This window comes from Janthinobacterium algoris, from assembly GCF_051380935.1.
Taxonomy (GTDB): Bacteria; Pseudomonadota; Gammaproteobacteria; order Burkholderiales; family Burkholderiaceae_D; genus Janthinobacterium.
This window is the reverse complement of the sequence record NZ_JBNYXZ010000012.1, coordinates 52953-110623: the sequence shown is the minus strand read 5'-3', so window position 1 is coordinate 110623 and position 57671 is coordinate 52953. Positions and strand designations below refer to the sequence as shown.

At 63.2% G+C, this 57671-nt stretch carries 49 protein-coding genes (1 of these 49 only partly in view); 34 read left to right on the top strand and 15 right to left on the bottom strand.

The genetic code is table 11. The features are described 5' to 3' along the window. Positions 1–92 precede the first annotated feature (92 nt). Positions 93–791, bottom strand: a complete 699-nt coding sequence (locus ACQ4W7_RS18490) for a YXWGXW repeat-containing protein (RefSeq protein WP_426070279.1) — start codon at positions 789–791, stop codon at positions 93–95. A gap of 188 nt (positions 792–979) precedes the next feature. Then, positions 980–1228 carry a hypothetical protein gene (locus ACQ4W7_RS18485; protein WP_426070278.1) on the bottom strand — a complete coding sequence of 83 codons (249 nt, stop codon included), beginning with the start codon at positions 1226–1228 and terminating at the stop codon, positions 980–982. A 367-nt stretch (positions 1229–1595) separates the two neighbouring features. On the opposite strand from ACQ4W7_RS18485, the gene ACQ4W7_RS18480 reads away from it, so the two are divergent. The 5 genes from ACQ4W7_RS18480 (at position 1596) to ACQ4W7_RS18460 (ending at position 8395) form a co-directional block, all read left to right on the top strand. Continuing rightward, a complete protein-coding gene (locus ACQ4W7_RS18480) occupies positions 1596–3917 on the top strand; it encodes a coiled-coil domain-containing protein (protein ID WP_436532353.1) in 2322 nt (773 codons plus the stop codon). 19 nt (positions 3918–3936) lie between these two features. Beyond that, a complete protein-coding gene (locus ACQ4W7_RS18475) occupies positions 3937–6252 on the top strand; it encodes an SUMF1/EgtB/PvdO family nonheme iron enzyme (RefSeq protein WP_436532351.1) in 2316 nt (771 codons plus the stop codon). A gap of 62 nt (positions 6253–6314) precedes the next feature. Continuing rightward, positions 6315–7034, top strand: coding sequence for an SIMPL domain-containing protein (locus ACQ4W7_RS18470; RefSeq protein ID WP_436532350.1), 720 nt, complete (start codon positions 6315–6317; stop codon positions 7032–7034). Positions 7035–7112: 78 nt separating this feature from the next. After that, the gene (locus ACQ4W7_RS18465) at positions 7113–7511 is read left to right on the top strand and encodes an OsmC family protein (protein ID WP_426070274.1); all 399 of its coding nucleotides are present in this window, start codon (positions 7113–7115) and stop codon (positions 7509–7511) included. Further along, positions 7508–8395, top strand: coding sequence for a pirin family protein (locus ACQ4W7_RS18460; protein ID WP_436532349.1), 888 nt, complete (start codon positions 7508–7510; stop codon positions 8393–8395). Before ACQ4W7_RS18465 ends, ACQ4W7_RS18460 begins: the two co-directional genes overlap by 4 nt. A 6-nt stretch (positions 8396–8401) precedes the next feature. Here ACQ4W7_RS18460 and ACQ4W7_RS18455 read toward each other — a convergent pair whose 3' ends face one another. The 5 genes from ACQ4W7_RS18455 to ACQ4W7_RS18435 all read right to left on the bottom strand — a co-directional run bounded on the left by ACQ4W7_RS18455 (position 8402) and on the right by ACQ4W7_RS18435 (position 15045). Further along, positions 8402–10879 carry a TonB-dependent siderophore receptor gene (locus tag ACQ4W7_RS18455; protein WP_436532347.1) on the bottom strand — a complete coding sequence of 826 codons (2478 nt, stop codon included), beginning with the start codon at positions 10877–10879 and terminating at the stop codon, positions 8402–8404. Positions 10880–10994: 115 nt separating this feature from the next. Beyond that, on the bottom strand, positions 10995–11957 hold the full coding sequence (locus tag ACQ4W7_RS18450) for a FecR domain-containing protein (RefSeq protein ID WP_436532345.1): 963 nt from the start codon (positions 11955–11957) through the stop codon (positions 10995–10997). Next, entirely contained in the window at positions 11957–12433 is a 477-nt protein-coding gene (locus ACQ4W7_RS18445) for a sigma-70 family RNA polymerase sigma factor (RefSeq protein ID WP_436532477.1), read from the bottom strand. Before ACQ4W7_RS18445 ends, ACQ4W7_RS18450 begins: the two co-directional genes overlap by 1 nt. Before the next feature lie 138 nt (positions 12434–12571). After that, entirely contained in the window at positions 12572–13174 is a 603-nt protein-coding gene (locus tag ACQ4W7_RS18440; protein WP_436532343.1) for a metal-dependent hydrolase, read from the bottom strand. Between the two features lie 392 nt (positions 13175–13566). Then, positions 13567–15045 carry an FHA domain-containing protein gene (locus tag ACQ4W7_RS18435; protein WP_436532341.1) on the bottom strand — a complete coding sequence of 493 codons (1479 nt, stop codon included), beginning with the start codon at positions 15043–15045 and terminating at the stop codon, positions 13567–13569. A gap of 436 nt (positions 15046–15481) precedes the next feature. On the opposite strand from ACQ4W7_RS18435, the gene ACQ4W7_RS18430 reads away from it, so the two are divergent. Then, positions 15482–15901, top strand: a complete 420-nt coding sequence (locus ACQ4W7_RS18430) for a DUF2177 family protein (RefSeq protein WP_426070268.1) — start codon at positions 15482–15484, stop codon at positions 15899–15901. Here ACQ4W7_RS18430 and ACQ4W7_RS18425 read toward each other — a convergent pair. The 3 genes from ACQ4W7_RS18425 to ACQ4W7_RS18415 all read right to left on the bottom strand — a co-directional run bounded on the left by ACQ4W7_RS18425 (position 15882) and on the right by ACQ4W7_RS18415 (position 18114). After that, positions 15882–16832 carry a PP2C family protein-serine/threonine phosphatase gene (locus tag ACQ4W7_RS18425; RefSeq protein WP_426070267.1) on the bottom strand — a complete coding sequence of 317 codons (951 nt, stop codon included), beginning with the start codon at positions 16830–16832 and terminating at the stop codon, positions 15882–15884. The genes ACQ4W7_RS18430 and ACQ4W7_RS18425 overlap by 20 nt on opposite strands. Positions 16833–16975: 143 nt before the next feature. Next, the gene (locus ACQ4W7_RS18420) at positions 16976–17449 is read right to left on the bottom strand and encodes a glycine zipper domain-containing protein (RefSeq protein WP_436532338.1); all 474 of its coding nucleotides are present in this window, start codon (positions 17447–17449) and stop codon (positions 16976–16978) included. 122 nt (positions 17450–17571) lie between these two features. Beyond that, entirely contained in the window at positions 17572–18114 is a 543-nt protein-coding gene (locus ACQ4W7_RS18415) for a GNAT family N-acetyltransferase (RefSeq protein ID WP_426070265.1), read from the bottom strand. A gap of 174 nt (positions 18115–18288) precedes the next feature. Here ACQ4W7_RS18415 and ACQ4W7_RS18410 point away from each other — a divergent pair, with 174 nt between their 5' ends. Further along, entirely contained in the window at positions 18289–19737 is a 1449-nt protein-coding gene (locus ACQ4W7_RS18410; RefSeq protein WP_436532336.1) for a M20/M25/M40 family metallo-hydrolase, read from the top strand. Between the two features lie 16 nt (positions 19738–19753). Here ACQ4W7_RS18410 and ACQ4W7_RS18405 read toward each other — a convergent pair whose 3' ends face one another. The 3 genes from ACQ4W7_RS18405 to ACQ4W7_RS18395 form a co-directional block, all read right to left on the bottom strand. Beyond that, positions 19754–20119: a hypothetical protein gene (locus tag ACQ4W7_RS18405; RefSeq protein ID WP_495542746.1), complete on the bottom strand. Its 366-nt coding sequence runs from the start codon at positions 20117–20119 to the stop codon at positions 19754–19756. Then, positions 20074–21516: a T6SS effector phospholipase Tle3 domain-containing protein gene (locus tag ACQ4W7_RS18400; protein ID WP_436532332.1), complete on the bottom strand. Its 1443-nt coding sequence runs from the start codon at positions 21514–21516 to the stop codon at positions 20074–20076. Before ACQ4W7_RS18400 ends, ACQ4W7_RS18405 begins: the two co-directional genes overlap by 46 nt. A 140-nt stretch (positions 21517–21656) precedes the next feature. Then, positions 21657–22514, bottom strand: coding sequence for an MBL fold metallo-hydrolase (locus ACQ4W7_RS18395; protein WP_426070261.1), 858 nt, complete (start codon positions 22512–22514; stop codon positions 21657–21659). Positions 22515–22702: 188 nt separating this feature from the next. Here ACQ4W7_RS18395 and ACQ4W7_RS18390 point away from each other — a divergent pair, with 188 nt between their 5' ends. From ACQ4W7_RS18390 to ACQ4W7_RS18350, 9 genes are all read left to right on the top strand, one after another. Then, positions 22703–22939, top strand: a complete 237-nt coding sequence (locus tag ACQ4W7_RS18390; RefSeq protein WP_426070260.1) for a hypothetical protein — start codon at positions 22703–22705, stop codon at positions 22937–22939. Positions 22940–23062: 123 nt separating this feature from the next. After that, positions 23063–23311: a hypothetical protein gene (locus ACQ4W7_RS18385; RefSeq protein WP_426070259.1), complete on the top strand. Its 249-nt coding sequence runs from the start codon at positions 23063–23065 to the stop codon at positions 23309–23311. Positions 23312–23692: 381 nt separating this feature from the next. Continuing rightward, entirely contained in the window at positions 23693–24580 is an 888-nt protein-coding gene (prpB, locus tag ACQ4W7_RS18380; protein ID WP_071076691.1) for a methylisocitrate lyase, read from the top strand. Between the two features lie 69 nt (positions 24581–24649). Continuing rightward, positions 24650–25804, top strand: a complete 1155-nt coding sequence (gene prpC / locus ACQ4W7_RS18375) for a bifunctional 2-methylcitrate synthase/citrate synthase (protein WP_436532330.1) — start codon at positions 24650–24652, stop codon at positions 25802–25804. 23 nt (positions 25805–25827) lie between these two features. Next, entirely contained in the window at positions 25828–28422 is a 2595-nt protein-coding gene (gene acnD / locus ACQ4W7_RS18370) for a Fe/S-dependent 2-methylisocitrate dehydratase AcnD (RefSeq protein WP_436532475.1), read from the top strand. Positions 28423–28483: 61 nt separating this feature from the next. After that, positions 28484–29674, top strand: a complete 1191-nt coding sequence (gene prpF, locus ACQ4W7_RS18365) for a 2-methylaconitate cis-trans isomerase PrpF (protein ID WP_436532328.1) — start codon at positions 28484–28486, stop codon at positions 29672–29674. A 175-nt stretch (positions 29675–29849) separates the two neighbouring features. Continuing rightward, entirely contained in the window at positions 29850–31406 is a 1557-nt protein-coding gene (locus ACQ4W7_RS18360) for an MBOAT family O-acyltransferase (protein ID WP_436532326.1), read from the top strand. Positions 31407–31415: 9 nt separating this feature from the next. After that, positions 31416–32648: a hypothetical protein gene (locus tag ACQ4W7_RS18355; protein ID WP_436532324.1), complete on the top strand. Its 1233-nt coding sequence runs from the start codon at positions 31416–31418 to the stop codon at positions 32646–32648. Positions 32649–32751: 103 nt separating this feature from the next. Continuing rightward, on the top strand, positions 32752–34638 hold the full coding sequence (locus ACQ4W7_RS18350) for a propionate--CoA ligase (RefSeq protein WP_436532322.1): 1887 nt from the start codon (positions 32752–32754) through the stop codon (positions 34636–34638). A 44-nt stretch (positions 34639–34682) separates the two neighbouring features. On the opposite strand, the gene ACQ4W7_RS18345 is transcribed toward ACQ4W7_RS18350, so the two are convergent. Next, positions 34683–35396 (bottom strand): S24 family peptidase, encoded by a 714-nt coding sequence (locus ACQ4W7_RS18345; RefSeq protein ID WP_436532320.1) that lies wholly within the window; start codon positions 35394–35396, stop codon positions 34683–34685. Between the two features lie 149 nt (positions 35397–35545). Here ACQ4W7_RS18345 and ACQ4W7_RS18340 point away from each other — a divergent pair, with 149 nt between their 5' ends. The 18 genes from ACQ4W7_RS18340 to ACQ4W7_RS18255 all read left to right on the top strand — a co-directional run bounded on the left by ACQ4W7_RS18340 (position 35546) and on the right by ACQ4W7_RS18255 (position 54166). Continuing rightward, on the top strand, positions 35546–35959 hold the full coding sequence (locus ACQ4W7_RS18340) for a FeoC-like transcriptional regulator (RefSeq protein ID WP_436532318.1): 414 nt from the start codon (positions 35546–35548) through the stop codon (positions 35957–35959). Between the two features lie 24 nt (positions 35960–35983). Next, the gene (locus ACQ4W7_RS18335) at positions 35984–36526 is read left to right on the top strand and encodes a hypothetical protein (RefSeq protein WP_436532316.1); all 543 of its coding nucleotides are present in this window, start codon (positions 35984–35986) and stop codon (positions 36524–36526) included. Positions 36527–36870: 344 nt separating this feature from the next. After that, positions 36871–38076, top strand: coding sequence for a phage tail tube protein (locus tag ACQ4W7_RS18330; protein ID WP_426070250.1), 1206 nt, complete (start codon positions 36871–36873; stop codon positions 38074–38076). 84 nt (positions 38077–38160) lie between these two features. Then, positions 38161–38604 carry a hypothetical protein gene (locus ACQ4W7_RS18325; RefSeq protein WP_426070249.1) on the top strand — a complete coding sequence of 148 codons (444 nt, stop codon included), beginning with the start codon at positions 38161–38163 and terminating at the stop codon, positions 38602–38604. A 104-nt stretch (positions 38605–38708) separates the two neighbouring features. Then, entirely contained in the window at positions 38709–38948 is a 240-nt protein-coding gene (locus tag ACQ4W7_RS18320; protein WP_436532313.1) for a phage tail assembly chaperone, read from the top strand. A 51-nt stretch (positions 38949–38999) separates the two neighbouring features. Continuing rightward, positions 39000–43592 carry a phage tail length tape measure family protein gene (locus tag ACQ4W7_RS18315; protein ID WP_436532311.1) on the top strand — a complete coding sequence of 1531 codons (4593 nt, stop codon included), beginning with the start codon at positions 39000–39002 and terminating at the stop codon, positions 43590–43592. Next, a complete protein-coding gene (locus tag ACQ4W7_RS18310) occupies positions 43589–45058 on the top strand; it encodes a hypothetical protein (protein ID WP_436532309.1) in 1470 nt (489 codons plus the stop codon). Before ACQ4W7_RS18315 ends, ACQ4W7_RS18310 begins: the two co-directional genes overlap by 4 nt. Then, positions 45055–46125, top strand: coding sequence for a hypothetical protein (locus ACQ4W7_RS18305; RefSeq protein ID WP_436532308.1), 1071 nt, complete (start codon positions 45055–45057; stop codon positions 46123–46125). The genes ACQ4W7_RS18310 and ACQ4W7_RS18305 overlap by 4 nt, the downstream gene beginning before the upstream one ends. Continuing rightward, positions 46122–46406 (top strand): hypothetical protein, encoded by a 285-nt coding sequence (locus tag ACQ4W7_RS18300; RefSeq protein ID WP_436532306.1) that lies wholly within the window; start codon positions 46122–46124, stop codon positions 46404–46406. The genes ACQ4W7_RS18305 and ACQ4W7_RS18300 overlap by 4 nt, the downstream gene beginning before the upstream one ends. Next, on the top strand, positions 46403–47194 hold the full coding sequence (locus tag ACQ4W7_RS18295) for a hypothetical protein (RefSeq protein WP_436532304.1): 792 nt from the start codon (positions 46403–46405) through the stop codon (positions 47192–47194). The genes ACQ4W7_RS18300 and ACQ4W7_RS18295 overlap by 4 nt, the downstream gene beginning before the upstream one ends. A gap of 8 nt (positions 47195–47202) precedes the next feature. Beyond that, on the top strand, positions 47203–47847 hold the full coding sequence (locus ACQ4W7_RS18290) for a DUF4376 domain-containing protein (RefSeq protein WP_436532302.1): 645 nt from the start codon (positions 47203–47205) through the stop codon (positions 47845–47847). Further along, entirely contained in the window at positions 47844–48674 is an 831-nt protein-coding gene (locus ACQ4W7_RS18285; RefSeq protein ID WP_436532300.1) for a hypothetical protein, read from the top strand. The genes ACQ4W7_RS18290 and ACQ4W7_RS18285 overlap by 4 nt, the downstream gene beginning before the upstream one ends. Further along, positions 48674–50506 carry a hypothetical protein gene (locus ACQ4W7_RS18280; protein ID WP_436532298.1) on the top strand — a complete coding sequence of 611 codons (1833 nt, stop codon included), beginning with the start codon at positions 48674–48676 and terminating at the stop codon, positions 50504–50506. Before ACQ4W7_RS18285 ends, ACQ4W7_RS18280 begins: the two co-directional genes overlap by 1 nt. 67 nt (positions 50507–50573) lie before the next feature. Beyond that, entirely contained in the window at positions 50574–51002 is a 429-nt protein-coding gene (locus ACQ4W7_RS18275) for a hypothetical protein (RefSeq protein WP_176375960.1), read from the top strand. Between the two features lie 14 nt (positions 51003–51016). After that, positions 51017–51514 (top strand): glycoside hydrolase family 19 protein, encoded by a 498-nt coding sequence (locus ACQ4W7_RS18270; RefSeq protein WP_436532296.1) that lies wholly within the window; start codon positions 51017–51019, stop codon positions 51512–51514. Then, positions 51511–51861: a hypothetical protein gene (locus ACQ4W7_RS18265; protein WP_436532294.1), complete on the top strand. Its 351-nt coding sequence runs from the start codon at positions 51511–51513 to the stop codon at positions 51859–51861. The genes ACQ4W7_RS18270 and ACQ4W7_RS18265 overlap by 4 nt, the downstream gene beginning before the upstream one ends. Positions 51862–52070: 209 nt before the next feature. Beyond that, complete coding sequence (locus ACQ4W7_RS18260) at positions 52071–52193, top strand: hypothetical protein (protein WP_426070239.1); 123 nt, start codon at positions 52071–52073, stop codon at positions 52191–52193. A gap of 473 nt (positions 52194–52666) precedes the next feature. Continuing rightward, positions 52667–54166, top strand: coding sequence for a nucleobase:cation symporter-2 family protein (locus ACQ4W7_RS18255; protein WP_436532292.1), 1500 nt, complete (start codon positions 52667–52669; stop codon positions 54164–54166). A gap of 43 nt (positions 54167–54209) precedes the next feature. On the opposite strand, the gene ACQ4W7_RS18250 is transcribed toward ACQ4W7_RS18255, so the two are convergent. Next, positions 54210–57671: the 3' portion of a diguanylate cyclase domain-containing protein gene (locus tag ACQ4W7_RS18250; RefSeq protein ID WP_436532290.1), read on the bottom strand. Its footprint extends 1581 nt past the window's final position; the window shows 3462 of its 5043 coding nt (coding positions 1582–5043); its start codon lies off the right edge, out of view — the gene reads right to left on this strand; its stop codon occupies positions 54210–54212.

Sequence of the window (57671 nt, the reverse complement as noted above, 5' to 3'; positions counted from 1 at the left end):
ATTGATCGTCGCGCGATTTTAATACACAGATATGTCCGGAAAATGACAAGGCCACCGCGATGGGTGGCCTTGGTGGGTACTACAGCCGCGTATTAGCTGCGGTTCGGGTTGTTTGGCCGGTGATCGTCGCGGTTCCGTACGCCATCGCCGTCGCGGTCGTGGCGGTTGCCATTGTCGCGGTCATAGCGGTTGGGGATGCCGTCGCGGTCGCGGTCGCCGTTCGGACCGCGTGGCGACCAGCGGCCTTGCTCCATCTGCCAGCGGCCATCGCGCTGGTTCCAGGCGGGCGGCGCATATGCATAGCCGGGGCGTTCGGCGATCCACACGCCGGGGGTCCAGGTGTAGCGCTGGCTGCGCCATTCCCAGTGGCCGGGCGCCCACAGGTAGCCGTGGCGGGCGCGCGGGATGGCTTCGCGGCGCGGCGGTGGTGGGGCGATGCGGACCTCGTCATAGCGCACGGGCTGCACTTGCGCGGCGACCCAGCCGCCACGATCCAGGCGCCAGTGCTTGTTCTCTTGTGTCCAGGCGGCGCGGCGGTATTGGTTGCCGCCGCGTTCGCGCAGCCATTCGCCGCCGGTCCAGACATGGCGCTGGCCATCCCAGTTCCAGTAACCGGGCGCCCAGACATAGCCGGCGCGCGGCGCGGGCGCGCTTTCAAACCGTGGCGGAGGCGGGGCGTTGCCGACGACAATGCTGACGCCGAGCTGATTCTGTGCCATCGCCTGCACGGGCAGGAAGGCTGCGGTGCTGATGGCAAGCATGGCTGCTGCGTAGAGTGTGATGGGTTTCATGGTGTGCTCCATTTCGGTGATTGCGTGAAATGGACTATAGGCGCTTGCTGGCGGTTTTTCGTCTTTGATTCAACTTATTACAATTGACACAATACTGTGTGTCCGTGTATCCGTGGCGGATACAAATGGCGGCCTGGCGCGGCAGCTAGCCGTGGTGCGCCAGGCGGCGTGGCGTCAGCATGGCTGGCTCACAGCGTGCTGGCGATAGCATTGCCCAGCAAGGCTTGCCGTTCCTCGATCAGCGAGGTTTTCTTTTCCTGTTCCGTCAGGCGCTTGGCGCTGACCACCACCACGGGGATGGCGCTCGCTTGCGCGGTAGCGGCGGTTTGCTCGGCCTGTGGCTGGACAAAGCTGGCGTAGCTGACGCCGCAGGCGATGGCGACGGCGACGGTGAAGATGGCTTCCATGTTTTTCAAGGCGTTTTTTGGCGTGTTCATGATCGTTCCTTTCGGGTGGGCGGGTGGGTATGTCTGCACTGTAGCCAGGCGCGCGCCGTTACGCCATGCAGATGCGACCAGCCGTGGTTTTGGCGGGATGGCCTGCAAAAAAACGGCGCTGAAATGCCTGCGCACGGCGCCGGCAAGCGACCGCTTGAATTGAGGCCTAATTATCCCTGTATCCCTGCATATGAATGCACTTGCCCTATGGCATTATTCGACACTGCACAGTGTTGTGCGCCTGTTGTGCGCCGTGTTGCGCACGCGCGGCGCGCGGCAGGTGCTGCGCCAGCTGTCCTGCTAGAATCGGCATGGCAGCCGTGTTGCGCACACTTGCGCACACAATCATTCTCATCAGGAGTCACACATGTTCCAATTGTTTGGTTTTGGCGGCGCCCGCTGCCCGCGCTGCGAGCACAAGAACGGCGCCGCCGCCGGCTATTGCGCGCAATGCGGCTTGTCGCTGGGCGCCCCCGACAGCGATGCGGTGCTGCATGCCAATCATTGGCACCTTGCTGACGGGCAACTAGCCCTGTTCTTTGGCGTGCGCGAACTGTCCTCGCTGTTCGGCAGCGCTGCGCGCCGCCTGCAGGTGCCCGCCGAGTCGCACGCCTGGATCGTGCAATCGGACGCTTTCACCGTGATACCGGCCGGTGACTACGACAGCGCCAGCTTCTTTGCGCGCCTGCCGGCGCTGTTGCCGGCGCGCCCGGCCGAAGTGCTGATCGCGCGCGCCGACGCAGTGAGCCTGGAATTCGACTTGCCCGGCCTGCCCAGCACCGAGCTGCTGGGCATTGCCGCATCCCTGCGCGTGGATATCGCGCTGGGCCAGCCCGATGCGTTCGCGCGCCAGTTCATGCGTGCGCCGGGCGCCGTCACGCGCGCCCACCTGCACGCCTTGCTGCTGCCGTCCGTGCGCCAGATTGCGCTGGAGTTCATTGGCAGCCGCGCATTGCGCGAGATGGACGCGAATGCCGACTTGCGGCCCGAATTGAACGAACGCCTGCAATCGGCCCTGACGCAGCGCCTGGCACCCAGCGGCCTGGCCGTGGCGCGCGTGGAAACCCTCAGCCTGCGGCACGACAAGCGCGAGGGCAACGGCGACGCAGCCATTGGCACCCTGTGGCTGGGCGGCTTGCCGGCGCAGGAATTGGAACAGCACAGCCTGGAACGCATGAAGCAGCTCGACCAGCTGTATGACGAGGAAGAGTGGCAGCGCATCCGCCGTGAAGAACTGGCGGCGCGCCATGCGCACCGGCGCGCCGAACTGCAGCAGGATGCGACGCTGGAAAAAGCGGAGCTGGGGCACCAGGAAGCGGAGCGCCTGCAAGCGCTGCGCGGGCGCCAGATCGACCTGTATGGGCGCATCCTGGAAGCGAAATCGCGGCGCCAGGCGCTCGACCATGGCGCCGCGCTGACGCTGGGTGAACTGGAACAGGAACTGGCGCAAAAGGGCGCGCAGCGCGCCGATGAAGCGGCCAACTGGGAACACGTGCGCGCGCTGGCCGCCATCAAGATGCGCAGCGAGCTGGAACTGTCGCAGCTGCATGGGCGCGAACAGATCCAGCTGGCGCAGCAGCGCTTTACCCATCAAGTCCACTTGCAGTCGATCGCGCAGCAAATTGAGAGCGCGCTGCTGATCGATGACGAGACCGGACGCCGCACCCAGCTGGCGCGCCTGCGCCAGGCGCAAGCGGATGCGGCCCAGCGCGAGGCGCAGCTGGAGGCGGAGCAGCACCAGGCCGCCTGGCAGGGCCTGATGCTGGCGAATGCGGCGCGCAAGCGCGAGGCCGAGCGGGTGCAGGAGTGGGAAGACCAGATGCAGCTGGCGCGCCAGCGCGAACTGCTGCGCGCCGAGGCGCACAAGGATGAAGCGGCCCAGGTGCAGGCGGCGGAGATCGCGGAAAAAGTGGCGGTGCTGCGGCGCGGCGGCGCGCGCGAGGACGCCATCGCGCAGCAGGAAAAGCTGCTGCGCACCATCGAGGCCGACGGCGTGCATGCGCGCCAGCTGCAGCAGCAGTCGCAACTGGCGCAACTCGACGCGCTGGCCATCGAGGAACAGCGCCAGCAACTGCGCCAGCTGGAACAGGAAGCGCAATGGCAGCGCGACTTGCTGGCCATGGCGCAGCAGCGCGAAAGCGATTACGCGCGCTGGAAGGGCGAATACGAAGCCCTGCTGGCGCAGCAGGCGCATGCGGCTGAATTGGCGCGCATCGACATCGACCGCATCGAGAAAATCGGCTCCCTGAGCGACACGGGCAAGGTGGCCATGGCCGCCGGGCAGAACGCGGCCGCGCTGGCGCAAGTGCTCAAGGTGCAGCTGCAGGCGGGCATGAGCGCCGAACAGATTCATGCGCTGGCGGCGCTGGCGGCAGCCGAAAACAGCGTCGCGCCGCTCGACGCCATGCGCATGGCGCAGGACAGCGTGGCGCAGGAGCGCAACTACCTGGAAGGCCAGGCCGAGCGCGAACGGCGCCAGCAGCTCGATCTGATCAACCTGCAGAATGCGGCGCACAGCCATGGCCTGTCGGCGCAGGCGCAGCTGGGCGTGGCCGTGGCGCAGGCGCTGCAACCTGGCGCGGCTTCTGCCGCTGCCGCGCCGGCCCGCTGCAAGAACGGCCATGCGCAGCGCGCGGGTCATCCGGAAGATAAATTCTGCGCCGCCTGTGGCGTCGCCCTGCAGCCTTGATGGAAGCGTTTCACCCCAGATGATGCAAAAAGCACGAGACAAACTGCGGGAATTGCGCGCCCTCCACGACGACGGGCTGCTCAGCGAGCAGGACTTTGAACGCCGCAAGAACGCCATCCTCGACGCCGAATATGCGCCGCCGGGCGTCGCCCCTGTGGCCGCGCCGCTGCCCGTACGCCAGGGCACGGAACTGGGCTTCATGACGGGCCAGGAAATCGGTCCGCAAAACCGCCGTTACCGGCTCGAACGGTTGATCGGCACGGGCGGCATGGGGCAGGTGTGGCAAGCGACGGACCTGGCCACGCACGCGGAGCTGGGCAGCAGCGAAATGGTGGCGCTGAAGATTTTGCCGCCGCAACTGACGCAAAGCGCCACGCATGCCAAGCTGCTGATCGAGGAAGCCACCCAGGCGCGCAAACTCGCGCATGAAAACATCGTGCGCGTCTATGAATGGGCGCAGGACCCGGCCACGGCCAGCTATTTCATCATCATGGAATGCCTCGATGGCGAAGACCTCGAGCACTACCTGGGCCGCCAGGGTGCGCTGCCGCTCTCCAGGGTGCAGGAATTGCTGCAGCCGGTGGCCGACGCCCTGTCGTATGCGTGGGAAAAGCACAAGCTGGTACACCGCGACATCAAGCCGGGCAATGTCTTCCTGACGGCGAAAGGCGACGTCAAATTGCTCGACTACGGCATCGCTACACGCGTGCGCAATGCGGACAGCAGCCTGGCGCTGGACATGCCGAACGCCGGCACGCACGGTTATCGGGCGCCCGAGGCAGGCGCCAACCAGCGCCAGCCCAGCCCGCGCCTGGATGTGTATGCGGTGGCGGTGATGATTTACCAGATGCTCGAAGGGCGCATGCCGTTCGACGATGCGCGCAGCGCCAGCCATTTGCCGTCGGCACCGCAAGCGCTCAACGCGCAACAGTGGCAAGTCTTGCAGAATGCTTTTTCCTTGACGGCGGAGCTGCGGCCGCAATCGGTGCAAGCCTTGCTGGAAGGGCTGGAGCGCGCTGCCGGGCCGTCGCCCGAAGAACTGGCGGAACAGGCGCGCCAGCAGCAGGCGCGCGCGGCGCAGCAGGCGCAGCAACAACGGCAGGCGGCGCTGGCCGCCGAACAGGCCCGCGAGGAAGAGATCAAACGGGCACGGATACGCCAGGAAGAACTGGACCAGCGGCGCAAGGCGGAAATCCAGGCGGCCGCGCTGGAAAAGCAGCGGCAGGACAAACTGCGCCGCGAACAGGAGGCGCAGCGCCATTTCGAAGCGGAAGAGGCGCGCAAGCTGCGCAAGGAAGCGCTGCGCGGCCAGTTGCGCGCGCGCCGCGAAGCCGATGCCGCCACCGCCTTGCAAGAACATCAGGAATTGCAGCGCAAGGCTATCGTCGCCAAGGCGGAGGCGGCTTACCGCGCCGAGCAGGAACGGGCGCGCAGGGAAGAGGCCAGCCGCGCCGCCGCATCTGTCCCTGCGCCGGCATCCGCGCCTGCGCCGGCGCCAGAACTGGAACAGGTGGCGAATGCCGAAGGCATCTTGCGCGATGATTTCCTCGATGGCTCGGGGCAGGGGCCGGAACTGGTGCTCATTCCCAGTGGCCGCTTCCAGATGGGTGCGCACGAGACGGAACACAAGGCCGCCATCCAGGCCGGCTCGCAACAGGCCTGGCTGGAGCGCGAGACGCCGCAGCACTGGGTCGGCATCTCGCGCCCGTTCGCGCTGGCGCGCCATCCCGTCAGCGTGGGTGAATGGCGCGTTTTCGTGAACGCGACGCAGTGGGCGGGCGGTTCTGAAACGGACTGGGACAATCCCGGTTTCGTGCAGAACGACCAGCACCCGGTGGTCGGCGTGAGCTGGAATGACGCGCAGCTGTACCTGGCGTGGATGAGCGAACGCACCGGCCGGCAGTACCGCCTGCCCAGCGAGGCCGAGTGGGAATACGCCTGCCGCGCTGGCACGCGCACGGCCTTCAACGTGGGCGACACGATTAGCACCGAGCAAGCCAACTACGATGGCCTGTATGTCTACAACGGCGGCCCGCGGGGCGTGTACCGGGGCGGCACCATCCCGTTGGGCAGCTTCGCACCGAATCCCTGGGGCCTGTTCGACATGCATGGCAATGTGTGGGAATGGGTGCAAGATGTGGTGCACGACAGTTACGAAGGCGCGCCCGTCGATGGCAGCGCATGGGAAGAGGGCAGCGACAGCAGCCGGCGCATCCTGCGCGGCGGCTCCTGGCTGTACCACCCGCGCTACCTGCGCTCGGCCCTGCGCAACGGCTTTTCCACCGTGCTGTCGAACGATATCGTCGGTTTCAGGGTGGCGCGCACGCTCGATTAATTCATTGTTATATCACTCATATTGACGGATACTTCATGCTCCCTAACTGTGCCGGAGTGTCCGTGTTCAAACGCCGCCTGCTGTCCTTGCTGTTCGCCTGCCTGCCCATCGCTGCCGCTGCCGGCGATTTACCCGGCTACCCCTTCATCCATGCGACGGGCACGGCGTTCAGCTTTGTCACGCCGGACCTGGGCGAGATCGATTTCGATGTCAGCGTTTTCGACCCCTCACCCGAAGCGGCCACGGTCCTGGTGCAGACGCGCATCACGGAAATCAAGGCGCTGCTGGTGGAGCAGGGCTTGCCCGAGGCGGCTGCCGGCATCGAGGTGCGCGACGTGCGCAAGGAAATCCGCAAGGGCGCCGAGCAAGACCCCGCCAATCCGCAATACCTGATCAAGGCGAGCGTGCATATCAATGTGGCCGATTTGTCGAAATGGCCCGCCGTCATGCGTCCGCTGCTGGCCATGCCCAACCTCGATGCGTTTGCCGTCACCTTCGGCGCTACCGAACGCATCCGCCTGGAAGAAGAGCTGATGGGCGAAGCCGTCAAGGATGCGCAGCGCAAGGCCGATGCCATGGCGCGCGGCTTCGGCAAGCGCGCCGGCGCCGTGGCCGGCATCTCGTCGGACCAGCTGAAAAACCTGGGCAATGCGGTGGGCCTGGTGCCGTCCGACCGCTACCAGCGCGCGAACAGCCGCCAGCGGCAAAATCCCGACGACATGCTGATGGTCACCAGCCTGAAGATGGGGCAGACGGTTGACGCCGTGTTCCGTATCAAATAGCCTGGCGCCCGGGGAGCAGGCTGCGCAAAGCGGGCAAACGGTGTAAATTGTGGCTTTCCAAACGCACCAAGGAATGTCATGACCATCAAAGCCATCCGCGACCAGTCGCAAGCCATGCGCCACATCGTGCACGTGCGCGATCACATCATTTCCGCCGACGCCTCGGTGGAAGAGGGCGGCGGCGATGCCGGCCCCTCGCCGCACGACCTGTATGACGCGGCCCTGTCGGCCTGCAAGGCGCTTACCGTCGTCTGGTACGCCAAACACAAGGGCATTCCGCTGGAGCACGTGGAAGTGTCGACCGAGCGCGATGCCAGCGAAGAGCGCAAGGGCGTGTACCGTCTGGCCGCCACCCTGCACCTGAGCGGTGACTTGAGCGATGCGCAGCGCCAGGAATTGCTGGCCGCAGCCGGCAAATGCCCGCTGCATAAATTGATGACGGCTGTGACCACCGAAGTGACGACGGTGCTGGCATGAGCGCGGCCATCCTGAAAAGCCATGAAAAGGATCTCGGTGGCGGCTTTGTCGTGCGGCGTTTGCTGCCCTCCGCCGTCAAGCAGGCCGTCGGTCCCTTCATTTTCTTTGACCATTTCGGCCCCATCGACGTGGCGCCCGACGCCAACCACGATGTGCGCCCCCATCCGCATATCGGCCTGGCCACCGTTACCTATCTGTTCGAGGGCGCGATCAATCACCGCGACAGCATCGGTTCCTACCAGCGCATTGAACCGGGCGCCATCAACTGGATGACGGCCGGGCGCGGCATCGTGCATTCCGAGCGCACGCCGCACGACCTGGCCGGCCAGCCGCACCGCACGCACGGCTTGCAGCTGTGGGCCGCGCTGCCGAAGGCGCATGAAGAAGACGAGCCGAGTTTCAAGCACACGCCGCAAGCCGATATTCCCGTCGTGCCGCTCGATGGCGCCGTGGTGAAGGTGTTGATCGGCACGGCCTTTGGCCAGACTTCGCCCGTGCGTACCTATATGCAGACCTTGTACCTGGACGTGGCGCTGCAGGCGGGGCGCGAGCTGCGCCTTGAGGGCTTGCCGCCGGAAGCGGCGGTGTATCCGATCAGCGGGGAAGTGCTGGTCGATGGCGTGGCGCTGCTGCCGCACACCATGGCCTTGCTCGATGCGGGTGCCGCACCTGTCGTGACGGCAGGCAGCGGCCCGGTGCAATTCGTCGTGATCGGCGGCGAGCCGCTGGACGGCCACCGCTTCCTGTTCTGGAATTTCGTCTCGTCGAGCAAGGAGCGCTTGTCGCAGGCGGCCGAGGACTGGAGCGCCCAGCGCATGGGGCAAGTGCCGGGCGAGACGGAATTCATCCCGCTGCCGAAGGCGCCCCTGCGCCCGGCGACCTGACAGCGTTTAGAAGCGCGCGCGCAGGGTCAATGCGGCCTTGCGCGGCTCGCCATAGAAATTGCCCCACGCAGGCGCGCTCACCGTCTGGTAGTAGCGCTTGTCGAGCAAGTTCGTCACGGACAGCGATGCAGTCCAGTTGCGGTCGATCTGGTAGGCGGCGCGCGCGCTCCACAAGGCGTACGCACCTTGCGCCACCTTCACGTCGCGCGTGGTGCGCGAGCTCTCCGTCTGAAAGTTCACGCCGCCGCCCACGCTCCACTTTTGCAGGGCGCCGGACAGGCGATAGTCGCTCCACGCGCGCAGCATGTGGCGCGGCGAGTAGGTGCTGGCGAACATCACGCCCACAATCGACGTCTGGTCCAGGTACTTGAAGTTGTTCAGGGTATAGCCGGCGAACATCTGCCAGCCCGGCGCCACTTCGCCGCTGATTTCCGCATCGACGCCTTCGCTGCGCACCTTGCCCGTCGAGAAATAACACTCCGTGCCACTGGTACAGATATTGACCAGGTCGGCCTCGGCGCGGTTGCGCTGCTCGATGCGGAACAGCGACAGCGAGGTATTGACCTTGCCGTCGAACAGTTCGCCTTTCACGCCCACTTCCAGGTTGCGGCCCTTCAGCGGGTCGAGCAGGGCGCCTTCGGCCGTGCGCTGGTTTTGCGGCTGGAAGATGTCGGAGACGCTGGCGTAGCCGGACCAGCGCTTGTCAAACGCGTAGATAACGCCGCCATACGGCGTGACGACGCCGTTTTCGCGGTACGGATCGAGATACACTTCGCCCGTGTCGCGGTACACGCTGCTCGATTTGTAGTTTGACACGCGCGCGCCGGCCACCACGGTGAGCGGATCGCTGACGCTGAAGCGGGCCACGCCATACGCGCCCGTTTGCGTCATGGTTGTCAGGCTGTGGGCGCCGCCATACTTTTCCTTGCGTATCCAGGTATCGCTCGGTTCCGCTACGCCGTGATTGGGTTGCAGCGCGCTATTGGGCAGCTTCATCATGGCCAGGCTGTAATCGCTGTCGCTTTCCAGTCGGTTCGTGCTGATGCCGGCGCTGAAGCCGTGGCGCCGTCCGAAGGCGTTGAATTTGCCATCGAGCGACAGGTCGATGCCCTTGTTGGTGGTGCCGTAGTCGAACACGCCGGCGTACATCATCATGCCGGCCAGGGTGGCGGGATTGAGCGCGCCCAGGTTGAACATGTATTTCACGTCATGCTGCTCGCGCGTGTAGTTGGCGCTGGCCTTGAGGGCCCAGTCGGCGTCGAAGCGGTGTTCGAATTCTGCGAAGACGGCCGTCTGGCGGCTGTCCCAGCGGTTCCAGTCGGCGCCGAGGAAGGTCGAGCGGGGCAGTTTCGGGTCGCTGCCATCGAGGTAGCGGGGCATGCCGGAGAAGAACGGCGTCGAGTGCAGTTTTTCATGGCTGGTGCCCGTCGTCAGCTTGCTGCCCGGCGCCAGATCGAATTCCAGCACGCCGTACAGCACGTCGGTGCGGCTGTCGGCCACGTCATAAAAATAGTCTCGCTGGTCGTGCGCGGCCACGGCGCGGCCACGGATGCTGCCCGATTCGTTCAAGGGACCAGTGACGTCGATTTCGCCGCGCACGTCGTTCCAGCGGCCCGCGCTGAGCGCCAGTTGCACCTGCTTTTCTGCCAGCGGGCGCTTGCGCACCATATTGATGGCGGCGCCCGGCGAGCCCGTGCCCTGCAGCAGGCCTGTGGCGCCACGCACGATTTCCACGCGATCCAGCATGGCCGTATTGCTGGTAAAGCTGTTCGCCTGCGGGTAAAACATGGCGCGGTTGACGCCATCGAACTGGTAGGTCTCGACCATGAAGCCGCGCGAATATACGTAGCGCCCGCCCATGGGGCTGTCGTACATGGTGATGCCGGTGGTATTGGCCAGTACGGCGTCGATGGTGTTGAGGTTTTGGTCATCCATTTTCTGGCGCGTGACGACGCTGACGGATTGGGGAATCTCGCGCAGGGTTTGCACGCCCTTGCCGACGGTGACGGCGCGCGCCGCGTACGAGTTGCTGTGTTCACTGACAGGGTCGCGCTCCATGCTGGCGCTGACGGTCACGGGCGCCATGGTCTTTTCCACGTCGGCAGCCGAGGCGGAGGATGGCGCCGCCTGGCGCAGCACGTAGGCGCCGTTCGGCAACTGCACCGCTTCCAGGCCGCTGCCGGTCAGCACCTGGGCAAAGCCTTGGCTGACGTTGAAGCTGCCGCGCACGCCGGGCGAACGCAGGCCCCGCGTCTGCGCGGGATCGGTCGACAGGCTGACGCCGGCGGCGACGGCAAAATCGTTAAGGGCGGTGGCCAACGGGCCGGCTTGCACGGCGTATCCTTGCGGTGCTGCAGCGGCAGCCTGGCCCTGTGCCAGGGCGGGTGCGGCGATGAAGGCGGCGGGGGCGGCGCACGCCATGGCGATGACGGCCAGGCGGATGGCGCGCGCGGCGGGATGGAGTACGGGGGTGGTCAGCTGCATGCTCGGTCTTTCTGCTCTAAGGGATAAGAAAATGGCGGATGAATTGGCTTCTTATCTATCAAGCCGAAGCAGCGCATCAAAACACCAACCCCTGGCGCAAAAAAACTGAAAATAATTAGGCCGGCCGGGCCGACACCGTGGCCCAGTAGCGCGTGAAGTACGTCACTTGCAGCCCGTGCGAGGCACACAGGCTTTCCAGCACGGCGTCGATATCGTCGAGGCGGTAGGTGCCTGTGACGGGACGCTGCGCCACCTTGGCGTCGCAAATGAGGCATCCGCGCCGGTAGCGCGCCAGCTCCTGCACCAGTTGTTGCAGCGGCCAGTCGGCGGCCACCAGCATGCCGCGCAGCCAGCTGTCCTGATGCGCGGGCATGGCCAGCACGGCTTCCAAGCCGGTGTCGCCAAAGCGCAACTGCTGTCCCGCTTCCAGGCGGCGCACAGCATCCGGGCGCGCAGCGCAGCGCACTTCCACGGCGTGTTCAAAGACGCTGACGGTGCTGTCATCGCCGTCGCAGCGTATGCCGAAGCGCGTGCCCAGCGCGCGGAGCACGCCGTGCGGGGTGTCGACCAGGAAGGGGCGCGGATCGGGCGCCGTCGTGATCATGATTCCGCCCTGGTGCAGGCGGATCCGACGCTGCGTGGCGCTGTAAGCGACATCCAGGGCGCTATCCGTATTTACCTCCATGCGCCCGCCATCGGCCAGCGTGACGTGGCGGCGCTGCCCCGGCGCCGTGCGCAAGGTCGCCGTCAGGGCTTGCCATGGGCCGGATTGCAGTCCCGCCTGGCCCAGCGCGATGCCGCCACCGGCCGTCACCAGCAGCGCGAGTATCTTGGCGGCCGCGCGCCGGCGCTGCTGCGCCGCCTGTAGTGCGGGAATCGCCAGCGCTGCAGGTATCGTGCCCAACTGGCCGTCCATGCGCTGCAGCAAGTCCCAGGCCCGTTCATGCTCGGCGCTGGCGTCGCGCCATGCCTGCAGGGCGGCCGGGTCGGCGCTGCCGCATTGGATTTCCACATGCCAGTGGGCAGCGGCGGCCAGTATGCTGCGGGCGATGGGAATGGAAGGGGAGGGGCCGAGCATCAGCCGGCCGCCAGCATCAGGCATTCCGTATAGGCGCGCACCAGGTGTTTCTTGACGGTTGGCAGGGATACGCCCAGGCGCCGGCTGATGTCCACATAGCTGAGCTCTTCGATTTGCGCCAGCAGGAAGATGGCCCGCGTGCGCGCGCCCAGGCGGTCGAGCAGGCGGTCGATGGCGAGCAGGGTTTCGATGATGATGGCGTGCGTTTCGGCGCAGATCGTGGTCGGTTCCGCTTGCTGCGCCAGCGCTTCCAGGTAGGCTTGCTCCAGCGCCTGGCGCCGGTAGCGGTCGATCAGCAAGCCGCGCGCAATCGTCGCCAAGTAGCCGCGCGGCTCGCGCAGGGGCACCGCGTCGCGCTTGCCCAGCAGGCGCAAGAACGTATCCTGCGCCAGGTCGGCCGCCTCGGCGCGGTTGCCCAGCTTGCCGCGCAGCCAGCCATACAGCCAGCCGTGATGCTCGCTGTACAGATTCTTCATGTGGATGGCATGGACGGGACTGACGGTGCTCACTGCGATCTCCAGGCAAGGGATGAGCTGGGCTGACGGAACGCGGGGCGCCGGCTGGCTGGGCTGTTTGAGAATGATACTCATTATCACATTGCCACGCCTCTGACGTCAATTGGCGTCGCCGCCCAGGCGCCAGCGCAGCTGCCACTGTTGCAGATTTGCCCAGGCTTGCTGCAGGGCGGTGGCGGACCAGTGCAGCAGGCTGTCGAACGCCAACAGGGTGCGCCGCAGGTGGATGCCATCGAAAAACACGTGGTCGGCCACGACGGTGGCGGCCAGCCAGGCGGCGATGATGACGATGATGTCGTGGCGGCCGCTTTTCCACCAGCGCAGCGAGTGGCGGCGGAAAATCCACGGCACGCCCAGCGGATTGGGCCAGTCGGCCAGCAAATGCATGATGCCGCCGGCAGCAAAGCCGAACAGGGGCGGCGCCCAGAGGTGGTGCGGCAATTGCAGATACGTGTAGACGAGCAGGGCGATCCAGGCCAGGCCCCAGTGGGTCCACGTGCGGTGCGTGATCCACAGCCGGTGCGTGCGCGCCCACCAGGCCACTTCCAGCCAGTCCGGCGCCGTGCCGCCCAGCGCCCCCATGACAAAGGCGAGCATGCTCAGCACTTGATAGGGGCCACCGGCGCCAGCGTGTGCGACCAGGGCTGCGGCGATCACGCCAGCAGCCCAACCGGTCGCATGATGCGCTTTGTTGGAAGCCATAGAAAATGTAAAACGCCATGCGGGCGCTTTGTGAAATGCAAGGGATATTAACTGGATAAATATACAGTATTCAGGGGCGTGGAGGGGTGCTATTTGCAGAATATCTGGCGATAATTTGTTAAATTATGTGTCACGATAGTCTTGCCAGCGAACTCGGCATGTCATGCTGGTTGGTCAAGTGTGTTGTGCGGCTGATAATGCAATTGGCGCAGGGGGCGCTATGCTGAAAGCAGTCGCATGATTTGAAGAGGTATTGCCATGAAAATCCCGCGCGAATTACAGATTCCCGCCATCGTGTTTACGCTGGAAGCGGTGTTTATATTCGGCCTGTCGATGATTTTTCTTGTGCTCGTTCCCCGCTAGCGAGCAGGGAGGTGCGAGGCGTCGTTGTGTCAGGCGGTCAGGGCGTTATCGCAAAGGGCAGCACCCTCGGTGCGGATGATCCAGCATTCCGGATACGGTTCGCTGGCGAAGCGGTTGTGCCGCGCGAAGCCGCTGAGCTTGTCGAGCGCGGTGGCGGGGGCCAGCGCTGTTTCCTTGCCGCTGGCGGTATCGAGGTGCCAGAAACCGCCATTGCGGTGGAAAAGCACGGGAAGGCAGCTGGCCTGCGGCGTGGCAAGGTGGCTTGCCGGCGTGGGCTGGGTGTCGGGCAGCAGCAGGTAAAAGCATTCGGCGCGGGCACCGTGGTCGATGCGGTGTAGGATCACGCCGTGCGCGAGCAGGGCCGTGACGCTGAGCACGACGATGCCCTTGATGCTGGCAGACAATTCGATGCGCATGCCCAGACGCAGGGCGACGGGCTTGTGCTTGCCGGGCCACACGCCGTCGAGCAGCAAGCCATAGCGCGACACATCCTCGATTTCAAAGCCTTGCTGGCTGCGCCGGATAATGGCATGGCGGCCCGACAGGCGACGCGTCAAGCCGTTGTTGTCCTGGCCATCGGGACTGAAATGGCTGAGCAGCACATCGGCTTCCGGGTCCACCAGTTCGAAACGGCCCAGCATGCATTCTTCCAGCGCGAACAGGCGAATCTGGCGCTGTTCGCCCGCTTCCGGCGCCGCATTGACGAGACAGGCAGCCTGGCTCGGGTGCGGATGGCAGTGGCTGGCGGCGGGCAGGTCGACTTCGATCAACTCCTCATCCCAGGCGATGGTGGTAAAACCCATGTCTATCTTGCCTTGCGGCGCTGATAAATCCACGTGGGCAATGCCGGCATTGCGCGCCGTCACGTCGAGGTTGCAGCCGTCGCCCCCAGTCACGCGCGCGATTGAGGCGTCGTCGGCCATCACGCGCACATTCTTGTGCGTGCTGAGGAATATCTGGTGGATTTCCGTCAGGGTGGCGTCGCGGCGCGGCACCAGGATGACGAAGGTGCATACCCATTTCTGCGCCACGGCACCATCGAGGTGGCTGTGGACTTCGACGTCGATCTGGTATTGCCCGTGTTCCTTGTTGCGCGAGGAGAACTCGACAAACACGGGCCGCCAGTCGCCGCGCGTGGTGCGCACGAAATCATGCTGGACGGCGCCGCGCGGTATCAAGTCCGAGCGCAGGCGCAAGGTCAGCTGTGGCGCGCAGGCGGCGCTCATGCCGCGCAATTCCATTTTCAATGTCTGGCGCCCGCCTGCCGCACGGGGATCGAAGCCGCTGATGTGCAGATGGGCTTGCACCGGCTGGTAGACGGGGGGAACTGCTGGCGAGGCAACGGGGACTGGCGTGAATGCCAGGGGCGCCACGGAGGCCGGCACAGGGCCGGTCACGGCTTGGAAGGCAGCGTCATGGGCCGGGGCGTGCGAAAGCGCCGTTGCCGATAGCTCGGAACGGGCGCTGCGCAGTGCGGTCAACAGGTCGTAGCTGCTGGGAGCAGTCATCGCTTGCGGGTGGTTGCCCGCACAGACTGTATCCCCAGGCAAGACCCAGAACGTACAGTGCGGGTGCTCCGGGTTGCTGCATTTTTTCATGACATTCTGACTCGAATCGAGCGGGGATATTTTGCCCTCTGTTCTGCCTAAGAGCTTACGCGCTTTTGCGCCTGCTTGGCAACTTTCGCAGCGCCGGAATGTGCTCTTTTTGCCCAAATTCATGTCCCTGGTCACACCTCGCCCTATATGTCATGGAAACTATTGCCATAAAACATATTTTATATCTTTTTGGATATGTTTTTTTGATATTTCATGAAATTGCACTCCCATCAATGCGCGTGCGCGCCGGTGACGTATTTTTACGTCCGCTATGCGGGCCTGCAGGCGTTTTGCATTATGCTGGCGCAACTGTTCCCCTAACGCTGCCTGACGCCGAGAGATGACCATGCCTGCCCAACGCCCGCTTCAGCTTGCCATAGCCTATGGCGCCACCTTGTGTGTGTTTCTATCCATCGATGCTTTGTGGCTGGCGGTACTGATGAAGTCCGTGTACGCCGCGGCGCTGGGGCCGTTGCTGGCGGACACGCCGCGCTGGGCGCCGGCCACGCTGTTTTATCTGCTGTACGTGGCGGGACTGCTGGTCTTTGCCATTTTGCCCGGACTGCGCGCGCGTCGCGGGCGCACGGCGGCAGCGCTGGGCGCGCTGCTGGGGTTGCTTGCCTACGGCACCTATGATCTGAGTAACTATGCGACCTTGCGTGATTGGCCGCTGACCCTGACGGTGATCGACATGGCTTGGGGTAGCGTGCTGTCGGCCGTGTCGGCGACGGCCGGCTATTGGACAGCTAGCCGCCTGGGGCGGTGAACGCCGCATCGAAGCGTAGCACCAGCAAGGTAATGTTGTCGCTGTGCAAGCCCTTTGGTGGGTGGGCGAGGAAGTCGTCAAACAGGGCGCTGACAGCCTGTGCCGCAGTCTTGCCGGCACACAAGGCGGGCCAACGGCCCGTAAGTGCCAGCGGATCCTCGCAGGCCCAGAAGCCGTCGCTGGCCAGCAAATAATGGGCGCCAGGGCGCACACGCAGCACGCGGCGGTCTCCCAGGTGCGCCAGGAAAGGCGGCAAGGTGGATGCATCGAGGCCGCGCAGCGGTTTGTCGAGCTGCAAGCTGTCACTGATGGCGTTGCCTAAAATGAATGCCTGCGAGATTTGCGGATGGTGCTCGCCATGCACGGCGGCGCGCCAGCGCGTTTCGTCGAGCGCGCCGCGCATGGCATACACGGTGGCCGGCACGTGGTCGACGGTCAGGACGCTGGCCGCGCCGTCGACCAGTTCATACAGGCGCGAATCGCCCACGTGATACAGCAGCGGCGCTTCGCCGGGTGGCACTTCCAGCAAGGTCAGGGTGGTGCCGGGCGGACGCGCCTGGGCTGGCGCGTCCCTAGCGAAACCGTCCTGCAAGCGCGTGTGCAAGGCGTCGAGCCTGGCTGCCAGGCTGGCCGTGTCGAGGCAGGCCGGTACGGCCAGCAAGCCTTGCACGGCCGCTTCCGCCGCCTCGCGCCCTTGGCCGTGACCGCCCATGCCGTCGAGCACGGCGGCGCGCACATGGCCGGGCGGCCAGCCCGGTACCTGGCAGTGGAACGGTGCCTGCCGCGACAGGCAGACGGCATGACCGCTGGCATCGATCAGCAGAAAGTTATCCTGGTTTTCGCGCCGCGGCACGGTGCCGGCACCCACGCTGCTGCCGGCGGCGGCATCAAGCCAGGGGCCGAAGTCTAGCGCGTCTTTGAGTAAATGCATCGGTTGGAGCGGTCCAGGCGGTCAGCAATGTTGATCATGGGGGACAGCTTAGCCGAAATTGTGCGTCGGTGATACCTTGCTTGTCGCATAAAAAAACCTGCGGCAGCAGGCTGGCGCAGGTTTTAGAGGGTGGCGGGTGCCGATCAGCGGCGATGGCCCCAGCCATGACCGTGGCCGCGGCCGCGGTCATAGTAATCGCGGTGGCCATGGTCGCGGTAGTAGCCGCGGCCCGGTTGCACGTAGACGACAGCAGGCGGGCCGTAGTAGCGCGGTGGCGGTGCGTAATACACAGGCTGCGGCGCAGGCTGGTAGTAAACGGGCTGAGGCGCAGGCTGGTAATAGACGGGCTGTGGTGAGGGCTGATAATACGTTTCACGGTAACCGCCGCGATAGCCGCCACGGTCGTAAGAGCGCTCATTCGTGCTGATGCTGTTGCCGACGGCGGCGCCAAGCACGCCACCGACGATTGCGCCGTTACGGCCACCGGTGCTATTGCCAATAGCCGCTCCGACGACGGCGCCTGCAACGGTATTGAAGTCGCGGTCACCGGCGACTGCGGCCGAAGACACAGCCACTGCCGCTACCATTACCGCACCCAGGAGTTTCTTGTTCAACATGGCATTTCCTTCCATTCCGGCGAGATCACAATGATCTGCATGAACTGGACTATATCCGCTGCCCACCGCTTGTTCCACGTCTAATACAACTTATTACAATCAGGGCGGCGTGGTAACAGTTTTCAGCCGAACACGCTAGGCGCATGCGCTTGCCATTCCGGACGCAGCAGGCTATACATTTTGACGTCACGCATGACGCCATTGATGAAAAAGGCCTGGCGCTTCACGCCTTCCTCTGTAAAGCCGCACCTTTGCGCGATGCGCTCGGAAGCCGTATTTTGCGGGTCCATCAGCAATTCCAGGCGGTGGTAGGGATAGGCCTTGAACAGGTAGTCGACCACCAGGCGCGTCGCCTCGCCACCGTAACCGCGCCCGCCCCACTTGGGGTCGAACAGGCGGTAGCCGATTTCGCGGCAAGCCGGGGTGCGGCCCTTGAAGTGCGTGATCGACCCGATGATGTGCTGATGATGGTCTTCAATCAGAAACAGTTCACTATCCTCCGTGACCAGGCCCGTCTGCATGAATTCGCGCCGAATCGCTTCGGGCGATTTGAAATGCATGGAAAAGAACTCATTGCGCGCGGGCAGATCATTGGTCAGCGCGATATAGGTATTCAGGTCGGCGGCGGTCAAATGCCGTATGGTGCAAAGAGTTCCCTTGAGCATGGCGGTATCCGGTAGCGATCACGATCTGCATGGTAATCGACTATGGGGGAAATAGGCAATCGCTCCCGTAAAGTTGCTGCAACGCCAGAATAAATACGCTATCGTAGAACGCCACGCCTTGCCCAATGGCCACGGCGCACCCGCTTCGACCTTGTTGACTGGAACTCAATTCATATGCATACCATCCTGACTGGCGCGCCACTGCGCCGTTCCGCTTTATCCCTTGCCCTTGGCTGCATCGTCAGCGCCGGCGCCTTTGCCGCCGCGCCAGGCAATACGCCGCAAGCGCTGGTGCAGGTGCGCGACACCGCGCTGCAAAGCGACTGGGCATATGCCCGCCTGGCCGACATGACGGATTTGATCGGCCCACGCCTGTCCGGTTCCGCCGGCGCCGCCGCCGCCGTGCAGCAGGTAGCCGACACCATGCGCCAGTTGGGCGCGAAAGTCACCTTGCAGCCGGTGAAAGTGCCGCACTGGGTGCGCGGCGTGGAAACGGCGGAAATCGTCGATTACGCGGGCCGTCCGCAGGGTGTGTCGCAGCGCGTGGTGCTGACCGCCCTGGGCGGCTCGGGCGCCACCCCGGCTGCCGGCCTGACGGCGTCCCTCATTATCGTCAAGAGCCTGGAAGAACTCAAGGCGCGCGCGTCGGAAGTGAAGGGCGCCATCGTGTTGATCGATACGCCGTTCGACCAGGAGATGGCCGAGCGCGGCCTGGCCGGCGTCACCTATGGCCAGGGCTCGCGCGCGCGCTTCCTTGGTCCGAAGACGGCGGCCGACCTGGGGGCGGCTGCCGCGCTGGTGCGTTCGGTCGGTGGCGCCGATTTTCGCATTCCACACGCGGGCGCCACGGGCTTGGACGACAATAAACGCATTCCCGCCGCCGCCGTCACGGTGGAAGACGCCTTGCTGATGGGCCGCCTGGCTGCGCGTGGGCCGATGAAAATGCACTTGACCCTGACGCCGCAAAACCTGCCGGACGCGGACAGCTACAACGTGATTGCCGACTGGCCGGGCACGGACAAGGCTGACGAAGTGGTGGTGGTCTCGGGCCACCTCGATTCATGGGACCTGGCCACGGGCGCGCACGACGACGGCGCCGGCGTGGTGGCGGCCATGGGCGTGCTGGAAACCCTGAAAAAGCTCGATTACCACCCGCGCCGCACCATCCGCGTGATCGCCTGGATGAACGAGGAAAACGGCGGGCGCGGCGGTCAGGCGTATTTCGAGGCCCACAAGCAGGCGCTGGGCAAGCAATATGCGGCCATCGAGATGGACAGTGGCGCCGGGCGCCCGTTCGGCATCCTCGCCAGCGTGGGACCGAAGTCGGAAAAACTCTTCGCCCCGCTGCGTGCCGCCCTGCAGCCCATGGGCGCGCACGCGTTCACGCGACGCGACGCGCTGGGCACGGGCGACTTGCACCGCCTGGAAACGGGCGGCGTGCCCAGTTTCGAGCCGCTGGTCGACAGCCACAGTTACTTCCACTATCACCATACGCCGGCCGACACGCTGGACAAGGTCAACCCTGATAACCTGAAGCGCAACGTGGCGCTGATGTCGTCGCTGGCCTGGTTCCTGGCCAATATCGACGGCGAGATCGGGCGTGCGCCGGAGCAGTCGGAGTAAGGGGGCGCTTGCCTCTTTACTTCGAGTAACCCTGCATATCAGCCGCCGCATCGTGGCGGATGCCCCACCACGGCAAGTAGGCATTGTTTTCGCCGCGCGCGCGGAACCACGGCTTGTCGTGGGCTATGGGGCGCACCGTGCTCGGCGGCGCGACCAGCACGCCCGTGACGCTGTCAAGATCGCTGGTGCCCGCCACCAGCACGGGCTTGCCGACATGGTTTGCATGGGCGATGCCCAGGGCCACGTTGGTCAACGCCGTGCCGGCGCCCATTTCGCCCAGCAGGGCCGGCGTGTTGAAGGTTTGCGGCAGGAAGTCGAAGTCCGGCACTTCCAGGGTCAGCGCCTGCGCCAGCTGGCCCAGCCGGTCGGAGGAGGTGGGCAGGGTCCGGATGGCGTCGTGGATGACGTAGCCAATATCGGACTCCTTCTTGCCGCCATGGCTTGCGCATCGCCCTTGCCCTGGGAACGGTAAGGAGCATACGCGTCATCGGCTTCGGCGGCGCGGTCCTTGTGCAGGGAGTCGGCCGGGGCATCGCAGTCCTCGTCAAATTGTTCGCCGGTGTCGGCAAAGCGCTTCGAACGCGCCAGGAATGCCTCGGGCAGTTTGGGTGCCTTCATCGGCAGCAACCAGGCCTTGGGCGGCAGGGCGTTGATGCGCGTGCCGGCAGTCTTGGCGAGAATGATGACGATGGGCGCGAACAAAAAGGTCAGTATCTTGCGCCCTATGCCTCTGCTGGCCCGCATGCCCTTTTCGATCGAGTATTCGGCGACCAACGAATGCGGGTACCAGAAATCGATGCTGTCCGGTGTCAAGGGCTGGCCATTGCGCTGCCAGATATCGTAGTCCTTTTCATTTTCCTGGCCGACAAGGTGATTTTGCGCAAACACGCGCTGGGTGAAGACGCCGTCACCGCCCGTATCGGCAATTTCCTGCGCCGACATGCCGCGCCAGCCTATGCCTTGGACGGGCGTGGCGGAAATCACCTGGTCGTGCGGATTAAAATACAGGCTGACCCTGCCATAGGTGGAACCATGCAAGCCGTAGTCTGCGCGGTCGAAGGCGGCCGTATAGCTGTCCTTGCGTTCAGGCTTGCGATTGGCGCTGAACTCGTCGACAAAGGCCGCATCCTGCTGGCACGCCCTGATCGATTGCACGAGCCGCGCCAGGCGCCAGGCGGCAAACACGAAATACGGGCGCGGCGGGCAGGCATACACTTGCCGGTCATTCGTCGGGTTCATGTGCTGGATATGCATCCACAGGAACAGTTCTTCGGACAAGCCCTGGCCCCATAGGTCAGGCAGGGCGCTGCAACCGTTGGCGAACGGCCCGCCGCCCCAGTAATTCTTTTCGTTGAGATAGATGCCGTCGCCAAATGCCTGCAACTCTTCGCCGTTGGCCCTGTAGCCCCAGCGAAAGCGGATCACGGGTGAATTACCATGGTCAGCCAGCAAGAAGGTAGTGGCGTTGCGCTTGGGATTGAGGAAGTCGTCATCCGTCAATTCGCGTGCGTAAGTGGCGGCCTGCATCTGCCCGGCGGCCGGGCCAGGTATCACCAAGTCTTCATGGCGGCGCTTCAGGCGGGCATTCAGGCCGTCGCACAGGCCTTGTTCGGTCTGGTCATACCATTCGCCGTCGGAATTGACGCCGTGCACAAAGATGATGGTGCCGGGACGCGGCAAGCGCGTGACGGCCTTGAGCAACGCATGGCTGAACAAGGTCGTGCCTTCAGCTTCGGCGAGCAGGATGCAATTGGTATCGAGCGTAGGGGCGGGCGACATGCGGGCGCTCCCTCCAGGATGGGAAAGCAGAAACAGCTGCGCCCAAGCAAGCTCAGGCAATCTGCACTATATGCGGATTGCCTGAAGCGGGACTTGCGTGGTGTCAAGAAAGGAGGAGCGGGGGGGGCGTGCCGGGGGAATCAGATCGCGTTCAGTGGTATCTTCAGGTAGCGTACGCCGTTGTCTTCCGGCTCGGGCAGCTTGCCCGCGTTGATGTTGACCTGGATGGCGGGCAGGATCAGGGTCGGCATCTCCAGGGTGGCGTCGCGGCCCGTGCGCATGGCCACGAATTGTTCTTCCGTGATGCCGTCGCGCAAGTGGATGTTGCCGGCACGCTGTTCGGCCACCGTCACTTCCCAGCGCGGCGCGCGGCCGTTGGGTGGGTAGTCGTGGCACATGAACAGCCGCGTCTGCGGCGGCAGCGCCAGCAGGCGCTGCGCGGAGCGGTACAGCAGGGACGCGGAGCCGCCTGGAAAGTCGCAGCGGGCCGAACCCACGTCCGGCATGAACAGGGTGTCGCCGACGAAGACGGCGTCGCCGATCTGGTAAGCCAGGTCGGCCGGCGTATGGCCGGGAACGTGCAGGGCGCGCACTTCCAACTTGCCAATATGAAACACCTGGTCGGGCGCGAACAGCTGGTCGAACTGCGAGCCGTCGGCCTTGGCGTCATCCTGGTGGTAGACGGCGGCGAACGCCTGCTGCACCGTCCGGATAGCGGCGCCGATGGCCACGTCGCCGCCCAGCTGCTGCTGCAGGTAGGGCGCGGCGGACAGGTGGTCGGCATGCGCATGGGTTTCCAGCAGCCAGCGGCACTGCAAGCCGTGTTCGCGCACGAAGGCGACCACCTTGTCAGCCGACGTGGTCGAAGTACGGCCCGCCTTGGGATCGTAGTCGAGCACGGAATCGATGATGGCGCAGTCCTGGCCATCCGCTGCGTAGACGACATAGGTGACGGTGGCGGTGGCGGGGTCGAAGAAAGCTTGGATTTGTGGGGTCATCGCGGCGGCAAGGGACGGGTAAGGAACGGACAGGGAAAGGCATTATATCGCCAGTGTGCGCTAAAAAAATGTTGAGAATTGACATTGAACATGCGAAAAACAGATAAGTAAGCACGCATGCACCCATCACAGTTGTGCGCAGCCTGGCGCTTGCTGCGTGGTAACCTCATTCTTCCAAGGAGGAATTCATGAACGATATCACTGCACGCAGCGAACAGTACCGCGGTTTTACGATTTCGGTGACCCCGCAAAAGGATAACGACGATTTATGGGATTTTACCTACCGCCTGCAGCGCGAGGGCGAGAGCGCGGCGCAAGCGATCACGCGCAGCCGCACCCTGGGCGGCTATGCGGCGCCCGAGACGGCTTGCACGGCCGGCCTGGAAGTGGCCAGGACGGAAGTGGATAATCTGCTGCGTCCTTGAACCAGCGTAAATCGTTTAGCCCGAAAGTCAGCCTGACCGTGCGCTGGCGCGTGAAACACGTCGCTGGCGGCCGCGCTTCATGCTACGATTTCCACTATTGAGTCAGTCACAAGGAGGCACCCCATGGAAAACAGTTCTAAAATTCACTATAAAGGCTGGGAAATCGTTCCCCTGGCCGTGCCCACCGCCGATGGCAAATGGTCGGCCAGTTGCGACATCGAACGCGCCACCGCGGAAGGCCTGGAAGTGTTTGAAGGCTCGACCATGCAATTCGTGCGCGACGACGAGGATGGCGCGATTGCCGCCGCCTGCGAAGAAGCCGTGCGCCAGATCGACAACATCATCGCCAACCCGCTGGTGCGCCTGGCCTAGTTTTTTCAGTCTCATCGTGTTCCTGCAGCCGGCGCCCGCCGGCTGTTTTGCGTCTTGCGTCTTGCGTTTGGCGCGAAACAAGGTCTGCGCCCATCCAGTTAAATCCACGGCCTGTTGCATGTTTCAATATGATGTTCCATATGAAATAGTTGAAGCAAAATTGAAACGTAATTGAAACATTGCGACCATCGGGCGTGATATCGCTATTCCCTTGCGTGACAGTGCGCGCCACGCCGCTGCCTGGCCATTTCCCTCGCATTACACTGTGCCGTAGCGCACTTTGCGGGCAGGTGCAGGGTGCTGGCACGGCATTTGCACTACTGATGCTCATAGCAAGTCCATGAAACATTCGGGACGACCCGAATCCCATAAGGTGAACACATGACTCAATACTCTGCAGGTGCCGCATTCCGCAAGGCCGTCCAGGAAGAATCCCCGTTGCAAGTCGTCGGCGCCATCAATGCCAACCACGCCTTGCTGGCCAAGCGCGCCGGCTATAAAGCCATTTATTTGTCCGGCGGCGGTGTCGCGGCCGGCTCGCTGGGCTTGCCCGACCTGGGCATTTCGAGCCTGGATGACGTGCTGACCGATATCCGTCGCATCACCGACGTGTGCGACCTGCCGCTGCTGGTCGATGCCGACACGGGCTTCGGCTCGTCCGCCTTCAACGTGGCGCGGACCGTGAAATCGATGATCAAGTTCGGTGCTGCCGGCCTGCACATCGAAGACCAGGTGGGCGCCAAGCGCTGCGGCCACCGTCCGGGCAAAGAAATCGTGAGCAAGGAAGAAATGGTCGACCGCATCAAGGCGGCCGTCGATGCGCGCACGGACCCGAACTTTGTCATCATGGCGCGCACCGATGCGCTGGCCGTCGATGGCCTGGAAGCGGCACTGGAACGCGCCGTCGCCTGCGTCGAGGCGGGCGCCGACATGATCTTCCCGGAAGCGATCACGGACCTGGAGATGTACGCCACGTTCGCCAAGGCCGTCAATGTGCCTATCCTGGCCAATATTACAGAATTTGGTTCCACGCCGCTGTTCACGCTGGACGAACTGCGCAGCGCCCACGTGGGCCTGGCCCTGTATCCGCTGTCGGCCTTCCGCGCCATGAACAAGGCTGCCGACAATGTCTACCGGGCGCTGCGCCGCGACGGCACGCAAAAGAATGTCGTCGACACCATGCAGACGCGCATGGAGCTGTATGAATCGATCAATTACCACGACTTCGAGCAAAAGCTCGATGCGCTGTTCGCCGCGCAAAAGAAATAAGTAAAGAAGCAGGGACCGCATGCCGGTCCCGCAGTGACGCACCCGAGACTATTCAATCTGGAGAACACAATGACCGCACCGCAAGTCGCTACTTTCAAGCCTAAAAAATCCGTCGCCCTGTCCGGCGTTACCGCCGGCAACACGGCGCTGTGCTCGGTCGGCAAGACCGGCAACGATTTGCACTACCGCGGCTATGACATCCTGGACGTGGCCGACAGCTGCGAATTCGAGGAAATCGCCTACCTGCTGGTGCACGGCAAGCTGCCCACGGCGGCCGAGCTGAAAGGCTACAAGGCCAAGCTGAAATCCCTGCGCGGCCTGCCGTCGGCTGTCAAGTCGGCCCTGGAAGCGCTGCCGGCCGCCGCCCACCCGATGGACGTGATGCGCACGGGCGTGTCCGTGCTGGGCTGCACCCTGCCGGAAAAAGACGACCATAACGCGCCGGGCGCGCGCGATATCGCCGACCGCCTGATGGCGTCGTTCGGCTCCATGCTGCTGTACTGGTACCACTACAGCCATAACGGCAAGCGCATCGAAGTGGAAACGGACGACGACTCGATCGGCGGCCACTTCCTGCACCTGCTGCATGGCGAAAAGCCGTCGGCGTCGTGGGAAAAGGCCATGCACACCTCGTTGATCCTGTACGCGGAACACGAATTTAACGCCTCGACCTTCACCAGCCGCGTCATCGCCGGCACGGGTTCCGACATCCATTCGGCCATCACGGGCGCCATCGGCGCGCTGCGCGGCCCGAAACACGGCGGCGCGAACGAAGTGGCGCTGGACATCCAGAAACGCTACGACAATGCCGATGAAGCGGAAGCGGACATCCGCGAGCGCGTCGCCAACAAGGAAGTGGTGATCGGCTTCGGCCACCCCGTTTACACGATTTCCGACCCGCGCAATAAAGTCATCAAGGAAGTGGCCCGTTCGCTGTCGCTGGAAGCCGGCTCCACGAAAATGTTCGACATCGCCGAGCGCCTGGAATCGGTCATGTGGGAAATCAAGAACATGTTCCCGAACCTGGATTGGTTCTCGGCCGTGTCGTACCACATGATGGGCGTGCCGACAGCGATGTTTACGCCGCTGTTCGTCATTTCGCGTACCTCGGGCTGGGCCGCCCATATCATCGAGCAGCGCATCGACAATAAGATCATCCGTCCGAGCGCCAACTATGTCGGCCCGGAAGATCTGGAATTTGTACCGATCAAGGATCGCAAATAATGAGCTCAGTAATGACTACCCCGATGAACACCTTGCACCGCAAACCCTTGCCGGGCACCCAGCTAGACTATTTCGACACGCGTGCCGCCGTCGATGCGATCCAGCCAGGTGCCTACGCCACCTTGCCCTACACCTCGCGCGTGCTGGCCGAAAACCTCGTGCGCCGCTGCGACCCGGCGACCTTGAACGCTTCCCTGAGCCAGTTCATCGAACGTCGCCGCGACCTCGATTTTCCATGGTTCCCCGCCCGCGTCGTCTGCCATGACATCCTGGGCCAGACGGCCCTGGTGGACCTGGCAGGCTTGCGCGACGCCATCGCGGCCCAGGGCGGCGACCCGGCCCTGGTCAATCCCGTGGTGCCGACGCAGCTGGTCGTGGACCATTCGCTGGCCGTCGAATGCGGCGGTTTCGATCCCGACGCCTTCGCCAAGAACCGCGCCATCGAAGACCGCCGCAACGAAGACCGTTTCGACTTCATCGACTGGACCAAAAAGGCATTTAAAAATGTCGACGTGATCCCGCCGGGCAACGGCATCTTGCACCAGATTAACCTTGAGCGCATGTCGCCCGTGATCCAGGTGCAGGATGGCGTGGCCTATCCCGATACGCTGGTGGGCACGGATTCGCATACGCCAATGGTCGATGCGCTGGGTGTGATCGCCATCGGCGTGGGCGGCCTGGAGGCGGAAAGCGTGATGCTGGGCCGCGCCTCGTGGATGCGTTTGCCCGATATCATCGGCGTCAAGCTGACGGGTAAACCACAGCCGGGCATCACGGCCACCGACACGGTGCTGGCGCTGACGGAATTTTTGCGCAAGCAGAAGGTTGTATCGTCCTACCTGGAATTCTTCGGCGAGGGAGCGTCGCACCTGACCCTGGGCGACCGTGCCACGATTTCCAACATGGCGCCGGAATTCGGCGCCACGGCCGCTATGTTCTACATCGACGCGCAAACCATCAAGTATTTGAAACTGACGGGCCGCGACGACGAGCTGGTGAAGCTGGTGGAGCTGTATGCAAAAGAGACTGGCCTGTGGGCCGACAGCCTGGTCGACGCGCAGTACGAGCGCGTCTTGAGCTTCGACCTGTCGTCCGTCGTGCGCAATATCGCGGGACCATCGAATCCGCACAACCGCGTGCCGACCTCGGAACTGGCCGCGCGGGGGATTTCCGGCGTGGTGGAAAACGAGCCGGGCAAGATGCCGGACGGCGCCGTTATCATCGCGGCCATCACCAGTTGCACCAACACGAACAACCCGCGCAACATGATCGCCGCCGGTTTGATCGCGCGCAATGCGAACCGCCTGGGCCTGACGCGCAAGCCGTGGGTGAAATCGTCTCTGGCGCCGGGCTCGAAAACCGTGGAACTGTATCTGCAGGAAGCGGGCCTGATGACTGAACTGGAGCAGCTGGGCTTTGGCGTGGTGGCGTTTGCCTGCACTTCGTGCAACGGCATGTCGGGCGCGCTCGATCCGGTCATCCAGGAAGAAGTGGTGTCGCGCGACCTGTACGCGACGGCCGTTTTGTCGGGCAACCGCAACTTCGACGGCCGCATCCACCCGTACGCGAAACAGGCTTTTCTCGCCTCGCCGCCGTTGGTGGTGGCCTACGCGATAGCCGGCACCATCCGCTTCGACATCGAAAAGGACGTGCTGGGCATCGCCCCGGATGGCAAGCCTGTCCTGCTGAAGGATATCTGGCCGTCCGACGAGGAAATCGACGCCATCGTCGCTTCCAGCGTCAAGCCGGAGCAGTTCCGCAAGGTGTACATCCCCATGTTTGCCGCGCAGGTGGACGATGGCATCAAGGTCAGCCCCCTGTACGACTGGCGGCCTCAGACAACGTATATCCGTCGTCCGCCATACTGGGAAGGCGCGCTGGCCGGCGCACGCCCATTGAAAGGCATGCGTCCGCTGGCCGTCCTGGGCGACAACATCACGACCGACCATTTGTCGCCATCGAACGCCATCATGCTCGATAGCGCGGCCGGCGAATATCTGGCGAAGATGGGTTTACCCGAGGAAGACTTCAATTCCTATGCCACGCACCGGGGCGACCATTTGACGGCGCAGCGCGCCACGTTTGCCAATCCGACCCTGAAAAACGAAATGGTGATCGAGGATGGCAAGGTGAAGGCCGGCTCGCTCACGCGCATCGAGCCGGAAGGCACCATCTCGCGCATGTGGGAAGCCATCGAAGTGTACATGGAGCGCAAGCAGCCCTTGATCATCATCGCCGGCGCCGACTATGGCCAGGGTTCTTCGCGCGACTGGGCCGCCAAGGGCGTGCGCCTGGCCGGCGTGGAAGCCATCGTGGCCGAAGGGTTCGAGCGCATCCACCGCACCAACCTGGTGGGCATGGGCGTGTTGCCGCTGGAATTTCTACCTGGCGTGAACCGCAAGACCCTGGGCCTGGACGGCAGTGAAACCTATGACGTCGTGGGCGAGCGCACGCCGCGCTCCAGCCTGACTTTGCTCATTCACCGCAAGAACGGCGAAACGCTGGAAGTGCCCGTCACCTGCCGCCTCGATACGGCGGAAGAGGTGTCGATCTATGAGGCGGGCGGCGTTCTTCAACGCTTCGCGCAAGACTTCCTCGAATCATCCAAGGCAGCGTAAGCAGCTCGTCATTCACCGGGTGACGTGCAGGCGCGCGCTGCCCGGCTTTTCAGGAAATCCTATGACCCACGTACCCCAAATGAAAATCCCTGCCACCTACATGCGTGGCGGCACCAGCAAGGGTGTGTTCTTTCGCCTGCAGGATTTGCCCGCCAGCGCGCAAGTGCCGGGCGCGGCGCGCGATGCCTTGCTGCTGCGCGTGATCGGCAGCCCCGACCCATACGGCAAGCAGATCGACGGCATGGGCGGCGCCACGTCCAGCACCAGCAAGACGGTGATACTGGCAAAAAGCGCCAAGCCGGAGCATGACGTCGACTATCTGTTCGGCCAGGTTTCCATCGACAAGCCGTTTGTCGACTGGAGCGGCAATTGCGGCAACCTGTCGGCGGCCGTCGGCTCGTTCGCCATTGCCAGCGGCCTGGTCGACGCTGCGCGCGTGCCGCGCGACGGCGTGGCCACGGTGCGCATCTGGCAAGCCAATATCGGCAAAACCATCATCGCCCACGTCCCCGTGACGCATGGCGAAGTGCAGGAAACGGGCGACTTCGAGCTCGATGGCGTGACTTTCCCGGCCGCCGAAGTGAAACTGGAATTCCTCGACCCGGCTGCCGAGGAGGAGGGTGGCGGCGGGGCCATGTTCCCTACCGGTAATTTGGTCGATGACCTCGACGTGCCTGGCATCGGTGTGTTGAAAGTCACGATGATCAACGCCGGCATCCCGACGATTTTTGTCGATGCGCATGCCATCGGCTACACGGGCACGGAATTGCAGGATGCCATCAATGGCGATCCTGCCGCGCTGGGCCGCTTCGAAACCATCCGCGCGTACGGCGCCCTGCGCATGGGCCTCATCACCCACCTGGATGAAGCGGCGAAGCGCCAGCACACGCCGAAAGTGGCCTTTGTCGCCAAGCCGGCCAGCTATGTCTCGTCCAGCGGCAAGCGGGTGGAAGCGGGTGAGATCGACCTGCTGGTGCGCGCCATGTCCATGGGCAAGCTGCACCACGCCATGATGGGCACGGCGGCTGTCGCCATCGGCACGGCGGCGGCCATTCCCGGCACCCTGGTGAACTTGGCGGCGGGCGGCGGTTCCCGCAACTCCGTGCGCTTCGGCCACCCGTCCGGTACCCTGATGGTGGGCGCGGAAGCGGCGCTGCTCGATGGACAATGGAGCGTCACGAAGGCCATCATGAGCCGCAGCGCGCGCGTGCTGATGGAAGGGGTGGTACGCGTTCCCGGCGACGCGTTTTAGTCTGAACACGACGCTGCCTGGCCAAATGGGCAGATGCATTGCAGATAAGTTGATATTTCTGCTAGCAATGAAATTGAGCGACAAGGAAAATGGCGAGGCGCCAGCCGCGATGCGCGTGCAGCGTGCAGCGTGCAGGGTGCGTTAGCGGCCTGCCATCCTTCTGACTGGTGAACTGATGCTATTCAACTCCTATGTCTTCCTGTTTGCCTATTTGCCCATCACGGTGGCCGGATTTTTTATCCTGGGACGGCGTAGCCAGCTAGGAGCGGCCGCCTGGCTGGCGGTGGCATCGCTGTTCTTCTATGGCTGGTGGGATTACCGCTATCTGCCGCTGCTGCTCGGCTCTGTCATCTTCAACTACGGCTGCGCAGCCCTGCTTGGGCCAGAACGCAGCATCCATCGCAAGGGCCTGTTGATGGCGGCCATTGCCGCCAACCTGGGCCTGCTCGCCTATTACAAATATGCGGGGTTTGTTGTTGCCAGCCTGGCGGAGCTGCTGGCGCAGCCACTGCCCGCCCTGCACGTGGTGCTGCCCATCGGGATCTCGTTTTTTACGTTCACCCAGATCGCTTTTCTGGTCGATACCTATCGGGGCAAGGCGCAGGAAAGCCGTTTTGTCCACTATCTGCTGTTTGTCACGTACTTCCCCCATCTGATTGCCGGCCCCGTACTGCACCACAAGGAAATGATGCCGCAGTTCGCGGACCGGCGCATCTTTCGCCTCTCGGCCAGGAATGTCGCCATCGGCAGCACCATCTTTTTCATCGGCCTGGCAAAAAAAGTGTTGATTGCCGACAATATCGGCCCATATGCCGCGCCGCTGTTCAACGACCCTGCCACGCCCTCGCTGCTGGTCGCCTGGGGCGGGGTTTTGGCGTACACCTTCCAGCTGTATTTCGACTTTTCCGCTTATTCCGACATGGCCATCGGCTTGTCGCGCCTGTTCGGCGTGCGCCTGCCTTTGAACTTCGATTCGCCGTATAAATCGCGCAATATCGCGCAATTCTGGCGCCGCTGGCACATGACCCTGTCGCGCTTCCTGCGCGACTACTTGTATATCCCGCTGGGCGGCAACCGCTGCGGCCCCGTGCGGCGCTACCTGAACCTGATGATCACCATGGTGCTGGGCGGCTTGTGGCATGGCGCCGGGTGGAATTTTCTCGTCTGGGGGGCGCTGCACGGCGCTTACCTGGGCGTCCACAAGGGCTGGAGCACGGTGGCGCGCACGCTTCGCCTGCCGTCCGGTACGCGTGCCGGCAATGTCGTGGCGACTTTGCTTACTTTTACAGCCGTTTGCATTGCCTGGGTTTTCTTCCGCGCGCCCGATGTGGCCAGCGCCCTGACGATACTGAAAGGCATGGCCGGTGGCTTTGGCCTGGCCTTGCCCGATGCACTGATTCCCTATCTGCTGCCCGTGCAGCCCGTGCTGGCTTCGATGGGCGTGACCTTTTACCTGGGCGGCGGCACGGCCTTTATGGAAAGCTGGACGTGGATTGCGCTGGCGGCCGTGCTGGTTTTCGGCATGCCCAATACGCAGCAAATCATGCGGCGCTTCGGGCCGGCGCTGGATTTCCAGGAAAGCCACGCCGCGGCAGGGCGGGGCGGGTTGGGCGTCTTGCGGCTGCTGACCTGGCGCGCGTCACCCGCGTGGGCGGCCGCCATTGCCGCGCTGGCGCTGACGAGCCTGCTGGCCTTGAACCGGCCCGCCGAATTCCTGTACTTTCAATTTTAGGGGGCGGCCATGACACGTTCCCCGTTCAGGTTTTATCTGCTTACGCTGCTGCTCTTGCTGGTGTCGGGCGCCATCATCGTCTGCGCCTTTGTTCTCATCGTCGATCCTTATGGTGTGTACGGGATCGTGCGCCGCGACCATTTCAATGCCGTCAAGCCGGGATTGACCCGCTATCAAAGCCAGATCAAGCAGGAACATGCGCTGCGCCTGCGGCCGCAATTCATCATCCTGGGGAACTCCCGCGCCGAGATCGGCTTCGATCCGCGCGCCAGCGCTTTTGCCCCGCTGGGCGGCGCCGGTTATAACCTGGCGATTCCCGGCACAGGCCTGGCCACGTCCGCCAGCCAGTTCGCGCAATTGCTGCAGGCTGGCGTCAAGCCGCGCACCGTCATCGTGGGCATGGAGTTCATCGATTTTCTCAATCCGGTTGCGGCGTTGCCTGCACCTGCGGCGACTGCGGCGACGCCTGCGCAAGGGCGCGCATTCTGGCGTTTCGACACGCTTTTTTCGTTGGCGTCCATGCGCGATGCTGCGCATACCCTGCGCATCCAGCACGACGGCGAGGCGGCGACGCTGTCGCCTGATGGTTTCAACCCCTTGCTCGAGTATGGCGCGTATGTGCGCCACGATGGCTACCACAAGCTGTTTCGCCAGCGGGCACAGGAAAGTGCCGCCAGTTTCAAGCGGAAATCGAAGAGTGGCCTCGCCACTGAAGACTTTCAATCCTTGCGTACCTTCCTGCTGGCGATGGCGGCCACGCAGGCCGATATCAAGCTGGTGGTCTATCCCTATCACGCGCAGATTCTCGCCATGTTTGAATCGGCTGGCCTATGGCCCCTGTTCGAGGCGTGGAAACAGCAAGTCGTGCTGGAAGTCGACGCCGTCAAAAAACAAAATCCATCGGCCAGCATCAGCGTGACCGATTTCAGTGGCTTTGGCCCTTACAACTGCGAGCCGATTCCCACGCAACAACAGCGCCACGCCAGCACGCGCTGGTATTGGGAAGCAGGGCACTTCAAGAAGGCACTGGGCGACATTGTGATGCAGCGGGTGATGACGCAAAAAGACGGCGCGCCGGACGACGGGCAGTTCGGCATGCCCCTGACCAGCGCCACGCTGGCCGCGAATCGCGACAGGATTGCCGCCGAGCGCAGCGCCTGCATGGCGGCGCAGCCGGAGATGTTCGAGTTCTCGGAAAAACTGTTTGAAAAATCATTGGAGGACGCACCCGTACGCAGATAAAGGAAGCAATACGCAGGCAGATGGTACACAGGTGGTACACATAAGCGGCGCCCAGGCCGGTTCGCCCAGGCCCGATACAGATTGCACGCATACCGGAGGAGACATGAATTTCGCAGCATTTTATCAACGCTCGATCGACACGCCAGACGCTTTTTGGCGCGAGGAAGCGGAAAAGATCGATTGGCATAGCGCGTTTTCGCAAGTGCTTGATTATTCCCGTCCGCCGTTCGCCAAATGGTTCGTCGGCGGCACCACCAATTTGTGCCACAACGCCGTTGACCGTTGGGTGGGCAGCCAGGGCGATGCCGCCGCGCTGATCGCCATTTCCACCGAGACCAATACCGAGCGCACCTACAGTTTTCGCGAACTGCAGCGCGAAGTGGAGCGCTGCGCCGCCATCTTGCAGTCGCTGGGCGTGGTCAAGGGCGACCGCGTCTTGATTTATATGCCGATGATCGCCGAAGCGGCCTTCGCCATGCTCGCGTGCGCACGCATCGGCGCCGTGCATTCCGTGGTGTTCGGCGGTTTTGCCGCCAACAGCCTGGCCAGCCGCATCGACGATGCGCAGCCCAAGCTAGTGTTTTCCGCTGATGCCGGTTCGCGCAATGGCAAGGCGATTGCCTACAAGCCGCTGCTCGATGAAGCCATCCGCATCGCCGCGCACAAGCCGCAGCAGGTGCTGCTGGTCGACCGCCATCTCGTGCCGATGGAATTGACGCCGGGCCGCGATGTCGATTATGCGACCCTGCGCGAGCAGCACCTGGACGCGCAGGTGCCCGTCACCTGGCTCGAATCGAACGAGCCGTCGTATGTGCTGTATACCTCGGGCACGACGGGCAAGCCGAAGGGCGTGCAGCGCGACGTGGGCGGCTATGCGGTGGCGCTGGCGTCGTCGATGCAGTACAACTTCTGCGGCAAGGCCGGTGAAACCTTCTTCGCCACCTCGGATATCGGCTGGGTGGTGGGCCATTCCTACATCGTGTATGGCCCGCTGATTGCCGGCATGGCCACCATCTTGTACGAGGGTTTGCCGATTTGTCCCGATGCGGGCATCTGGTGGAGCATCGTCGAAAAATACAAGGTCACGCGCATGTTTTCGGCGCCAACGGCGATCCGCGTGCTGCGCAAGCACCCGGTGGAATTGATGCGCAAGCACGACCTGTCTTCCCTGAAGGCGCTGTATCTGGCGGGCGAACCGCTCGATGAAACCACCTCGCAATGGATCGCCGATGAACTCAAAGTGGACATCATCGACAACTACTGGCAGACGGAGACGGGCTGGCCGATCTTGTCGGTGGCGAAAGGCGTGGCCGATACCCCGACGCGCCTGGGCAGCCCGGGTATGGCCATGTACGGCTACCAGGTCAAGCTGCTCAACGAAGCGACAGGCGATGAATGCGGCGCCAACGAGAAGGGCGTGCTGGTGCTGGAAGGCCCGCTGCCACCGGGCTGCATGCAGACCGTGTACGGCGATGACGAGCGTTTCGTCGACACCTACTGGTCTACCTTCAGCGGCCGGCAAGTGTATTCCACCTTCGACTGGGGCGTGCGCGACGCGGATGGCTATTACTTCATCCTGGGCCGCACCGATGACGTGATCAACGTGGCCGGCCACCGCCTGGGCACGCGCGAAATCGAGGAAAGCATTTCCAGCCATCCGAACGTGTCGGAGGTCGCGGTGGTGGGCGTGGAAGACAAGCTCAAAGGCCAGGTGGCGATGGCCTTCGTGATCCTGAAAAACCCGCAGGGCTTCGACAGTGTCGAAGCAAAAGCGGTCCTGGAGCGCGAAGTGATGGCCGTGGTCGACCGCCAACTGGGCGCCGTGGCGCGGCCCGCGCGCGTGCTGTTCGTGCCGCAGCTGCCGAAGACGCGGTCAGGCAAGCTGCTGCGCCGCTCGATCCAGGCCATCTGCGAAGGCCGCAGCCCGGGCGACCTGACGTCGATGGACGATCCGGCATCGTTGCAGCAGATCCAGGCAGCATTGGCTTAAGCACCAGGATGGTAGTGGAGTTTATCAATCGATAAATTTCACTCTCAAATGCGGTCGCTTTCCTTGCGCACGACCCTGCCCACGATCAGGCATTCATTGCCGCGGCACAGCTTGCGGTGGTATTTGCGCTGGTCCGGGTTGTCCGAGGTCAGCCACCATTCGCCGATATCGCGCGCCATGCGCTTGACCACCGGTTCGCCTTCGTAATTGATGGCAAACACGATGCCGTCGGCCGGTCGGTTGTCGGCCGTATTGATGATTACCACGTCGTCCTCGTACAGGGCCGGCTCCATGCTCTCGCCCTTGACCTTGATCGCCACCAGTTTTTCAGGGTGGTAGCCATTGCGCTCGACCCAGCTGCGCGGCACGCTGATGGTGCTGCCGTCGTGCGTTTCCGGTTCGATCGCAAAGCCCGTGATGCCGGCCGACAGGCGCAACTTGACTTTGCGGATCGGGTAGAAGCGCTCGTCCTCGCCATCGACCACCACCACCGGCTGTAGCTCACCCAGCGCACGCGCCGCCAGCGCCGCCTGGTCGGGCGCCGCGCCTTGGTCGAAGTACATGCTGTCCAGTTGCAGGTCCGCTTCCAGCTTGCGTGCGATTTTTTCACTGAAGGCGCGTCCCTCGCGGTAGGTGGGCGAGAGGATTTGCGAGATGCGCGCTTCGCTCCAGCCGCTGACGTCGGAAATTTTCTTGCGCGTGTTGTCGTAGTGCTCGCGGATCAGGGCCAGCAGGCGGTCGCGTCTGTATTGATACATATTCATCTCCACATTAAACCTGAAATTTACCGTTTGATAAATTACCAAATGCTTGACTTTAACATTAGCGATTGATAAAGTCCACTCGTTGCCTGTCGCAAACGCACTACAGCGTTTGCCGCTTGGTGACACCACGGGAGGTCAGGCAGATGTTGAACAGCAGTCAGTTGGTAGAAAGCAGGGCGGTGCCACGGCAGGGGCGCCAGCTACAGGGACGCAGCAAGAAGTCACAGCTGCATATCGCCCGCATCGTGCAGTATGTGGGCGAGCAAGGCCAGGCCAGCGCGGCGCAATTGTCCGCCTTGCTGGGACTCGATGCGGGCACCATGAGCCGCTATTTGCGCCACATGTGCGGCATGGGACAAATCCACCTGGCGCAACGCCATTGCACGGAACCGGGGCGCCAGCGGCCCGCCCTGTACGCGCTGGGCGAACAGGACGAGGAGGTCGACGGCTGGGCCGAACTGCCGCCGCAAGTGCGCCGCACGGCCAGCTGGCCACGCGGTGCGGCGCGCCGCGATCCACTGGTGGCGGCCCTGTTCGGACCGGCGCAGGAAAACTAAGACAAGAATCAACGAGGAGAAATCATGGGGTTTGCAGAAAAATATATCGCATCGCTGTCGTCGCAGAACCTGCGCGACAATGCCGTTCACCACGACCTGGATGTCATCGCGGCCGCCGCGCTGGCCGGCGACATGGGCGCCTTGCTGTGCCGCGTCAAATACGCGGACGGTACCGTCAGCCGTCTGTTCGAGGGCAATGCGGGCAACCTGGCGCAGTTGCTGCGCGCCTGGACGGCGGCCGTGACGCAGAAAGGCCGTTCGCGGCGCTGGGTCAAGGCGCATACGGCCTGGGATGCGCAGGCGGCCAATACCTTGTACCGCCGCGTGGCCGAAGCGTCGCTCGCGCATTGGCTCGACAGCAAATGCAAGGTCTGCCACGGCACGGGCGTCGTCGCTGCCATGCGGGCCTGCGCGCCTGTTGTCTGCCAGGCTTGTCACGGCGTCGGCGAAGCGGCCATCAGCTGCTCCGGCGGCTTCGAGCTCGAACGCATCAAGGACATGGTCAGCGAACTGGAAGGCATCTTCCAGTCGCACGGCGCCCGCGCCATGCGTCGCCTCGGTCACTAAAAAGTTTTTTGCAATATGCCCGATGCTGGAAAAAACACCCATAGAATAGAGTCTCGATCACGCAGTAATAGAAACACCGGAAACACCGGCAACACCGCAGTACACCACATGCTTCTCCACTCGTAATAGACGCGCTCAAGGCGCGACACCGATAGGGGAAATCAGCGCAGCGAACCGCCTTCATGGCCGCATTCGCCCATCTTCCGCCCGGTATGGCCCCGTGCCATCCGGACGCCAGCCCGCCGCCTCACCGCGCGCGGGTTTTTTATTTTCCTGATACTTGGCAGTTCCCCCTCAAGACCGCATATGCGGTCTTTTTTTTCATCCCACGAAAGGTATTACTTATGGCATCGACAGCAAACGGCATCGACAGCTTGATCGTTATCAGCAAACAAAGCGCGGAAGGCAGCAAGGCAGCCGCCGGCGCCGGCCAGATTTACCCCCGCGTCACCGCCACTTTCGACACGGAAGCGGACAAATACGCGAGTGCCGAAATCGACGCCAGCCAGCAGCAGGGCGATACCCGTCTGGGCAACTTCCGCACCACGGGTGCCATCAAGGCCGAAGCGGCGTGCGGCACGTATGCGCCGCTGATGGCGGCGCTGCTGCGCCGCGATTTCACGGCCGGCGGCGTCGCTGCCGCGCAAACCACCATCGCGGCGGCCGCCACGGGCCTGACGCGCAGCGCCGGCTCCTGGCTGGCAGAAGGCTTCCGCGCCGGCAGCGTGGTGCGCATCACCGGCATGACGGCGCCGGCCGCCGCCAACAACGCGAAGAACTTCTTCGTCACCTCGGTGACGGCGACCAACCTGAATGGCCAGTTCATGGATGGCTCGGCGATGATCGTCAAGGCGGCCGGCGACTCGGTCGGCGTGGCGGCAGTGGGCAAGCGCAGCTTCACCCCGTTGACGGGTCATACCACCGACTGGTTTACGGCCGAAGTGCAGGACCCGAAGATCGGCGTGCACCGCAGCTTCGTCGACCAGCTGGTCAGCAAGATGGATATCGCCGTGCAGCCGAACGGCATTACCAGCCTGGACTTCACCCTGATGGGCAAGGCGGAAGGCCCGACCACGGCCGTGCCGTACTTCCCCACGCCGCTGGCCGCGCCTGGCTCCGGCAAGTTTTCGGGCGCCACGGCGATGCTGTCGGTGAATGGCATCCCGTCGCAGATCTGCACCGGCATGTCCGTCTCGCTGGACGGCCAGGTCAAGGTTGACCCGGTGATCGGTTCGAAGTACGCCACGGCCGCCTCGCGCGGCAAAGTGATGGGCTCGGGCCAGTTCACGGTGCTGTTGCAAGACGCCACCTACCTTGACTACTTCAAGTCCGAGACGGAAATCCCGTTGGCCTACGCCATGGCGTCGGGCACGGCGCCGGCAGCAGACGTGCTGGCGCTGGCCATGGGCCGCATCAAGATCACCTCGGCCAAGATCGACGACGGCGAGAAAAACAAGATCGTCACCTGCGCCTTTGACGTCCTGCGCTACAAGGGCACCGATGCGCAGCACGAGGCGACCACCTTGACCATTCAGGACAGCGCGCTGTAAGCGGCTGACATTTGCACTGGGGCCGCCGTGATGGCGGCCTTTTTAGCTCTTACCCCATTTGAATTCATTCAGAAAGCAGTACACATGAACAACGCACAAAAAATCCAGGCAGGTTTCGACATCGGCAACATCCATGCGGCTACCACCCCCGTGACCTTCGACGTGCCCGTCATTTTCGACGCGGACGGCGAAGCGGTGGCTGGTTTGACCATCGTCGGCAAGAACAGCGAGCAGTATCGCGTGGCCAACAACGCCGTGCGCGCAGAAGGCTACAAGAAATCGGCGCGCCGCAAGACGGCCATCGACGCCTCCACTGACGAAGGCGCGGAACTGCTGGTGCAAGCCATCGACGGCAACCAGAAGCGCCTGGCGCTGGCCGTGGTCACGGGCTGGTACGGCTTCACCAGCAACAGCGCACCCGTGCCGCTCGATCCGGCGCTGCTGGAAGCCGCCTTTGAAAAATACCCGACCTGGCAGGAAAAGGTCACCACGGCGCTGGAAAACGAGTCGAATTTTTTGAAACTCTGACGGCCAGCCTGCTGCGCTACGCCGGGCACCAGTTCGAGCGCGGGGCGCGGGCGGCCGATGGCCATGCCAAGGGCGAGCATATCGACGCCGCCCGGCGCCATCCGTTGTACCGCGCGCCGCCCGAATCGGCGACGCCGCCCATGCCGTTCGAGCTGGCCCACGTATGGGAATGGTTTGCGCAATTAAACCGCAAGCGGCAGAACGGCATGGCCGTCAACCCCATCGCCAGCACGGAAATCCTCGCATGGCAGGCGCGCCACGGCATCGCCATCGAGCCGTTCGAGCACCAGTTGCTGGACCAGCTCGACGCGCTCTTCCTGTCGCACCAGCATGCGGCAGGCTGACCCGCATTTTCCAACCCGGCCGCCATGCGCGGCCTTTTTTATGGGCCAACCATGCCAGAGATAACAGAGTTAAAAATTGCCGTGAATGCGGCGGAAATCAAGGCGGGAACGCAGGCAGTGAATGACCTGGCGGCCGCTAGTAAACAGACAGGCGATCAAGTCGAGGAGGCCAGTACCAAGTTTCGCAACTTCGAACCACGGGTGCGCGCGCAGGCCGAAGCGGCACGCGCGGCGGCAGACGCTTCCAAAGTACTTGGTGACGAAAGCAGCGCCGCTGCGGATGCCATGTTCAAGGGCATGACCGCGGTCGATGGCTTTGCCAAGGCTTCCGCCAAGATTGGCGAAGGCGGTTTGAACGCCGACATCGGGCAGATCAAGGATGGCTTGGGAGAGATGGCCAATGCCACCGGCTTGACGGAACTGGCCATGAAACGCCTGGGCGCGGGGCCGCTGCTGGCGCTGCAGATGGCGGCCGACGTGGCGGCGTTCGTGGCCGAGGCCTTCGTGCAGGGTCAGCTGGAATCGGACAAGTTTTCCCGTGCCCTGGAGCTGACCGGCAATGCCGCCGGCATCACGGAAGGCCAGTTCAACACCATGGTGGCGTCGGTCTCCGATGCCAGTCAAGGCGGCCTGGGCGATACCCGCGTGGTCTTGCAGACCCTGGTGGAAACGGGCCAGTTCACCAGCGAAGCGCTCAATTCCGTGGGGGCGGCCGCCGTTACCATGGCGCAAATGAATGGCCAATCGGCCGGTGCCGTGGCGGCCGACTTCGCGACGATGGCCGATGGCGTGACCAACTGGGTCGACACGCACGATAAAAACTACAACATCTTGACAGGCGCCCAGTACGCGCATATCGCCGCCCTGGAAAAAGAAGGCAAGACGCAAGAGGCCATGGTCATGGCGAGTGACTTGATCAATGCAGGCCTGCAAAAACGCGCTGAAAAGCTCAGCATGATCGGTACCTTGCTGCAAGGTAGCAAAAATCTCTGGTCCAGTTTCATGGATGGCATGCGTTCCATCGGACGCGAAGAGACGCCGGAGGACGAGATCGAGAAAATCAAGAAACGTACGGCCGAAGTACGCCGCACGGGCCAGTTGGTTCCGGGTACGCATCCGGGGGCACGCCTGACGGGCGAGCAGATGCAGCAGTTCGAGCAGGAGCAGGCCAAGGCCCTGGCTGTGGCAATGAACAAGCAGACGCAGCTCGAGGCAAAGGCGAAGGCCGATCAGGCGGAATCGAAACGCAATGCCGAGGGCAAGCAGGCGGTCAAGGAGCTGGACGAGTTGCAGAAGCGCTATGTCACCAGGGCGCAGCGCGAAACAGCGGAAATCAAACAGCTTGAGGAGACCCTGGCCAATGCCAGGGCCGCCGGTGTTCCCTTCTCTCCCGAAAAGGAGAAAGAGCTGCGGCAGAATATGCGAGCCTCGTTTGCGGCACCTTCCCGGACTGCCGCACCTGCCAGGACTGCAGCACCTCCAGAGGCAGGTTCCGATCCCCGTGATGCCGTGCTGGCAGGTGAGTTGCAATCGATCCAAACCGCATTGCGCATCAAGACCGAAGGTTATGACCAGCAGGCCAAGCTCGATGAAGCGCGCCGCAAGGGCGGCGCCTTGAGCGAGGACGAGTTTTTTGCGAGCCGTCGCATGGCCATTAGCGCGCGTGGCGCCGCCGAGGTGGCGGCCTACCAGCAGCAAGCCGACGTATTAAAAGGTTTTCAGGCGAAAACGGCGCAAGGCCGTCAGGAAAACGTCAACAAGATCGCAGAGGCGGGCACTGCGCAGCTGCGCGTGCAGCAGCAAGTCAACGCCGATCTGGCGCAACTGGAGGAAGCGGCGCGCCAGGAGAAGGAAGCGGCAGCGAAGAAGCGCGACGAGGAGGCCAAGGCAAAAGAGACCAAGAACCGTGCCGATGCCAAGGCGGCGGATGAAAAAACGTGGAAAGACACGGTCGATGGCGCCAAGGCCATGGGCGACGCGCTGGAAAAAGCCTTCGGCAAGGCAGGGGCTGCGGTCGGCAAGTTGGGCACGGCCTTTGCCGATTATCAGAAGGCCCAGCGCGACGTTCAACGCACCCTGAGCGAAGGGCTCAAGGACGCTGGCAACGACGAACCCAAGAAAGACGCTGCGCATGCCAAGGCCCGCGAGGATGGCGCGCAGGCGCAGATCAAGGGTTACCGGGACATGGCCGGGGCCGCCAAGGGCTTTTTCAAAGAAAACAGTACTGGCTACAAGTTGATGGAAGGAGCCGAAAAAGCGTTTCGCGCGGTGGAAATAGCCGGCCAATTGCAAAAACTGGCGACCAGCCTGTTTGTATCGGGCTCGTCTGCCGCGGGCGTGGTCGTCGGGCAGGCGACAGAGACGGGTGCAGTGATGGCCGGCCAGACCGCGCAGAATGCGGCCAAGGTACCCGGCGTGTTCATGTCCTTCATGAGCGCCATGGGACCGTGGGGCTATGCGGCAGCGGCAGCGGCGATTGCCGCCGTGCTGGGCGGCGCCTTCAGCGGCGGCGGTGGCGGCGTCGACATGACGGCCAAGGATCGCCAGGCCGCCAACGGCACTGGCACGGTACTCGGTGATTCATCCGCGAAATCGGAGTCGATCGCCAACAGCCTGGAAATCATGGAGAAGAACTCCGGCCTGGGCCTGGTGTATTCCTCGTCGATGGTGGTCTCGCTCAAGCAGATCGTTTCGGGCATCGGCGGCTTGGGCAGCTTGCTGGTGCGCTCGGACATCCTGATGTCCGCATTGGGAACCAAGGGTAGCTCCAGCGGGGGCTTCATCGGCAATGTCGTCAGCAGCATTTTTGGCGGCAAGACCACGGTGCAGGATGTGGGGATAGTCACCAACTCGTCGCGCCTGGGCGACCTTGATACTAAGCGCTTTGACGTGAATTCCTATGTCGATATCAAGAAGTCCGGCGGCTGGTTTTCCAGCGACAAGAAGTCCACGAGTCTCACGGCCATGGGCGCGGAAACGAATGACCAGTTCACGAAAATTGTTCTCGGCCTGCGCACGAGCATCGTGGCGGCAGCCGACTCCCTGGGTATGGGCGGCGATGCCTTCACGACGCGCTTGAATTCCTTCGTCGTCAGCCTGGGCAAGATCAGCCTGAAGGACCTGAAGGGCGAGGAAATGCAAAAGGCCCTGGAAGCGGCCTTTTCCAAGCTGGGCGACGACATGGCGAAGTTCGGCGTGGGCGGCCTGGAAAAATACCAGGCCGTGGGCGAGGGCTACCTGGAAACATTGGCGCGTGTGGCCAACAACTACATGCAGGTGTCGGACGTGCTGGGCGTGTTGGGCAAGTCGTTCAACACTTCCGGCCTTTCCGCCGTGGCGCTGAGCGAAAGCCTGATTAACGCGGCGGGCGACCTCGATACCCTGACCAGCGGCACCAGCTTCTTCGTGCAGAATTTCCTGAGCGAGGCCGAGCAGATGGACCCGGTCACCAAGTCGGTGCGCAGCGCCATGGCGGCGATGGGGCAATCCGGCGTGATAACGAGCGAGCAATTCAAGGCGCTGGTGCTGGCGCAGGACTTGAACACGGTCGCCGGCCAGAACATGTATGTCCAGTTGCTTGCCATTGCCGAACCGTTCAAGAAGGCTGCCGACTATGCGGCCGACCTGGCCACCACGACGGGTGAACTGGCTGAAGTGAGCAAGACAGCCAGCGACATCGCCAGCGAACGCAGGGACCTGCAACAGCAGTTGAACCAGCTGACACACAGCGAAGCGCAGTTGCTGGCTGCCCAGCGCGCCGGCATTGCCGACGGCAACCGGGGATTGTTCGACCAGATCCAGGCCGTCAAGGCGGTAACCAGCGCGAAGGATGCTCTGGCTAAAGCCTACGAGACGGAATCGGCGGCGGCCAAGTCGGCGCTGGAGAAGTCGAAATCGTGGGTGAGCACCTTGAACGGGCTCAATTCCAGCATGGCTTTGGGCGCCCAGTCAACGCTGACGCCGGAGCAGAAGTACGCTGAAGCGCGCGCCCAGTTCGAGAAAACCCTGGCGGCCGCGAATGCGGGTGACACGACGGCGCAATCAGGGCTATCTGCCGCCGAACAGGCGTTTTTGACGGCATCGCAAGTGGTCAACGCCTCCGATGCACGTTATGCGGCGGATTATGCCCGCGTGGTGGCAGCGAACAAGGAAGCGTTGAAATGGGCCGCCGCGCAGGTCGACGTGCAGCAGGCCAGCCTGGACGCGCTCAATGCCCAGGTATCGGGCTTGATCACGATTAACGACAGCGTGCTGACGGTGGCGCAGGCCATTGCCGGCCTGCGGGCGGCGATGGGCGGTGCTGTGGACCTGGGTGTGCAGTTCAATAATCCTCCCGTGGTCGCTGCACTGGCGGCGATGACAACCCCGGTCGCGGCGGCCGTCTTCGACCCCGTGCGCTACTCGTCGGCGGTGAACGTCGGTTCCGAGGTTCTTGTCGCGGAAATCCGCGGCCTGCGCGAAGACAACCAGGCCATGCGCGTGGAACTGGAAGGCTTGCGCGCCGATCAGCGGGCGCAAACGGGCGCCACCATCCAGGCCACCTTTGAATCGAACGCCAACGCCGCCAGGACGGTGGTCGATGGCGTGGACAAATCGTCCAGGGCATCCGCCTGGGCCAACGCAGTGAAAGGAGAGTACGCATGACCGCTGCACAATTTCAGGAATGGCTGCAAAACCCGTCGGCCATCCGCATGGTGCTGATCGAGGCGCAAGTGAATGTGACCGGTAGCGAGGTGACGCGGTATATCGCTTCGCGGCCTTACGTTACCCGGCCGGATGAGTTGCCGGCGAATACCGCGTACCAGCCGCTGGCCAAGGGCGGCCTGGCCTTCACGGAACAGGTCAGCCTGTCCGGCGAGGCGGGGCTGTCGGGCGGCGATATCGAACTCGATAACGCCGATGGCGCTCTGGATGGCTGGCTGGGCGACGTCTGGATGAACCGGCCGATCAAGGCTTGGGCCGGCGATCCCTCCTGGCCGCGTGCCGACTTTCAGCTGGTCTTCGACGGCATCATCTCCGACGTGGCCAGTGCGGGGCGCGAGTCGGTTAACCTGGTACTGCGCGACAAGCTGCAACGCCTGAATACGCCGATCTCCGAAGCCAAGCTGGGTGGCACGACGCCGAACAAAGACGCCATCCTGCCGATTCCCTTCGGCGAGTGCCACAACGTGGCGCCCTTGCTGACCAATCCCGCCACTTTGGAATACGGTTTTCTCGGCGCGGTCGAATCGACGTTCGAAGTGCGCACCAACGGCAAGCCGATTGCCGTGGCCTTGAATGACCAGGCGGGCCGCTTCAACCTGACCACCGATCCGTTTTCCACCACGATCACGGCCAGCGTACAGGGCGACAAGGGCGGCGGTTTTGCGCCGCGCATCGCGCCGCTGGCGCAGCGCATCGCCACCACCTACGGCAAGGCGGCCGACCGTTTTACCACGGCCGACCTGGACCTGGACAACCTGGCCGCCTTCGACGCGTCCCATCCGCAGCCGGTGGGGCTGTATGTTGCGGACCGCACGAACCAGGCACAGGCCATCCAGCAACTGGCGGCCAGCGTGGGCGCCCAGGCGATCATGTCGCGCACCGGCCAACTGCGCCTGGTGCAGATCGCGCTGCCTGCCGCCGGCGTGCCGGTGGAAATCGGTCCGGAGCAGATGCGCGAACGCTCGCTGCGTCCCGCGCAGCGCCTGCCCGTGACGGCGGCCGTGAAGATCGGCTTCGACCGGAACTACACGCTGCAGGCTGGCTTGACGACCAGCATTCCGCCCGCGCATGCGGATTTGTATGCCACGGAATGGCTGACGGAGACGGTGGTCGACGAGGCGGTGCGCGCGCGCTATCGCCTGAGCGACGACCCGGTGCAGATCGATACGTGCCTGAAGACGCGGGCCGATGCCCGTGTGGAGGCGCAGCGGCGCCTGGCCTTGAGCAAGGTGCCGCGCACCATGTATGAATTCGATGGAGAGCCCGAGATGATGATGCTGGAACTGGGGCAGCCCGTACAACTGCGCGCTGAGCGCTTTGGCTTGCAAGAAGGCGTGCCGGGAGTGGTGGTGATGCTATCGCGTTTCTGGCTGACGGGCAGAGTGACTGTGGGGGTGCTCGTATGAGCGCGATTGTGGGGGAGCGCGACAGGCTCATCATGAATACCGTGCCGCGCTTCGCGCCTGCCAACGACCGCGTGCTGCTGCTGGCGGCCACGGCGCAGGCGTTCAAGGTGGCGGCGACGACAATTGCCGCGCCGGCAAGCATCGACTTTACGGCAGGCTTGGTGAACATGCAGGGCCAGGTGGCGTTTTCTGCCAGTAACGCCAGCGTACTGACGCGCGTCGGTAACATGGCCACGCTGGCGTATGCCGGCATGGTGGGCGACAGCGTGACGGTCACGGCCACGATCGTGGTCGACGGCCTCACTTACACGGCCAGCCAGACGGTCAGCAAGATTTTTGATGGCGTGACGGGTAACTCAATGCGAGTCTGTTACAGCAAGACCAGCTTGTTGTCACTGGCCAGCGCGCCGGCGACGATCAGCACGCAGGGCGATGCGTCCTTCCCGCCAATTAACACCTGGGGCGCTGGCACGGTGTGGGAAGGTTCGCCGCAGGCTTTCGGCGCAGGTGAATCGCTATACCGGTCTGATGGTATTTTCAATCCGGCTAGCGGCACCACCCAGTGGACGGCGCCGTATTTGAATGCGTTGAAAGTGGGCAGTCTGGAGGCTGTCAATACGAAAACGGGGAACTTGCTTGTAACCGGCACCGTCAGCGACGCAGCGGGAAATTGGTCCGTCAATGCGGCAGGGCAGGCGGTGATGAAGGCGGTCACGATTTATGGCGCGAATGACAGCGTAATTCTTGCTGCAGGCGCCAGCGGCATCGATTACAGCAAGGTGATCGGGGCCAAGCCCCCGTCGAATGCGACGGCGGGCGCTACCTTTGGCGTGAATATCGGCGGGCAGATGAGTCGGGCCACCATCGGTACGTATATCCAGGGCGCGGCCATCGATCTGGCGCTGATCAATATCGCCAGCATTTCCTCCTTGTCGGCCATGTCGGCCGTCATCGGTACCTTGCGCACAGCCACTTGGGGTGCCCGCACGGAAATCTGGGACAACGTCATCAAGGTGTACGACGGCAACAACATGTTGCGCGTACAGATAGGAGACCTGACACGATGAGCATCGGCATTACGACATATAGAGCCAATGGCACGCCCATGATTACGCCCGATGGCGCAGGCGGCATCTATGTGGAGACGTGGCGGCAAGGCGCTGATCAACCTGCGGTGCGTGTGTATTCCGGACTGCGTGGCATGTCTTTGCGCGTGTTTCAGGTAATGGGGGGGGTATATGCTTGGGTGGTAGGCCAGGATGGGCATGGCAACCCGACGATTACTTTCTCGTTTGAATATAAGGACGCATATGGCGGCGATCTGATCTTGCTGGTATTCGCATCATGACGAACGGAATACTTTTTAATACGGAAAAAGGAAGCCGGGTCATCGATGAGGAATTCATGGTGCCGGAGTTTACTGGCAAGGTGACCTTGAATCCCACGCCTCATATTTCCGGGTTATTTACCGGCGGGAATGTCGGAGTAACTCCTTACTACACCAATGCTCATCGGATCAACCAGCTCCCCGATTCTGGCGGCCGGGCCATCATGACTTTCTGGCGCTATCCGGATGCCAATGGGGAGGATATCTGGTTCTATCCCACGTCGTCCGTGGCTACTACGGTCGACGGGAGCGTGCCGGGCATGAATATCTACCGGCGCAACGGCGGCGTGCTGCCGATCTTGCCCGTAGGCTATTGCTTTGCCATTGGCCGCGCCATTGCGTCGGCCAATACTTATGGCATGCGCTCATGGGATGGCACGGGAAAGCTGATATTTGATAGTGGCAATTTGTCTCTGAAGATAGAGTCATTTTCGCCCGTATCCTATAATTATCAAATAAACAATTGTGTCATTCCAGACGCATCCAATGCCGCCATCCTGCTTCCTGATACCTACAATATCAGCGACGTATCGGTGGGCGATGCCCCGGGATATCCCGGCTCGGGCAATTCCCAGTTTTACGAGGATCGGGGGGGAGTGCGTAGAAATGGGGCGACCTTTTCCACCTATATGGCCACTGTGGCTGCTTACTATTTTAGGGGTGCCGAATATGACCGGGATGGCAGATCCCATTCGGGAAATGCCGCAGATCTGAGCATGCCCGTCATTAATGCATCTCTTTACGACTAGGAAAACTGATGATTCTTAAAAACTTCACCACGCCAAACGGGGTGGCGGTTGGCTTTCATATGCTCAAACGAATCGAAATCAATGCGCCGTTTGATACTGCGCAGCTTTCCGTGCATAGCTACGCCAGCGAGGCAGCCTATCTGGCCGGTTACGGCCTGGCCTGGAACACGCCGTTGCAGATGCCATTGTTTCAATTGCAGGGTGATCTGGGCAGCATTGCTGAACGTTGGCTGGCCACCGACGCGGTCAGTCCGTTTGCCGGTGGCAGTATTGCCGCAGACCGCAGCGACACGCTCGACACGGCCCGGGCTCGGGCCTGGACGCGCATCAAGCAGGCGCGTTCCCTTGCCGAGGCCGCGGATTTTGTGTGCTGCGGTGTCATGTACCAGGCAGACAAGGATCGCATTGTTGGTGCCACGCAGCTGGCCTTGATGGCGCAGGCTGCCGGCCAGCCATACAGCATCGACTGGACCTTGTCGGATAACACCCACGTGCCGCTCGATGCGGCTGGCATGATCGCCGTTGGCGCCGCGCTGGGCGCGCACGTTACCGGGGCGTTCGCCATTTGCCTTCAGTTGCGCGGGCAGATCGCTGCTGCCACTTCCTTCGAAGCGCTCGATGCGATCGTTTGGCCAGTGCAGGGGGGCGCATGAGCAACTTGCGCATCATCTACGACAACGCCGCCGACCGCGCAGTGTTGACGGCATCGAGCCAGGCCGGTACCTTGGGACCGGGCAATCTGCAGCGGGAAGGAAAGTCCATGGTGCTGCGTTCAATTGGAACGTTGCAGACCATCACGGCGACGTGGCCGTCGCCGGAAATTGTCGGTGGCGTAACCCTGCCGTTTTGCAACCTGACCCCAGGGGCAACTATCCGCGTCCGCAGCTATATCGAGCCTGGCGATACTGTGCCAGCCATCGATAGTGGCGTCATGCCGGCGTGCGAGTATGCGCGACTGGGCATGTGGGATTGGGGCGCATTGCCGCTAGGCTTGAATGCCTACAGTTACGGCGGCGGTACGTATGCGCGGTGCTGGTTCCAGATGCGCAGCATCAGGAAGCTGGTGATCGACCTGGCCGACCCGGACAATCCTGCCGGCTATATCGAGGCCGTGCGGCTGGTTGCAGGGGCTTACTGGAGTCCCGAGCAGAACGCTGCGTATGGCGCTGGTATCACGACAGTCGATACCAGCAGCCAATACCGCAACGGTGCTGGCGAACAGAAGGTGGAGCGGGGTGCGATGTACCGCAAGCTGTCGCTGACGCTTGATCACATGACGCCGTTGGACCGTGCCGAACTGTGGCGCATCGTGCGCGGCAACGGTCTGTCGCGCCCGCTTTTCGTCAGCCTGTATCCGGATAGCGACGACGTCGAGCTGGAGCAGGCGCACCAGGTGTATGGGCGCCTGGCCAATCTGGCCGCCATCACCACACCGTCTTTCCAGGCTTATGCCACCAACATTGAAATTGAGGAGCTGTAATGGGTGATTTTTTTTACTATGGTCAGAAGGATGCGATCCAGCGCTTGAACGAGCTGGCTGGACGGGGCGCCGTGGTGGCGTCGTATGCGCCAGCCGTCGGGCGGTCGCCGCTTGGCGGGCCGAATGGAAAGATCACGCCGGAGTGGCTTGATCCTGGGCTCCCCCTCAGAACGGATATTGCTTTCGGGGTAAGCACCACCGCCAAATACGGCTATAACTACGCGACTAATGGTGCTGGGATCACTCGCTGGATACTTATTGCTACGATTGGCGAGTCAAATGTGGGAGCAAATGCAAACCTGCTTATTCGTGGTGTGTTTAACAATAACTGGACCGCATCTAGTTCAAGCCCCTTCACTATATTCATGGGTGTGCGCGAGGGGTTCTATGTGGACTGGCACATTGAAGGTCCAATAATTTGGCAATCTCGCATCATGGTCGTAAGACGTGCCGACGGAAAGCATGACGTTTATGCTTTTTTTGATAGTAGTGTTTTTTCAACTATGTCATTCGATTTGACTGGGATAAACACAACGACGTATGCATTGCCTGTTGAAACTAACTCGACACCAGCGGGAACGGTAGTATTTGATTCGGCGACAGGGCCGGGAAACCCAATCCACATTGCGCCACGGTGGCGCACCCCCGCTACAGGCAAGGGGCTACTAGTCAATGAATTACTTGGGGTAGGTGACGGGTCGATTACTACGTCGCACTTGATTTGTGGCGGCGTTAGCATGGCGGCTGGGCAGGAGCGGGATAGCCTACGAATTGGAGTTGGTGGCGTATCTGGAACTACCTACCCCGGCTGCTTCAGCTGGTTCACATCTGCAGGCAATAGCAATGGGACACCAAGCAACCTGTACAAAGAAAGCTACAGGATGGCTCTCAGAGCATATGACACACAGTCAAATCAATGGAGTGGCGATTTTCTCGCGGTGAAAGGGACGGGTTCAGTCTATATTTCCTCACTTAAGGCTGGGACGGAAAGTCATGCGGTACACCATGTTATTGACATGCCTGGCGGACAGGGCCAGGATATCCTGACCGTAAATCAAGCTGGGGGATTCAGGAAGTGTGATGGCAACTACGGGAATTTAACGAATGCCGCCCTAATTTTGAGTGCGAACACTGTTACAGGGCGGAGTGTAAATGCCCGTGGTACGGTTAATACCATGGGCAACGATTATGCGGAATACATTTTCAAATGCCTCATGTGCGGTATCGTCGCCCCTGGTCAAATAGTCGGCATCACCGCAGACAATAAAGTCACCGACAAGTGGGCCGATGCCGTCATGTTCTCGATCAAATCCACCGCACCCTCATTTGTCGGTGGCGATTCCTGGGCCAACGACGTGGGGCCGCGCCCGTCTGCCCAGGCTGGAGCAGCGCCGACCCAGCCCCTGCGCCGTGAAGACGTGGTCACGCAGCAGCCGGTACCCGGCATCAATCCACCGGAATATGAGGACGTGGTAACGGAGGCAGGCGACACCGATGACGAGTGGGCGGAAAAGCAGGCCGCCTACACCGCCGCGTTGGCCGCCCACACCGCCGCTGTGCAGCAGGACGCCGAGGCCATGGCCACCTTCGACGCGGCGCTGGAAGTCGAGCGCCAGAAGGTCGACCGCATCGCCATCGCCGGCCGCGTGCCGGTGAACGTGCTGGGCGCCCAGCCGGGCGATTACATCGTGGCGGTGCGGGACGGCGCCGGCATCCAGGGCATCGCCGTGCATGACGACGACTTGACCGAGAAGCAGTACCGCAAGGCGGTCGGGCGCGTGATCTCTATCGAAGCGGACGGCCGGGCTTATGTGATGGTCAAGGCCGTGTAGCAAAACAGTTGTCCACCTTCAACCCGCTTCGGCGGGTTTTTTCATTTTCACCACCTGAAAGGCAACCATGGCCCTCGAAACCACCGCCGCCGGCGGCGCATTGATCAAACTGTTTGGCGTGCCCGTGCTGGCTGGCGCCGCTGCCACGTCGCTGGGCTTCATGTTCATGTGGCCCCAATCGACCAAGGAGGCATTTATCCGTTTCTGTTCCAGCATCATCATTTCCACGTTTCTCGGCCCCGTGCTGGTGGCCGCCGTGCTGTCCTGGTGGCCCAGCCTGTTTGACAGCGCGAAGACCGTGGCGGGCCTGTATGGCGGCGATCCCGCCACGGGTTTTTTATTCATCGCCGCGCCGTTGATGGTGGCGGCTGGCTTGCCCGCCTGGTGGGTACTGGGCGCGTGCGTGCGCTGGTTCGACAAGCGGCGCGGCAAGGATATCGGCGAACTGGCGGTTGACGCGGCCGCTGCCGTCAAGGATGTGCGGGGCATGCTGTGACAGGCGCGCAATTGATGCAGATCATGCCGTTGGCCGGCCGCCGCGCTACGCTGTTCCTGGCGCCGCTGAATGCGGCGATGGCCGAGTTCAGCATCGATACACCGCTGCGCCAGGCGGCGTTCCTGGCGCAGGTGGGCCACGAATCGGGCCAGTTGCGCTATGTGCGCGAGCTGGCCAGCGGCGCGGCCTATGAAGGACGGGCGGACTTGGGCAATGTGATTGCCGGCGATGGCGTGCGCTTCAAGGGGCGTGGCTTGCTGCAGGTGACAGGGCGTGCCAACTATGCGGCGTGCGGCGTGGCGTTGGGCCTGGACTTGCTGGCGGCGCCGCAGTTGCTGGAGGCGGCGACTTTCGCGTGTCGCTCGGCGGGCTGGTTCTGGCAATCGCGCGGCTTGAACCGCCTGGCCGATGCGGGCGACCAGGAGCGCGTGACGCGTCGCATCAATGGTGGCGTGAACGGCCTGGCCGAGCGTCTGGCCTTGTACCAGGCAGCGCGCAAGGTGTTGGCATGAAGCCGCCGTTGAGCATTCTGGCGATGCTGCTGTTGCTGGGGGCAGCCGTGTTTTGCGCGCAGCGCTGGGGACATGAGGCAGGCCGTGCCGCGTGCGCAGCGCAAGTGCAGGAGGTGCAGGGCGTGTTGCGGCGCCAGGACCAGGCGCTGAATGCACTGCGCGAGGAGGGCGTACGCCGGTCGGCGCGGGCCCGGCAGGCTTTGGTCACAGCGCAGGCTGGTCAGGCCGACGCACAAGCGGCTGCGGCGCGCATCCTGGCATTGCAGCCTGAAGGTAATGCGTGCCGCGCGGCAGAGGCGCTGATCGCCCGTGAAACGGCCGGAAGCACCGCTGGCGGGACGCCATGAGCGCGGCAATGACGAGTACGCTAGCGCCGCCAAGGGTTTGGGGCTACTTGCGGGCTTGCTCACGGGCGTGTTCATTGGCCTGTTCACTGGTCTGCATGGTGGCTGGTCTGCTGGGGGGCTGCGCGGCAGGTGGGCCAAGGTTGCAAGCTGCAGCGGAAAGGCTGGCCATCGGCGTGCCCTGTATCGCCGTTCGCCCTGCGGCGCCACTTTTGCCAGCCGTGCCGCAGCACGGCATTTTTGCGCAAGTGCAAGCCTTGCTGGCGCGCGAACACTTGCGCACGGCCTATGTGCTGCAGCTGGAAGCGCTGATGGTTGGCTGTGCCGGCAGTTAACGTAGACCAGTGCTCAACGACGTCTGCTGCTGTTTCGTTGCCGTTTTTCTGACGCTTTTCTGACGTTTTGCAGTTGATTTTCGGCCGGCTTGCGTTGCGCATAATCCCCTGGGGCGTCGCTTGATGGCGCTCGCCGCGCCAGAGTGCCCGATCCGGATGCTGCCTCACCATGCCATGCTCCGATGCCGTTTTCCATGCTGCCTTCTGGTGCGGTCGCCTGGTGGCGCGTCAGAAAACGGTGCAGCGCAGCGTGGCGGGCGCCCGATTTTGACGAACGCGATGGTATTTCGGCACAATTCCTGTATACAATCGTCGCTGGCACGAAGCGTGCATGGCATACCTTGGTCGTCCTATCCAAGGAGCTTCGCATGCATCATCCGTCGCCAGTGTGTTTCTGTCGTCCCGTTTCTCTCTTGCTTTTCCCTTTCATCTGCGCCCATCGGGGCCGCGGTAACCCAGGAAATGGAGCGTAAATGGCCACTCCCCGTCTGAAATCCATCCACCGCAGCGTGCCCGGCACAACGCCTGCAGCGCCATCGCCCGTGGATGAAATCCTGCCAGTTGGCAAGCTGTTCACCCTGGGCTTGCAGCATGTGCTTGTCATGTATGCGGGCGCCATTGCCGTGCCGCTGATCGTCGGACGCGCCCTCAAGCTGCCGCCCGAGCAGGTGGCGGCATTGATCAGTGCCGACCTGTTCTGCTGCGGCCTGGTGACCTTGATTCAGTCCTTGGGCATAGGCAAATACTTCGGCATCCGCCTGCCCGTGATGATGGGCGTGACCTTTGCCGCCGTCAGTCCCATGCTGGCCATGGCGAACAACCCGTCCCTGGGTATCACCGGCATCTTTGGTGCCGTCATCGGCGCCGGCGTCGTTTCCATGTTGATCGCTCCCTTCATCAGCCGTCTGCTGGCCCTGTTTCCGCCCGTGGTCACTGGCAGTATCATCGCCGTGATCGGCGTGTCGCTGATGCGTGTGGGCGTGAACTGGGCCATGGGCGGGCCGCCTGCCATGGCGCAAATTGCCGATCCCGCCTTCCTCCAGATGGCCGCTGCCGCCACGGCGGCCGGCTTGCCTGCGCCGGCCGGTCCCGTGTCCCTGATTGCCAACCCCGGCTACGGCGCGCTGGATAACCTGGGCATCGCCGGCTTCGTGCTGGCCGTCATCTTGCTGGTGGCTAAGTATGGTCGCGGCTTCCTGTCGAATATCGCGGTATTGATCGGCATCATCGCTGGCACGGCCCTGTCGTTTGCGCTGGGTAAGGCCGATTTCGCCAAGGTGGCCAGCGCCAAGGCTTTTGCCATCGTCACGCCATTCCAGTTCGGCATGCCGACCTTCGACGTAGTCGCCATCGTGACCATGAGTCTGGTGATGATTGTCGTCATGATCGAATCGCTGGGCATGTTTTTGGCGCTGGGCGAAATGACGGACAAGCGCATCACGCAGGACGATATCAGTCGCGGCTTGCGCGTCGATGGCTTGGGCACCTTGATCGGCGGCATTTTCAATACCTTCCCGTACACATCGTTCTCGCAAAACGTGGGCCTGGTGGGCGTCACGGGCGTGCGCAGCCGCTGGGTGTGCGTGGCGGCCGGCATCATCCTGCTGGTCATGGGCGTGATCCCGAAGATCGCGCAAACGGCCGAGTCCGTGCCGGCGTTCGTGCTGGGCGGGGCAGGGCTGGTGATGTTCGGCATGGTCGCCGCCACCGGCATCCGCATTCTCGCCGGCGTCGACTACAAGAGCAACCGCAACAACCTGTTCATCGTGGCCCTGTCGATCGGCTTCGGCATGCTGCCGCTTTTGGCCGAGCAATATGCGCAACACATGCCCAAGGCCCTGTCGCCGTTGCTGCACAGTGGCATCCTGCTGGCCGCCATCGTTGCCGTGCTGCTCAATCTGTTCTTCAATGGCCTGGCTTCAAAGGAGGTGGCGAGGGACCAGGCGCGCGAGAACAGTCATGGCAGCGATTGAGGCGCCACCCATCGCCTTGACCGCTGCGCGCGGCGTGTGCGGATCAGCCAGGCGACAGCACCTTGAGGACCACGCAATTGCGCCCCGCATCCTTGGCCTGGTACAGCGCGGCATCGGCCAGGCGCAACAGGACGTCAGGGTCGGCGGCGCCAGGCGCCGACTGGACCGCGATGCCGACGCTGATCGTCACCTGTTGCGCATCCGCTCGCGTATGGTCGATGTCCAGCTCTGCGATGGCGCGTCGTAGCGCTTCGCCGATCTGGCGCGCCTCGTCTGCGCCGGTGTTCGGCAGCACGATTGAAAACTCTTCGCCGCCGTAGCGCGCCGTCAGGTCGCCCGCGCGCCGCATGCCGGCCGCCAGCGCATGCGCGACACGGATCAGGCATGCGTCACCGGCCTGGTGGCCATGCCGGTCGTTGAAGCGTTTGAAGTAGTCGACATCGAGCATGATGACGGCCAGCGGCTGGCCGACGCGCGTGGCACGCGCACATTCGGTGCGCAGCACGTCGTCGAAATGGCGCCGGTTCGACAGGCCCGTCAGGCCGTCGGTGATGGACAAGGTTGCCAGTTTGCGGTTGGCGTCTTCCAGCTGTTCCGTGCGTTCGGCAACGCGTCGCTCCAGGCTGTCATGCAGCCTGGCGCTGGAGATCGAGATCATCGCCTGTACACCGAGCATGCGCAGAAACGCTACGCGCTCCTGCGTGAACGAGGCTTCGGCAAGCCGGTTCTCGAAGTACAGGATGCCGTCGATCTGGCCGCCGTGCCGGATCGGCAGGCACATGACGGCACGCGGCCGCTGCAGCTGCACATACGGGTCGACGGCGAAGCGCGAGACGCCCGTGATGCTGTCTTCGATCACCTCCGCGCCAGTGCGGATCACGTAGCGCAGCAGCGATAGCGGGAACTGCGGGTCGCTGGCGGCATTCAGGTCGAGCCGGCGCGCTTGCAGGACGTTGATGCCATCGCCATCGATATTGGCCTCCAGCTGGTAGCTGCCTTCGGACAGTAGCAGCAGACGCGCTACCTGCCCGCCAGCGTTTTCGCACACGATGGAAATCAGGCGCGTTAGCACATTGCGCAAGCCGACTTCGTTCGACAGGATCTGCGCCGCTTTCAGCAGCGACACCAGGTCGAGTGCGGAACTGCCGTGCGTGTCGGGGCCCACATGCGACAGCGTGGCGCGGCCATCCATCCGTGACAGCAGCGCGGCGTGGCGCGCCCGCAGTTGCGTCACCTTGCCCTCTGCACCCCACTGGCCGTAGTGCGCGATGGCGTCCTGGATGAAGACGCCGGCCACGCGTGGGTGGCCCTGCTCGGACCAGTATTCGCCGCACAGCTCATTGCCCAGCGCTTGCACGTTGACGTAGCCTGCCAGGCCGGCGGCGTCGATCGCCTGCCGATAATGGCGCGTGGCCAGCTGCAGATCGTCCCGGTAGCGTGCCATCTCGGCCATCACCAGCAGATGTTTGGCGCCGCTATTGTCCGAGCCCTCACTGGCCCAGTCGTCAAGGCGCGCCTGCAGTGCGTCGATCACGGCCAGCACATCGCCCGCATCGGGGCGCGCCCGGTCGCGCCGCAAGGCGCGGATCCATATCAGCGCGGCGTAGAAGCTCGACTCGGCAACCTTGGCCTGGCCGCGCATGATTTGGGTGACGATGCCGAGCTGGCCGGCCAACAGCTCGGCGTCGGCGCCGTCGAACAGGTAGGCGTTGCGGATTTTCCCTTGTAAATAGTAGGCGCGATACAGCTGCGAGTCGCCATACTGTTCGAGGAAACGCGCCTCGCTGAACGTCGCATCATCGTAGCTGTCGTGACGTGGCAGGAGACCCATCAGGCATTTGATTGGCTGGATCGCGGCGGCGATGCAGCAATCGGCCATCGCCTGCTGGCCGTTGGCGCGCATCAGTGCCAGGTCGTGCTCGATGTCGTGCATCAGATGCGGCAAGTAGTCGCCGAGGATCATCCGTTCGGTGGCGCGCACGGCGACCACCACGCCAACCTGCACGAAATCGGCGATTTCCAGTGCCCAGCCAAAGGCTTCTTCGTACAGGGCATCGGAGCTGCGCAGCGGCTGCGTCCAGTGACTGATGAGCGCACCGAACATCAGGCCCGTGAGTGTGCGCGTCTGCAGATTGGCACGCCGCCTGGCCAGCGCCATCGCCATCGCGCCGAAGTCGTAGCCGCGCGCAACGTCGCCGCCGTACAGCGCAAGCATCATCGCGTAGCCGACATAGGCGACGGCGCTGAAATCGCTGTTCCCCCGTTGCATGGACAGGCGCGTCATCGATACCACCATCAGCGCGCTGAGATCTTGCTGGCCGGCGTAATAGCTGGCCATCCACAGGCCCTGCATCATCTGCATCGCGGCCACCGCGTCCGGCTCGCACATGTCGCCGGCCGCCAGCAACGTGCCGGGCGTCTGCGCGCCATGCAGGCACCCGATGTCGGCGAGGATATCGTCGAAGCGCGCTTTCATCTGCGCCACGTCATGCGGAATGGCGATGTCCAACTGCGCCAAGCCTTCGCGCTGCACGGCGATGGCCTCAAGCAGGCGGCCCTGTAACTGGTACTGGTGGGCCTGGATGGCAATGCAGCGTACCTGCAGTAGCGGGCTCAAGGTGCGGGCGCGCACCAGCGGATAGATCGCCTCGGCGGCATCGAACTGGCCGCACAGGTAAGCCGCTTCGGCCGCGCCGAGCTGCAGGTCAAGCCAGAGGTCGGCGTGGACGTTCCATGCCTCTGCCGGCAGCAGGCCGAGACCAATTCGCATGTGCTCCAGCGTGGCCTGGAACGCGGCAGAGCGCCGTGCCTTGACGCCGGCCTGGAGATTGAGCCCCGCCAACTGCACGCGCTCGCCCGCATCGTCGAGCAGCGCACGGCCGGCGTTGAGCTGTTCGACGATGTCAAACAGTGTCCCGTCCTGACGCTCCGGTGTTGCATGCCGCAGTAGCAGGCGGCCGATGCGAAGGTGGTTGGCCGCGCGGGTACCAGCATCGGCGACCAGGTAGGCTGCCTGCTGCACGCGGTCGTGCAGGAAGCGGTAATTGACGCCGCTTTGGCCGGCGCGGGTGTCGCCGTTGACGTATTTATAGCGTTCGTCGAGCGGCTGGATCAGCCCTGCATGGAGCGCTGGCCACAAGACTTGCTGCGTGTGCCGGGGCGCGCGGTCCACTGCCAGCGCCAGTGTGTCGAGCGTAAAGCGGTTGCCGCTGGAGGCTGCCAGTTGCAGCAGGTGTTGCGTTGCCGTGGGCAGGCGGTGGATTTTCTCCAGCAGCACCTCGACCACGTTGTCCGTGTACCTGGCCTGTCGTATCGCGGGCAGGTCCCAGTCCCAGCAATCGGCTACGGCTCGGTAGCGCAAATGGCCCGTTTCATTGAGCGAGGCCAGGAACTGGCTGAGGAAAAATGGATTGCCAGCCGTCTTGCGGTAGCAAATGCGGGTCAGGGACGCGCAGTCAGGTGCCGCCATGCGCACGGTAGCCGACACCATTTGCGCAACCTGCGG

What these genes read in the sequence shown, in the direction of transcription:
- ACQ4W7_RS18285 (WP_436532300.1), top strand. Translation starts at nt 47,844, where the DNA reads ATGAGCAACTTGCGCATCATCTACGACAACGCCGCCGACCGCGCAGTG.
- ACQ4W7_RS18485 (WP_426070278.1), bottom strand. Translation starts at nt 1,228, where the DNA reads ATGAACACGCCAAAAAACGCCTTGAAAAACATGGAAGCCATCTTCACC.
- ACQ4W7_RS18430 (WP_426070268.1), top strand. Translation starts at nt 15,482, where the DNA reads ATGCCTGCCCAACGCCCGCTTCAGCTTGCCATAGCCTATGGCGCCACC.
- ACQ4W7_RS18270 (WP_436532296.1), top strand. Translation starts at nt 51,017, where the DNA reads ATGCAGATCATGCCGTTGGCCGGCCGCCGCGCTACGCTGTTCCTGGCG.
- ACQ4W7_RS18460 (WP_436532349.1), top strand. Translation starts at nt 7,508, where the DNA reads ATGAGCGCGGCCATCCTGAAAAGCCATGAAAAGGATCTCGGTGGCGGC.
- ACQ4W7_RS18445 (WP_436532477.1), bottom strand. Translation starts at nt 12,433, where the DNA reads ATGAAGAATCTGTACAGCGAGCATCACGGCTGGCTGTATGGCTGGCTG.
- ACQ4W7_RS18315 (WP_436532311.1), top strand. Translation starts at nt 39,000, where the DNA reads ATGCCAGAGATAACAGAGTTAAAAATTGCCGTGAATGCGGCGGAAATC.
- ACQ4W7_RS18400 (WP_436532332.1), bottom strand. Translation starts at nt 21,516, where the DNA reads ATGTCGCCCGCCCCTACGCTCGATACCAATTGCATCCTGCTCGCCGAA.
- ACQ4W7_RS18345 (WP_436532320.1), bottom strand. Translation starts at nt 35,396, where the DNA reads ATGTATCAATACAGACGCGACCGCCTGCTGGCCCTGATCCGCGAGCAC.
- ACQ4W7_RS18310 (WP_436532309.1), top strand. Translation starts at nt 43,589, where the DNA reads ATGACCGCTGCACAATTTCAGGAATGGCTGCAAAACCCGTCGGCCATC.
- ACQ4W7_RS18425 (WP_426070267.1), bottom strand. Translation starts at nt 16,832, where the DNA reads ATGCATTTACTCAAAGACGCGCTAGACTTCGGCCCCTGGCTTGATGCC.
- ACQ4W7_RS18295 (WP_436532304.1), top strand. Translation starts at nt 46,403, where the DNA reads ATGACGAACGGAATACTTTTTAATACGGAAAAAGGAAGCCGGGTCATC.
- ACQ4W7_RS18410 (WP_436532336.1), top strand. Translation starts at nt 18,289, where the DNA reads ATGCATACCATCCTGACTGGCGCGCCACTGCGCCGTTCCGCTTTATCC.
- ACQ4W7_RS18390 (WP_426070260.1), top strand. Translation starts at nt 22,703, where the DNA reads ATGAACGATATCACTGCACGCAGCGAACAGTACCGCGGTTTTACGATT.
- acnD (WP_436532475.1), top strand. Translation starts at nt 25,828, where the DNA reads ATGAACACCTTGCACCGCAAACCCTTGCCGGGCACCCAGCTAGACTAT.
- ACQ4W7_RS18475 (WP_436532351.1), top strand. Translation starts at nt 3,937, where the DNA reads ATGATGCAAAAAGCACGAGACAAACTGCGGGAATTGCGCGCCCTCCAC.
- ACQ4W7_RS18255 (WP_436532292.1), top strand. Translation starts at nt 52,667, where the DNA reads ATGGCCACTCCCCGTCTGAAATCCATCCACCGCAGCGTGCCCGGCACA.
- ACQ4W7_RS18335 (WP_436532316.1), top strand. Translation starts at nt 35,984, where the DNA reads ATGGGGTTTGCAGAAAAATATATCGCATCGCTGTCGTCGCAGAACCTG.
- ACQ4W7_RS18360 (WP_436532326.1), top strand. Translation starts at nt 29,850, where the DNA reads ATGCTATTCAACTCCTATGTCTTCCTGTTTGCCTATTTGCCCATCACG.
- ACQ4W7_RS18305 (WP_436532308.1), top strand. Translation starts at nt 45,055, where the DNA reads ATGAGCGCGATTGTGGGGGAGCGCGACAGGCTCATCATGAATACCGTG.
- ACQ4W7_RS18435 (WP_436532341.1), bottom strand. Translation starts at nt 15,045, where the DNA reads ATGACTGCTCCCAGCAGCTACGACCTGTTGACCGCACTGCGCAGCGCC.
- ACQ4W7_RS18265 (WP_436532294.1), top strand. Translation starts at nt 51,511, where the DNA reads ATGAAGCCGCCGTTGAGCATTCTGGCGATGCTGCTGTTGCTGGGGGCA.
- ACQ4W7_RS18355 (WP_436532324.1), top strand. Translation starts at nt 31,416, where the DNA reads ATGACACGTTCCCCGTTCAGGTTTTATCTGCTTACGCTGCTGCTCTTG.
- ACQ4W7_RS18440 (WP_436532343.1), bottom strand. Translation starts at nt 13,174, where the DNA reads ATGGCTTCCAACAAAGCGCATCATGCGACCGGTTGGGCTGCTGGCGTG.
- ACQ4W7_RS18490 (WP_426070279.1), bottom strand. Translation starts at nt 791, where the DNA reads ATGAAACCCATCACACTCTACGCAGCAGCCATGCTTGCCATCAGCACC.
- ACQ4W7_RS18325 (WP_426070249.1), top strand. Translation starts at nt 38,161, where the DNA reads ATGAACAACGCACAAAAAATCCAGGCAGGTTTCGACATCGGCAACATC.
- ACQ4W7_RS18385 (WP_426070259.1), top strand. Translation starts at nt 23,063, where the DNA reads ATGGAAAACAGTTCTAAAATTCACTATAAAGGCTGGGAAATCGTTCCC.
- ACQ4W7_RS18330 (WP_426070250.1), top strand. Translation starts at nt 36,871, where the DNA reads ATGGCATCGACAGCAAACGGCATCGACAGCTTGATCGTTATCAGCAAA.
- ACQ4W7_RS18450 (WP_436532345.1), bottom strand. Translation starts at nt 11,957, where the DNA reads ATGCTCGGCCCCTCCCCTTCCATTCCCATCGCCCGCAGCATACTGGCC.
- ACQ4W7_RS18480 (WP_436532353.1), top strand. Translation starts at nt 1,596, where the DNA reads ATGTTCCAATTGTTTGGTTTTGGCGGCGCCCGCTGCCCGCGCTGCGAG.
- ACQ4W7_RS18465 (WP_426070274.1), top strand. Translation starts at nt 7,113, where the DNA reads ATGACCATCAAAGCCATCCGCGACCAGTCGCAAGCCATGCGCCACATC.
- ACQ4W7_RS18415 (WP_426070265.1), bottom strand. Translation starts at nt 18,114, where the DNA reads ATGCTCAAGGGAACTCTTTGCACCATACGGCATTTGACCGCCGCCGAC.
- ACQ4W7_RS18290 (WP_436532302.1), top strand. Translation starts at nt 47,203, where the DNA reads ATGATTCTTAAAAACTTCACCACGCCAAACGGGGTGGCGGTTGGCTTT.
- prpB (WP_071076691.1), top strand. Translation starts at nt 23,693, where the DNA reads ATGACTCAATACTCTGCAGGTGCCGCATTCCGCAAGGCCGTCCAGGAA.
- ACQ4W7_RS18280 (WP_436532298.1), top strand. Translation starts at nt 48,674, where the DNA reads ATGGGTGATTTTTTTTACTATGGTCAGAAGGATGCGATCCAGCGCTTG.
- ACQ4W7_RS18420 (WP_436532338.1), bottom strand. Translation starts at nt 17,449, where the DNA reads ATGTTGAACAAGAAACTCCTGGGTGCGGTAATGGTAGCGGCAGTGGCT.
- ACQ4W7_RS18395 (WP_426070261.1), bottom strand. Translation starts at nt 22,514, where the DNA reads ATGACCCCACAAATCCAAGCTTTCTTCGACCCCGCCACCGCCACCGTC.
- prpF (WP_436532328.1), top strand. Translation starts at nt 28,484, where the DNA reads ATGACCCACGTACCCCAAATGAAAATCCCTGCCACCTACATGCGTGGC.
- ACQ4W7_RS18350 (WP_436532322.1), top strand. Translation starts at nt 32,752, where the DNA reads ATGAATTTCGCAGCATTTTATCAACGCTCGATCGACACGCCAGACGCT.
- ACQ4W7_RS18340 (WP_436532318.1), top strand. Translation starts at nt 35,546, where the DNA reads ATGTTGAACAGCAGTCAGTTGGTAGAAAGCAGGGCGGTGCCACGGCAG.
- prpC (WP_436532330.1), top strand. Translation starts at nt 24,650, where the DNA reads ATGACCGCACCGCAAGTCGCTACTTTCAAGCCTAAAAAATCCGTCGCC.
- ACQ4W7_RS18275 (WP_176375960.1), top strand. Translation starts at nt 50,574, where the DNA reads ATGGCCCTCGAAACCACCGCCGCCGGCGGCGCATTGATCAAACTGTTT.
- ACQ4W7_RS18455 (WP_436532347.1), bottom strand. Translation starts at nt 10,879, where the DNA reads ATGCAGCTGACCACCCCCGTACTCCATCCCGCCGCGCGCGCCATCCGC.
- ACQ4W7_RS18300 (WP_436532306.1), top strand. Translation starts at nt 46,122, where the DNA reads ATGAGCATCGGCATTACGACATATAGAGCCAATGGCACGCCCATGATT.